The 57,671-nt window shown below is 37.0% G+C and carries 42 protein-coding genes and 9 tRNA genes (1 of these 51 running past the window's edge); 22 read left to right on the top strand and 29 right to left on the bottom strand.

Annotation, left to right across the window (positions count from 1 at the left end):
• From SP041_RS14385 to pnp, 6 genes are all read right to left on the bottom strand, one after another.
• Positions 1–163 carry the start of a hypothetical protein gene (locus SP041_RS14385; protein ID WP_137297890.1) on the bottom strand. 242 nt of this gene lie to the left of the window's left edge, so only the first 163 of its 405 coding nucleotides appear in the window; its start codon is at positions 161–163; its stop codon lies off the left edge, out of view.
• Positions 164–558: 395 nt separating this feature from the next.
• Positions 559–948 carry a hypothetical protein gene (locus SP041_RS14380; protein WP_025564627.1) on the bottom strand — a complete coding sequence of 130 codons (390 nt, stop codon included), beginning with the start codon at positions 946–948 and terminating at the stop codon, positions 559–561.
• Positions 948–1,256: a membrane protein insertion efficiency factor YidD gene (gene yidD / locus SP041_RS14375; protein WP_205961203.1), complete on the bottom strand. Its 309-nt coding sequence runs from the start codon at positions 1,254–1,256 to the stop codon at positions 948–950. The genes SP041_RS14380 and yidD overlap by 1 nt, the downstream gene beginning before the upstream one ends.
• Entirely contained in the window at positions 1,165–1,380 is a 216-nt protein-coding gene (locus SP041_RS14370) for a DUF4177 domain-containing protein (RefSeq protein WP_025564626.1), read from the bottom strand. The genes yidD and SP041_RS14370 overlap by 92 nt, the downstream gene beginning before the upstream one ends.
• Before the next feature lie 969 nt (positions 1,381–2,349).
• The gene (locus tag SP041_RS14365) at positions 2,350–3,150 is read right to left on the bottom strand and encodes an SHOCT domain-containing protein (protein WP_025564625.1); all 801 of its coding nucleotides are present in this window, start codon (positions 3,148–3,150) and stop codon (positions 2,350–2,352) included.
• Positions 3,151–3,454: 304 nt separating this feature from the next.
• Positions 3,455–5,563 (bottom strand): polyribonucleotide nucleotidyltransferase, encoded by a 2,109-nt coding sequence (pnp, locus tag SP041_RS14360; RefSeq protein WP_025564624.1) that lies wholly within the window; start codon positions 5,561–5,563, stop codon positions 3,455–3,457.
• Positions 5,564–5,855: 292 nt separating this feature from the next.
• Between pnp and SP041_RS14355 the strand changes: the two genes are divergently transcribed.
• Entirely contained in the window at positions 5,856–6,548 is a 693-nt protein-coding gene (locus SP041_RS14355; RefSeq protein ID WP_137297889.1) for a glutathione S-transferase, read from the top strand.
• Positions 6,549–6,695: 147 nt separating this feature from the next.
• Here the strand turns inward: SP041_RS14355 and SP041_RS14350 are convergent, their stop codons facing one another.
• Positions 6,696–7,343, bottom strand: a complete 648-nt coding sequence (locus SP041_RS14350; protein WP_025564622.1) for a TenA family protein — start codon at positions 7,341–7,343, stop codon at positions 6,696–6,698.
• Positions 7,344–7,516: 173 nt separating this feature from the next.
• Here SP041_RS14350 and SP041_RS14345 point away from each other — a divergent pair, with 173 nt between their 5' ends.
• Genes SP041_RS14345 through SP041_RS14335 form a run of 3 tightly spaced genes read left to right on the top strand, consistent with a single transcriptional unit; the run spans position 7,517 to position 9,439 of the window.
• Positions 7,517–8,344 (top strand): AraC family transcriptional regulator, encoded by an 828-nt coding sequence (locus SP041_RS14345; protein WP_037049027.1) that lies wholly within the window; start codon positions 7,517–7,519, stop codon positions 8,342–8,344.
• 47 nt (positions 8,345–8,391) lie between these two features.
• Positions 8,392–9,126 (top strand): AzlC family ABC transporter permease, encoded by a 735-nt coding sequence (locus SP041_RS14340; protein ID WP_025564621.1) that lies wholly within the window; start codon positions 8,392–8,394, stop codon positions 9,124–9,126.
• Positions 9,119–9,439, top strand: a complete 321-nt coding sequence (locus SP041_RS14335) for an AzlD domain-containing protein (protein WP_025564620.1) — start codon at positions 9,119–9,121, stop codon at positions 9,437–9,439. The genes SP041_RS14340 and SP041_RS14335 overlap by 8 nt, the downstream gene beginning before the upstream one ends.
• A 67-nt stretch (positions 9,440–9,506) precedes the next feature.
• On the opposite strand, the gene SP041_RS14330 is transcribed toward SP041_RS14335, so the two are convergent.
• From SP041_RS14330 to SP041_RS14300, 7 genes are all read right to left on the bottom strand, one after another.
• Complete coding sequence (locus SP041_RS14330) at positions 9,507–10,310, bottom strand: ABC transporter ATP-binding protein (RefSeq protein WP_025564619.1); 804 nt, start codon at positions 10,308–10,310, stop codon at positions 9,507–9,509.
• Positions 10,307–11,212 (bottom strand): ABC transporter permease, encoded by a 906-nt coding sequence (locus SP041_RS14325; protein ID WP_025564618.1) that lies wholly within the window; start codon positions 11,210–11,212, stop codon positions 10,307–10,309. Before SP041_RS14325 ends, SP041_RS14330 begins: the two co-directional genes overlap by 4 nt.
• A 12-nt stretch (positions 11,213–11,224) precedes the next feature.
• Positions 11,225–12,184, bottom strand: coding sequence for an ABC transporter substrate-binding protein (locus SP041_RS14320; protein ID WP_025564617.1), 960 nt, complete (start codon positions 12,182–12,184; stop codon positions 11,225–11,227).
• 332 nt (positions 12,185–12,516) lie between these two features.
• Positions 12,517–15,567, bottom strand: coding sequence for an ammonium transporter (gene amt / locus SP041_RS14315; protein WP_025564616.1), 3,051 nt, complete (start codon positions 15,565–15,567; stop codon positions 12,517–12,519).
• 2,137 nt (positions 15,568–17,704) lie between these two features.
• Complete coding sequence (gene rpsO, locus SP041_RS14310) at positions 17,705–17,974, bottom strand: 30S ribosomal protein S15 (protein WP_025563525.1); 270 nt, start codon at positions 17,972–17,974, stop codon at positions 17,705–17,707.
• A 312-nt stretch (positions 17,975–18,286) separates the two neighbouring features.
• On the bottom strand, positions 18,287–20,701 hold the full coding sequence (locus SP041_RS14305) for an FtsX-like permease family protein (protein WP_025563526.1): 2,415 nt from the start codon (positions 20,699–20,701) through the stop codon (positions 18,287–18,289).
• The gene (locus SP041_RS14300; RefSeq protein WP_025563527.1) at positions 20,698–21,384 is read right to left on the bottom strand and encodes an ABC transporter ATP-binding protein; all 687 of its coding nucleotides are present in this window, start codon (positions 21,382–21,384) and stop codon (positions 20,698–20,700) included. The genes SP041_RS14305 and SP041_RS14300 overlap by 4 nt, the downstream gene beginning before the upstream one ends.
• Between SP041_RS14300 and tesA the strand changes: the two genes are divergently transcribed.
• The 3 genes from tesA to SP041_RS14285 all read left to right on the top strand — a co-directional run bounded on the left by tesA (position 21,383) and on the right by SP041_RS14285 (position 26,240).
• Entirely contained in the window at positions 21,383–21,985 is a 603-nt protein-coding gene (gene tesA / locus SP041_RS14295; RefSeq protein WP_025563528.1) for a multifunctional acyl-CoA thioesterase I/protease I/lysophospholipase L1, read from the top strand. The genes SP041_RS14300 and tesA overlap by 2 nt on opposite strands.
• An 82-nt stretch (positions 21,986–22,067) precedes the next feature.
• Positions 22,068–22,943 carry a DMT family transporter gene (locus tag SP041_RS14290; RefSeq protein WP_170968558.1) on the top strand — a complete coding sequence of 292 codons (876 nt, stop codon included), beginning with the start codon at positions 22,068–22,070 and terminating at the stop codon, positions 22,941–22,943.
• Between the two features lie 336 nt (positions 22,944–23,279).
• Complete coding sequence (locus SP041_RS14285; RefSeq protein ID WP_037048413.1) at positions 23,280–26,240, top strand: ExeM/NucH family extracellular endonuclease; 2,961 nt, start codon at positions 23,280–23,282, stop codon at positions 26,238–26,240.
• 565 nt (positions 26,241–26,805) lie between these two features.
• Here the strand turns inward: SP041_RS14285 and SP041_RS14280 are convergent.
• Positions 26,806–27,495 carry a PEP-CTERM sorting domain-containing protein gene (locus SP041_RS14280; RefSeq protein ID WP_025563530.1) on the bottom strand — a complete coding sequence of 230 codons (690 nt, stop codon included), beginning with the start codon at positions 27,493–27,495 and terminating at the stop codon, positions 26,806–26,808.
• Positions 27,496–28,188: 693 nt separating this feature from the next.
• Between SP041_RS14280 and SP041_RS14275 the strand changes: the two genes are divergently transcribed.
• Positions 28,189–28,392, top strand: coding sequence for a hypothetical protein (locus SP041_RS14275; RefSeq protein WP_025563531.1), 204 nt, complete (start codon positions 28,189–28,191; stop codon positions 28,390–28,392).
• Here SP041_RS14275 and SP041_RS14270 read toward each other — a convergent pair.
• The 9 genes from SP041_RS14270 to grpE all read right to left on the bottom strand — a co-directional run bounded on the left by SP041_RS14270 (position 28,371) and on the right by grpE (position 37,234).
• Positions 28,371–28,456: transfer RNA gene (locus SP041_RS14270), tRNA-Leu, on the bottom strand. The two genes, SP041_RS14275 and SP041_RS14270, sit on opposite strands and share 22 nt — an antisense overlap.
• Positions 28,457–28,467: 11 nt before the next feature.
• A tRNA-Cys gene (locus SP041_RS14265) sits at positions 28,468–28,541 on the bottom strand.
• A gap of 8 nt (positions 28,542–28,549) precedes the next feature.
• A tRNA-Gly gene (locus tag SP041_RS14260) sits at positions 28,550–28,625 on the bottom strand.
• 183 nt (positions 28,626–28,808) lie between these two features.
• Complete coding sequence (pgsA, locus tag SP041_RS14255; RefSeq protein ID WP_025563532.1) at positions 28,809–29,372, bottom strand: CDP-diacylglycerol--glycerol-3-phosphate 3-phosphatidyltransferase; 564 nt, start codon at positions 29,370–29,372, stop codon at positions 28,809–28,811.
• A gap of 467 nt (positions 29,373–29,839) precedes the next feature.
• Positions 29,840–31,672: an excinuclease ABC subunit UvrC gene (uvrC, locus tag SP041_RS14250; RefSeq protein WP_025563533.1), complete on the bottom strand. Its 1,833-nt coding sequence runs from the start codon at positions 31,670–31,672 to the stop codon at positions 29,840–29,842.
• Positions 31,673–31,837: 165 nt separating this feature from the next.
• Positions 31,838–32,482 carry a UvrY/SirA/GacA family response regulator transcription factor gene (gene uvrY, locus SP041_RS14245; RefSeq protein WP_025563534.1) on the bottom strand — a complete coding sequence of 215 codons (645 nt, stop codon included), beginning with the start codon at positions 32,480–32,482 and terminating at the stop codon, positions 31,838–31,840.
• A 382-nt stretch (positions 32,483–32,864) separates the two neighbouring features.
• Positions 32,865–33,989, bottom strand: a complete 1,125-nt coding sequence (gene dnaJ, locus SP041_RS14240) for a molecular chaperone DnaJ (protein ID WP_025563535.1) — start codon at positions 33,987–33,989, stop codon at positions 32,865–32,867.
• Positions 33,990–34,092: 103 nt separating this feature from the next.
• The gene (gene dnaK / locus SP041_RS14235) at positions 34,093–36,012 is read right to left on the bottom strand and encodes a molecular chaperone DnaK (RefSeq protein ID WP_025563536.1); all 1,920 of its coding nucleotides are present in this window, start codon (positions 36,010–36,012) and stop codon (positions 34,093–34,095) included.
• A gap of 622 nt (positions 36,013–36,634) precedes the next feature.
• The gene (gene grpE, locus SP041_RS14230) at positions 36,635–37,234 is read right to left on the bottom strand and encodes a nucleotide exchange factor GrpE (RefSeq protein ID WP_025563537.1); all 600 of its coding nucleotides are present in this window, start codon (positions 37,232–37,234) and stop codon (positions 36,635–36,637) included.
• A gap of 140 nt (positions 37,235–37,374) precedes the next feature.
• Here grpE and nadK point away from each other — a divergent pair, with 140 nt between their 5' ends.
• The gene (gene nadK / locus SP041_RS14225) at positions 37,375–38,274 is read left to right on the top strand and encodes an NAD(+) kinase (RefSeq protein ID WP_025563538.1); all 900 of its coding nucleotides are present in this window, start codon (positions 37,375–37,377) and stop codon (positions 38,272–38,274) included.
• Between the two features lie 234 nt (positions 38,275–38,508).
• Entirely contained in the window at positions 38,509–40,194 is a 1,686-nt protein-coding gene (gene recN / locus SP041_RS14220; protein ID WP_025563539.1) for a DNA repair protein RecN, read from the top strand.
• A gap of 460 nt (positions 40,195–40,654) precedes the next feature.
• Here the strand turns inward: recN and SP041_RS14215 are convergent, their stop codons facing one another.
• On the bottom strand, positions 40,655–42,526 hold the full coding sequence (locus SP041_RS14215; protein WP_025565764.1) for a GGDEF and EAL domain-containing protein: 1,872 nt from the start codon (positions 42,524–42,526) through the stop codon (positions 40,655–40,657).
• Between the two features lie 473 nt (positions 42,527–42,999).
• Between SP041_RS14215 and lolB the strand changes: the two genes are divergently transcribed.
• The 6 genes from lolB to ychF all read left to right on the top strand — a co-directional run bounded on the left by lolB (position 43,000) and on the right by ychF (position 48,087).
• Entirely contained in the window at positions 43,000–43,611 is a 612-nt protein-coding gene (lolB, locus tag SP041_RS14210) for a lipoprotein insertase outer membrane protein LolB (RefSeq protein ID WP_025565763.1), read from the top strand.
• A gap of 11 nt (positions 43,612–43,622) precedes the next feature.
• Complete coding sequence (ispE, locus tag SP041_RS14205) at positions 43,623–44,495, top strand: 4-(cytidine 5'-diphospho)-2-C-methyl-D-erythritol kinase (RefSeq protein WP_025565761.1); 873 nt, start codon at positions 43,623–43,625, stop codon at positions 44,493–44,495.
• 64 nt (positions 44,496–44,559) lie between these two features.
• Complete coding sequence (locus SP041_RS14200) at positions 44,560–45,507, top strand: ribose-phosphate pyrophosphokinase (RefSeq protein ID WP_025565760.1); 948 nt, start codon at positions 44,560–44,562, stop codon at positions 45,505–45,507.
• Positions 45,508–45,752: 245 nt separating this feature from the next.
• A complete protein-coding gene (locus SP041_RS14195; protein WP_025565759.1) occupies positions 45,753–46,379 on the top strand; it encodes a 50S ribosomal protein L25/general stress protein Ctc in 627 nt (208 codons plus the stop codon).
• 2 nt (positions 46,380–46,381) lie between these two features.
• Positions 46,382–46,972, top strand: a complete 591-nt coding sequence (pth, locus tag SP041_RS14190) for an aminoacyl-tRNA hydrolase (protein ID WP_025565758.1) — start codon at positions 46,382–46,384, stop codon at positions 46,970–46,972.
• Between the two features lie 23 nt (positions 46,973–46,995).
• On the top strand, positions 46,996–48,087 hold the full coding sequence (gene ychF, locus SP041_RS14185) for a redox-regulated ATPase YchF (protein ID WP_025565756.1): 1,092 nt from the start codon (positions 46,996–46,998) through the stop codon (positions 48,085–48,087).
• Between the two features lie 609 nt (positions 48,088–48,696).
• Here ychF and SP041_RS14180 read toward each other — a convergent pair.
• The 4 genes from SP041_RS14180 to sbcD all read right to left on the bottom strand — a co-directional run bounded on the left by SP041_RS14180 (position 48,697) and on the right by sbcD (position 55,893).
• On the bottom strand, positions 48,697–49,575 hold the full coding sequence (locus SP041_RS14180; RefSeq protein WP_025566002.1) for a diguanylate cyclase: 879 nt from the start codon (positions 49,573–49,575) through the stop codon (positions 48,697–48,699).
• 417 nt (positions 49,576–49,992) lie between these two features.
• On the bottom strand, positions 49,993–50,754 hold the full coding sequence (locus SP041_RS14175; protein WP_025566001.1) for a DeoR/GlpR family DNA-binding transcription regulator: 762 nt from the start codon (positions 50,752–50,754) through the stop codon (positions 49,993–49,995).
• Positions 50,755–50,953: 199 nt separating this feature from the next.
• Positions 50,954–54,685, bottom strand: a complete 3,732-nt coding sequence (locus SP041_RS14170; protein ID WP_025566000.1) for an AAA family ATPase — start codon at positions 54,683–54,685, stop codon at positions 50,954–50,956.
• Positions 54,682–55,893, bottom strand: a complete 1,212-nt coding sequence (gene sbcD, locus SP041_RS14165; RefSeq protein ID WP_025565999.1) for an exonuclease subunit SbcD — start codon at positions 55,891–55,893, stop codon at positions 54,682–54,684. The genes SP041_RS14170 and sbcD overlap by 4 nt, the downstream gene beginning before the upstream one ends.
• Before the next feature lie 245 nt (positions 55,894–56,138).
• Between sbcD and SP041_RS14160 the strand changes: the two genes are divergently transcribed.
• The 6 genes from SP041_RS14160 (at position 56,139) to SP041_RS14135 (ending at position 57,112) form a co-directional block, all read left to right on the top strand.
• Positions 56,139–56,215 (top strand) — tRNA-Met (locus SP041_RS14160).
• A 10-nt stretch (positions 56,216–56,225) separates the two neighbouring features.
• Positions 56,226–56,310, top strand: a tRNA-Leu gene (locus SP041_RS14155).
• 83 nt (positions 56,311–56,393) lie between these two features.
• Positions 56,394–56,468: transfer RNA gene (locus SP041_RS14150), tRNA-Gln, on the top strand.
• Positions 56,469–56,526: 58 nt separating this feature from the next.
• A tRNA-Gln gene (locus tag SP041_RS14145) sits at positions 56,527–56,601 on the top strand.
• Positions 56,602–56,607: 6 nt separating this feature from the next.
• A tRNA-Leu gene (locus SP041_RS14140) sits at positions 56,608–56,692 on the top strand.
• Between the two features lie 325 nt (positions 56,693–57,017).
• Positions 57,018–57,112, top strand: a tRNA-Thr gene (locus tag SP041_RS14135).
• The last annotated feature ends 559 nt before the right edge of the window (positions 57,113–57,671 follow it).

Genomic DNA, 57,671 nt, shown 5'->3' with positions numbered 1-57,671 from the left:
TAATCCCAACAGGCACAGAAGGAATAGCAAATAACACACCACAAAATAACGGCATCCCAAAAAATATAGAATACCAAAGCACCATAATGCCTGAGTAACCGAAGGGAGTATGGCAATAGGCAGTCTCTGCATACCAACCGATATAAGGGAACACCCATTTCAAGTGAGTAATGACAACCAAGCCACCGAGCAATGTATATAAAATGACGCGTTGTATTTTCTCTTTTGGGGAAAACTCTTCTGCAAATTCGATAACTAAATCCTTTTAGTTAAATGTGTGAGTATTATGAGCAACGGCAGCTTAATCGATTAGTCGATTAGTCGATTGGACTTTAGAATAGTGTAGTGCTTTAGAATAGCTCAGTACTTTAGAATAGTTCAGTGCTTTAATCGGTTATTATTTTACTACCTTAACGCAGGCGTCCAACTAGCTAAAGAGCGAACTTTTTTTACACATAATAAAGCAAGCCGAAACTCACTTTGTTATTGGCATAGATAAACGTAGCACTTTATCAGTAGTGCTTTACCTACAGTGATAACTCTACTTAACTACCTTCGTTAGTTTTTCCGGACTTCACTCAAAATATCACAGGATAAATTATAATTGTATTGTCTTGCTATTTTTTGAGAAAAGAACAGCTGTGGCAATTCGTATACTGAAAGTAAAATAATAATGTATATCGAACTTGCATGACCTAAAAAAAAGCCAATAATACTCACCGTCAGGAGCGTCAGCTCCATTGCAAACAGAGCATATTTTCTTAAATAGAAATGATGAATACCGCCAAGAAATAACCAATTTAATGCCGCGTAGGTATCTGGGTCTTTAAGCTTTTGGGATTGAACTTCGTAGAAGGCTTTTCTTTGCTCTTTCGATAAACCATTTAATTGTTGTCTAAACAGTTCTTCATTTTTTTCTAGTGTTTGCAATGGTTCAAATATCGACATTAAGGCACCTCATCGTGCATTTTTTCTACTAAATCAGGTTGATTACATCGTTTAATTCTAGACAAACCTAATCGCCATCCTTTGAACGCCCCGTACTTCTGAATACATTGTTTTGTATATTCAGAGCATGTTGGTTCAAAGTTACATTCGATATTTAATAACTTTTTTGACCCACCACTAGATTGATAAAGGTGGATCAATTTCAGCGATATATATTTAACGGCCAAGAGTAATAATAACAGCTTCACGTTTCCAAAATAATAAGAAACGTTTTTGTTCAACAACTTGGAAAACGACTTGCCATCCATCTTGTGCATACTTATTTAAGTCTGCTTCCATTCTCTGTACTGGTAAACCACTAGCGCCTAAAAAGATAGTACCGCAACCGCCCTCAACAATGTGAACGACTTTGTATTCTGTAAATGCTGTCATATTATTAATTACTTATTTTTGATTAAAAAAATATATTAGCTCAGAGCCATCAATGCATCAAGATAAATATGAAATATTCAGCACATAACTACATGTTATACAGGACAATTTTAGTTAAAGCGCTAAAACAGGATCAATAGCATATAGTCAGTAATATTTAGATTTACTGCTTATATTTACTATATAACGGTAGCGGATAGTTAGTAGACAAGTTAATAAGGTAATAAGGTTTTTATTATTAAAATCTCTCACTTAACAATAGCTTTTCAATAACGGCAGATAAACTCTATACATTCTAGTTATTAAGCACACAGATAGCGGTATAAAGCCATGTATTAAGAAAGTTTAATTTAAAAGTTCGGATAGTATTGATTAGATAACAAAGCACCTAAGTACTGCTTTATTTACGCATTATAGTTAAAGGATTACCTTGTTAGCCCACTTCTCTCCCACTAACACTCCAAACGACACAGCAAGTAAAACAAGTAGGCTAAAGCCAACGCCCCAAAGTCAAAACCAACCATTGAATAAAAATAAATTCACCCAGCAACTACAAGCTAAGACGAAGCAAAACTCACACGGCTACAACTACTCCACCGTTGAGCTTCGTTAAATAATGAGTGAGTTTCAGCAACAGCAAACAGGACGTTTGCTGTAAGTTTCTCTAATACATAGATTTACATATGAACAGGTGCGTTAAAAAGCTTATTTGAAAACCTAGGCATTGGTTGGAGCAGAAAGTCAATGCCAGCCTCTTTGAACTCTTTTCAGGTATAGGTTCTCTGCTGGCAAAGAGAAAGTAAAGCCGCCGATAGAACAAAAACACTGTTAATAAAAACCCACCAGCTACAACGAGCATAGACGAACTAACTTCTGAGCATATATGCATTCCCACGCAGAACATGGGAATGAGTTATATTAATTCAATATTTACAAATTTTAAAAACATAAAATTAATGTAATGCCTTCTTATAGAGTATTTAAAATTTCAGTTCTTTTTTTAGAAAATTCCTGTTCACTTATCAACCTGTTCTCTTTAAGAATTTTAAGAGTTTTTAACCTCTCCGATATGCTTTTTTCAGGGTTATTATTACTATTTTCAGAGATACGGTTACTATTTTCAGAAAGATTGTTATTAATATATTTCTCTGTAATTTTTGGAAGCGCTGTATCATTAATTATATTATTAGGTAAATTTACAACAGAAAGTATATCTTGCGTCTTCAATAATGCATCTTCTATAGCTCGTCTGCCCGCAATACCATGTTCCATAAGTTTTTCACTTGTACTTGCCCCCCCGCTTCCAATTACTCTAGGTTCGCTTACAACTTCTCCATTCACTTTTTTTATTGTATTTGTAAGGTCAACTGTAAAGTTAGTTGGCGGCCATGTGAAAAATCCTGTACTTCCAGATGTAGTAATAATTTTAGGAACAATGATAAAGTCGATATTACTTCTAAACCTAACATCATTCTTATCAATAGAATTAAGCTTAATTACAGATTCAAATACATTAGAAAGCATTACTCTATAACCATCTTCAATATCACGATATGGATAATATCTAACATTATCGCCACCACCACCTAGTGTTGTAACTTCTAAGTTTTTATCTTTAGAAGATATATAATAACCAACTTTATAATCACGATTAATATCTGATGGTAAACTAGTAGATATTTTATTTTCGTCTGGTTTTATAACAATGGGGTGGGCACAACCGGTGAGTAATACAGAAATGACGATAAGTAGCGAACAATTAATTTTCAATTTTTAAATTCCTATCCATAGGTAAAGTATTCATTAAACTGAATAATACATTAATTTGTTGAAATTGATTAAAAAATCATTAAAAATTAAAAAAATAGTTCACTTATGATTTTTAATGCAAATTAATGGATAAAAAATGTCCTCACACAAAAATAAAAATCGATTAAAAATAAAATTAAACCAATAACTAGCCACACATAACAAGAATAAATAACTTTCCTTCACGCACAAAAAAAGCAAGCCGAAGCTTGCTCTAAAAAGTTATGCAAAGATTTACTTAACTAAAAGAAAACCTTAAGAAAAATTACTCAGCTGCTGGAGCTGCTTCAACTTTATCTGCTGCTTCTTTCATAGAAAGACGTACGCGACCTTGGCGATCTACTTCTAGTACTTTAACTTTAACTTCTTGGCCTTCTTTAAGGTAATCAGAAACTTTCTGTACACGCTCTTCACAGATTTGTGAGATGTGAACAAGACCGTCTTTACCAGGAAGAATATTAACGAAAGCACCGAAGTCAGCTAGACGTACTACTTTACCGTGGTAGATAGTACCTACTTCAACTTCAGCTGTAAGTGCTTTAATGCGGTTGATTGCATCTTCAGCTTGCTCACCAGATGTTGCAGCAATTTTAACTGTACCGTCATCTTCGATTTCGATAGTTGTGCCTGTTTCTTCACATAAAGAACGGATAACTGCGCCGCCTTTACCAATAACGTCACGGATTTTGTCCGTTGGGATTTTCAGTGTGTGAATACGTGGAGCGAACTGAGAAATGTCATCACGACCTTCAGAGATTGCTTCATCCATAACAGTCAGGATGTGTAAACGTGCCGCTTTTGCTTGGTTTAAAGCAATTTGCATGATTTCACGTGTGATACCTTCAATTTTGATATCCATTTGAAGTGCTGTAATACCACCAGTAGTACCAGCCACTTTAAAGTCCATATCACCAAGATGATCTTCATCACCTAAGATGTCAGAAAGAACAACGAATTCTTCGCCTTCTTTAACTAGACCCATCGCGATACCAGCAACAGATGCTTTAAGTGGAACACCAGCATCCATAAGTGCTAGTGATGCGCCACAAACAGAAGCCATTGAAGATGAACCGTTAGATTCAGTAATTTCCGATACAACACGAACTGTGTACGGGAATTCTTCAACTGTAGGCATTACTGCTAATACACCACGTTTAGCTAGACGACCGTGACCAATTTCACGACGTTTAGGAGAACCAACAAAACCAGTTTCGCCTACACAGTATGGAGGGAAGTTGTAATGTAATAAGAAATGATCTTTCTTCTCACCCATTAGGCTGTCGATGATTTGTGCATCACGTTGTGTACCAAGCGTCGCTGTTACTAATGCTTGTGTTTCACCACGTGTAAATAATGAAGAACCGTGAGTACGTGGTAGAACACCAGTACGAACGTCAAGTGCACGAACACTCTCAGGATCACGACCATCGATACGTGGCTCACCTTTGATGATGCGAGTACGTACAACAGTTTTCTCTAAATCATGTAGGTATTCGCCTACTTGTTTAGCGACTAATGCTTCGTCTTCAGCTAGTAATTTAGCTTTAACTTCAGTTGTGATAGCTTTGATTGCGTCGTAACGCTCGCCTTTATCACTGATTTGGTAAGCTTGTTCAAAACGCGCTTGTGCTTCAGTTGCAATCGCAGCATCTAATGCTTCGTTACGTGCTGGAGCAGTCCAATTCCATTTAGGACGTGCAACTTCAGCTGCAAATTCTTTGATTGCTTCAACAACAACTTGTTGCTCATCGTGACCGTATACTACAGCGCCTAACATTACGTCTTCGCTTAGGATAGCCGCTTCAGATTCAACCATTAATACAGCGTTGTCTGTACCAGATACAACAAGGTTAAGATCACTTGTTTCTAATTCTGTTTTAGTTGGGTTAAGTAGGTATTGACCTTCTTTGTAACCAACACGAGCACAACCGATAGGACCGTTAAAAGGCATACCTGAGATAGAAAGTGCCGCAGATGTTGCGATCATTGCAACGATATCTGGGTTAACTTCTGGGTTGATTGAAACAACAGTAGCAATCACTTGTACTTCGTTTTTGAAACCAGCTGGGAAAAGAGGACGAACTGGACGGTCAATAAGACGTGCAATTAGTGTTTCTTCTTCAGATGGACGGCCTTCACGTTTGAAGAAACCACCTGGGATTTTACCTGCCGCGTATGTTTTTTCTTGGTAGTTAACAGTCAGAGGGAAGAAATCACGCTCTTGATCATCAGCATTTTTACCAACAACAGAAACGAATACACACGTATCGTCCATGCTACACATTACAGCGGCAGTTGCTTGACGTGCAATCACGCCAGTTTCTAGTGTTACCGTATGTTCGCCATACTGGAAACTTTTTACAATAGGAGTCATTTTTTTTCCTTTAATAGTATTATTTTCATTTTGCTTTTTATCGCGCCGACAGTATACGCCAAGCAACGCTCTTTTAAAATTTTTTAGAGAAATTTTTTGATATTAATAACAATCATCAATTGGAAATGAACTGAGCCTAAATGAATCACTTATTACAAATGGATGATAAGCTTATTTATTAAGCTAAATCATCAAGTTAAATTATTAATAAGCAATACTGGCTGAGCTTAAGGCTTATAGGTAATATGTTGTTAATACACTCTATTTGCAGCATTTATTGACGGGATCTCTTATGCAGACGACTATCACGAATCAAACTTCTATTCACCTGCCAATCCTGTATTCTTTGCGTCATTGCCCTTATGCAATGCGGGCGCGTATTGCTATTTTTAAATCCAAACAGCCCGTCTATTTACGTGATTTAAAATTAAATAATAAACCCACTGAAATGTTAGCGCTTAGTAAAAATCAAACGGTGCCAATGTTAGTCTCATCAAGCGACTCTGGCGTAGAGGTTATCGAAGAAAGTCTCAACATTATGTTAAAGGTATTAGCCGACAACGATCCAACACAATTGTTAGCACCACCTAATACAACATTAGATAACATGCTGTCGTTGATTAACTATTACGAAACGGGTTTAATTCCAGCCAATGAAAACTATAAATGTGCTAAACGCTATCAAGAAACCAATATTGTTGAGTGTCGACAAGTCTGTGAAACTTACCTGCAACAGCTAGAGTCTCGATTAACGCAGCATCAATTTTTATTAGCAGACACCGAAAGCTTAATGGACATTGCGCTAATGCCATTTATCCGTCAGTTTTCAAAAGTAGAACGCCAGTGGTATCAACAATCCCCCTACCCTCTATTACGTGCTTGGTTAAACCGTTATTTACAAAGCCCGATGTTTACTAAAATAATGGCAAAGCATGAATTATGGGTTGATTGCCATACAGATATTATTTTTGGCGATGTGAAGTGAACAGTAAGCACTTAAATAGGTGGACTAATTCCTGAGCGAAGGGCTTCTACAATAATCACTCATAAAGCTAAGCTTGCGGCTATTGATAAAAATTATCGATAGCCTTTTATTAGTGTTGGATTAATAGATATTGATAGTAGTTAATCGTTATTGATAGCATGCATCAAAGAATTGCTTTTCTAACAATACCGCTTGATTAAAGTAGTCTTGCATGACTTTCTGCTTTGCAGGCTCTGCATTATTAAATACAGTATCGAGTTGGGAACGTAAATGTTCTATTACAGATTCAAAATATTCACCAGAATGTAAGGTGATCCACTCACCAAAATAAAATGGTAGCCCTTCAACAGAGTCTACAAAAGGTCTTGCCCAACTTAAGTAAACCCACTCTGCAACACATAATACTGCAATCATATTCCCGTATTCACCACTGTTCGCCGCTTTCAACATTAATGCTTGGAAATTATTGGTGGATTTTAATAGCTGAGGCGCTGTACGCTCTGATTCAGGCACAGATAACATATCAAATGAACGTTGGAAGTAAGTATTCTCAGGACCAGCAATAATACCTAAAAAATGCGCCAATGGTAAACGGTCAGGTAAAGTGGGCGCATGGTGAATTGCTGAAGCCGCTAGACGTACAAAGTTATCAATAAAGGTATAATCTTGAGCCAAATACACTCGCATTTTTTCTAATGGTAAACTTCCATCAGCTAGTTCAATGCAAAAAGAATGGTTGATCGCTTTTAACCAATCATCAATACAAGTTTGTTTTAATTGTTCGCTTGGGCGCATTAGTTTTCCTGTTTAATTTGTGACAAACAAAGCTGACAATACCATTTTTTAAATATGATATGACCTTAGCTTTACATTATTTTTTACCTTTTTATGCTATAAACGTAAAAATACATCATTCACTTTTTCTTTAATGAGCAATTTTATACAAAGTTGTCAGGTATACAAAAAGCATGAAGAAATCAGATCAAGCAGATTTTAAAATAGCTAATGCTTTCAATGGTATTGAAGTTGTTAATGCAAATTATACGAAACAAAATTTCTCTAAACACGTCCATGAAGGTTATACCATTGGAGTCATTGAGTATGGTGCACAACGTTTTTATCGCAGCGGTAGTTCTCATTTAGCCGGAAAAAATAGCATCATTTTAGTCAATGCAGATGATGTACATGACGGACACTCTGCTGTTCAAGAAGGTTGGGGATATAGAGCAATGTACCCCACTCCTGATCATTTCTATCAAATAAGTACTGACTTATATAATGGTAAAGACGTAACACCTTATTTTAGCTCTTCAGTAATAGAAGACCCTCAATTAGCGCAACAACTCAGGTTAATATTTTCTCAAGCTGAAATAAATAGTTCTAAGCTATTAATGGAAACATTATTCTATGCTGCTTTTATGGGGCTAACTTTACGCCATTCGAGTACAACTAATATTCCAAAATATATTTCAGGAAGTAAACATAAGTTACTGTTAGCTAAAGAATTTTTAGATAGCTATCCAGAAGAAAATATTGCATTACAACAGTTAGCCAACATATCAGGTTTAAGTCAGTTTCATTTCATTAGACAGTTTAAAAAAAGCTTCGATTTAGCGCCACATGCTTATCAAATACAAGTTAGGTTAAAAAAAGCCAAGGAGTTATTAAAAGTAGGTGTAAAAGCCAGCCAAGTTGCCATAGATTGCGGTTTTCACGATCAGAGCCACTTTAAGAAAGCATTAGGAACAACACCAAGCCACTTTCAAAAAGCCAGCAGTTTTATACAATATAAATAATTAACAACACCTTAGACTCCTTTAAAATCAATTAGGAGCCTTACATCATGTTAGACGTTATACCAGTCTCTAAAAATACAACCAATAATATTAATAACCGCCAACTTATTTATCAGGCAAGTACAGCAATATTACCGTTAGCTATAGCCGTTATCCCTTGGGGAATATTATGTGGTTCCCTTGCAATAAAGGTAGGTTTATCACCACTTCAAGCTCAACTTATGTCTTTATTTGTATTTGCCGGCGCAGCACAACTTGCGAGCTTAACGCTTCTTGGTACATCAGGGGCATTATCCTCAATATTATCTTCAACTTTTATTATCAGCTCGAGACATTTACTTTATTCTGCAGTTTTTAGGGAACATGTTCGCAATAGTTCCATGATGGTTCGTTGTAGCATAGCCTTTTTCTTAACGGATGAAATGTTCGCAGTTACTTGTGCTTATTTAGAGAAAAACAAATCATTCAGTTATTTATATGCTCTCAGTACAGGTATTACATTTTATTTAGTATGGAATTGTTCTACTTTTGTTGGTATCGTCGCGGGGCAATTTATACCTAATATTGAAGATTTAGGGCTTGAGTTTGCTATAGCTACAACATTTATAGCTATTGTGACCCCATCAATTAAGCGTTTTTCTACATTAATGTCTGTTTTAGCAAGCGGCATTAGCGTATGTATTTTATCAATCACGGGAATAGAGCATGCGTTGATCATTGCAACTTGTATTGGTATGGCAACAGGCTTTTTGACTGCCTCTAAGGATAAAAGCAATGGATAATTTTGGCCTAGTATTACTTGGTATGTCGTGTATTACATTTGTTTGTCGATTTCTATTTTTTTATAAAAATCTCCCTTTTGAATTAGGTGAAAAAACTAAACTAGCATTAAGTTATACAGCCCCTTCAGTCTTAACTGCAATGTGGGTACCAATTGTTTTTTTAAGTTATCAACATATTGAACAGTCTTTCTTTACTAGTCCTTTTTTAATAGCAGGCTTATTAAGTATTTTATTAAGCCTCAAATTCAAAAGCACGTTATTGATTGTAATGGTAAGTATGACGTTATTCATAACCTTACAGTTAACGTATTAAAATAACCTATAAAAAAAGAGCCCTTAGGCTCTTTTTTAACATTAACGGAAGTTAAGTTAGTTAAAGGTTAAGCCCCTAACAGTAACTTATCATCATCTAATTCTTCACCATCGGTTCGTGCTTGTGCAAATAGATTTAATAAGTCTTTCACTTCATAACCAGCGCGTTCTTCGCCAGACAAATCAAAGATAATCTTCCCTTCATGTAACATGATAGTACGTGAACCATGGTCCAACGCTTGTCGCATTGAATGGGTTACCATCATTACGGTTAGTTGCTTTTCAGCAATTATTTGTGAGGTAATATCCATGATCAACGCGGCTGTTTTAGGATCCAATGCGGCTGTATGTTCGTCTAACAATAAAATAGTGCTTGGCTGCAATGCTGACATCAACAAACTAACCGATTGACGTTGACCACCTGATAAAAGCCCCATCTCACTTTCGAGACGATTCTCAAGACCTAAGTTTAAACGGCTTAGTTGCTCACGAAATACGTTACGCATTTTGCTATTAAGTGCTGAAGACAAGCGTCCTCTTTGACCACGACCATAAGCTAGTGCCATATTTTCTTCAACGGTCAAATCGCCACAGGTTCCTGCTAAGGGATCTTGGAATACACGCGCAATATCTGCCGTGCGGCCCGTTGCCGGTAACTTAGTCACATCTCGGTCACCAAAAAGAATTTGCCCTTTAGTACTCTTGATATCACCTGCGATAGTATTCAACAGTGTTGATTTACCAGCACCGTTTGAACCAATAACTGTCACAAATTCGCCTTGCGGTATGGTTAAGTCGATACCGCGCAGTGCTAGCTTTTCAGTCGGTAAACCACGGTTAAAGGTAACGTGTAAATCTTTACAACTAATCATGCTTCATTCCTCGCTGCTTGTTTTGCTTTCCATTCATTACGTAACTTAGGAAAGATCAATGCCAAGGCAACCAGTACTGCCGTGATCAAGTTTAAATCTGATGCGCTAAAACCTAAGAAATCAGCATTAAGTGCCATCGACACAGCCAATCGATACAGTACCGAACCGACAATACAGCTTAATACAATTACATACATTGAACGGCTAGCAAACAATGATTGACCAATAATAACCGCGGCTAAACCGACCACGATTGTGCCGATACCCATCGTTGAATCAGCAAAGCCATTAGTTTGAGCAAATAAAGCGCCTGCCAATCCAACTAAACCATTAGACAGTGCTAAACCGGCGTAGACTTTCTGTTTAACGACAATACCATTGGCTTGTGCCATGCGTTTATTAGACCCCACTGCACGCATTGCTAAACCGTATTGCGTTTTTAAGAACCAAGCGACTAACAATCCACCTATCACAGCGCACACAGCGACAAAAATAACACGCATGTACATATCAGGTAGACCAAAAATGCCTTCAAAAGGCGTTAGAATAGTGGGTTCCATAATTAACGCGACATTCGGTTTCCCCATCACACGTAGGTTAATGGTATATAACGCGGTCATGGTTAAAATACTGGCTAATAAATGCAATATATCAAAACGTAAGTTTAACCAAGCGGTAACTAAACCAGCACAAGCAGCTGCGATGGTGCCCGCGAGTGTTGCTAAAAAAACATTAACGCCCATTACAATCAGGGTTGCCGTAACAGCAGCCCCAAGTGTAAAACTACCATCAACGGTCAGATCTGGAAAATCCAAAATACGAAAAGTAAGGTATACCCCAATAGCAACTAAGCCATAAATGAGGCCAATTTCTAACGTACCTAAAAATGAAAAAAGTGACATATTTATCCGTTCTTATTTAATAACTTTGGTTGCACGAGCAAGGACAGCAGCAGGAACTTCGATGCCCATTTTAGCGGCCATTTTAGGGTTAACATACAAGTCAGTACCTTCTGCCATTTTGACATCGATTGAACCTGCTTTTTCACCTTTTAGGATACGCACAACGATATCACCCGTTTGACGACCTAAATCGAAGTAGTTGTAACCAACAGCGGCAACAGCACCACGAGAAACAGTATCGGTATCACCAGCAAAGACTGGGATTTGCGCGTCAATACCGACTTTAATGACCGATTCAACAGCACTAATAATGGTGTTGTCGATTGGGCAGTAGATAGCATCTACTTTGCCGACCAATTGTTTTGTTGCAATCATTACGTCAGCAGATTTTGGTGCTGCAGATTCAATAATTTTAATACCCATTTCAGCGGCTGCCACTTTTAACGCAGCAACACTTGAAACAGAGTTTGCTTCACCTGGATTGTAAGGCACGCCTAGCGTTTTTAAATTAGGAACAAATTCTTTAATTAATGCTAAATGTTGTCTCACATTCACCATGTCAGATAAACCAGTCACATTACTACCAGGTTGCTTTAACGACCGTACTAATTTAGCGCCAATTGGGTCAGTAACAGCAGAGAAAACCACTGGGATATTTCGGCTTACACTCACCGCAGCTTGCGCAGATGGCGTTGCAATGGCAACAATCACATCAGGTTCATCACCGACTATTTTACGCGCAATTTGTGCTGCGATTGCAGGTTGGCCTTGTGCACTTTCATAAGTGAATTTTAATTCATCGCCTGTATAGCCACTTTCTTCTAATACTGATTTAACACCATCTCGCACCGCATCTAATGCAGGATGTTCAACGATAGCAGTTGTTGCTACATAAACTGGTTTAGCTTGTAAACCAGTAGAAATAACCGCAGCGGCAAGGAGAGTACTTTTGATAATAGAATTTAGCTTCATTTTATAGTCCCTTAGGTAAGCTTTATTTATAGAAGAATTAGTGTAAAAACCAAGCATAAAATGGACATAAAATCACACATTTCATCTCTGTTTATTTTTGCTTAACCGTACCAGTTAACGTTAATAATACCAAGCACCTATTGATAAAATGATGAGTAAAATTATTGTTAGATCACTGTTATGCGGCGGTTAATATTATTGGGCAATAGTAAGAGAGCGAGTGAATCATAAGAACTTAATAAGCTAAAAATTAACACGACATTCATTAGCTAAAAATAAATTCGGCTTGTCATGTTGATTAATGAAAATATTAAGCCCTTCTGTATAAAAAATTAAGATATTATTTTTGTAAAATATTTGGACTCGATATCACTCGGATATAAAGGTTTAGAGAAAAAGTAACCCTGGAAAACATGACACCCATGTTCGGTTAAGAAGTCTAATTGATCTTTGTCTTCGACTCCTTCAGCAACGGTTATTATCCTTAAATTATTCGCCAGGTTAATAATAGTTCCACAGATTTCACCATCTTCGACTAATGTAGCGCAATCATCTATAAACGATTTATCGATTTTCAACACGTCGATTGGTAAACGTTTTAAATAATTTAAAGAGGAATAACCAGTACCAAAATCATCAATTGATATTTTGATGTTCAATCCTTTTAATTGTGACAGTACATCAATACAGCGGTCGATATCAGTCAGTAACACCCCTTCTGTAATTTCAATTTCTAATAAATTGGCGTCGATTGGATGGTCTATCAATAAACGTTGAATATAAGGAATTAATCGTTCTGATACTAAATGTCTGCCAGAAATGTTGATAGAAATAGGCACGTTTCTATATCCCATTCCTTGCCACAGAAGTAATTGTTTAGTTGCCTGGGTAAGTGCATATTCACCAATGTTGATAATTAAGTCTGATTCTTCTGCAATAGGAATAAACTCGATGGGAGAAATGAGCCCTTCTTTAGGGTGATGCCAACGCATTAGGGCTTCAAAGCCTAATAAATCACCTTGATGAGTGACTTTTGGTTGGTACATTAAACTAAATTGATTCTCTGAATTAATGCCGAGCAACATTTCTTGCTCGTAATTAAAGTCTCTTTGTACTTTATCCGCCATATCAATTTCGAATAATTGATAGTTATCTCGCCCACGTTGTTTGGCATGATACATCGCAATATCAGCATGTTGAATCAGTTGTTCTGCTTTGTACTCTTTTCCTTTTTCAGTGATAACAACTCCTAAACTAGTCGGAATGGTTATTTTTCTACCCGCTAATAATAAAGGACTACGCATTAAGGCAAGGACTTCATTGGCTTTAGAATGTGCTATTTCAATACTAAAATCGCCTGTAAATAAAACAACAAATTCATCTCCACCCCAACGAGCGATCGTATCATTAGGACCTGTCACTTCAATTAAGCGTTTAGCGACTTCACACAGCAAGTCGTCTCCTGCTTGATGACCTAATGTATCGTTTATTTTTTTAAACTTATCTAAGTCCATGAAAAATAAAAGTACGTTTCCATTCTTATAATGGTTTGGGTCAATGGCCTTAGTTAGTAAGTCCATAAGGTAGGTACGATTATATAATCCGGTAAGAGGGTCGCTATAAGCGAGTTGACGTAAATTGCTTTGTAATTTTAGTTGACGGGTTACATCTCGAATATGTAATGTAAATTCATTGTTATTTGAAAGGCCAAAGTTAGCACTAGTCACGGTTATTTCTGCCGAAAAAGAGGCGTTACCATGACGTATTAAAGTAATGCTGTTACGGATATTACGTAGTATCCCCTCTGAGCCGGAAAACTTATAGGCGAGACTATTTCTAATGATATCTTGATCTGAAGGTTGTATAAAAAGATCAATAAAGCTCTTACCAATGACCTGCTGCTTAGTACAACCAAAGTTGCGCTCTGCAGAGGGGTTAAACTCAATGATGGTACCAGCTAAGTTAATGATTAAAATACTATCCATAGAGGACTGTAGTATCGCACTTTTTCGTTTTTCACTTGCACGAAAATCATTAATTGCGTCGTCTCGTTTGGTCATTTCCTGTTTCACGCGCGCAATAACTTCATTGTACTGGCTGGCAATTTGCCCAACCTCAGTGAATGGTTCAACAGGAACCGCTTCATTAAAAGCTCCACCCTTTTGCTGTTTATGCATCGATCCTAATAAGTCAATTAACTCTGTTGAAGCATGATGCTCAGATACATTTGTCCCTTTAAGCTCATTTTCAGCGCTGATGCGTAACGGAACAAATCGATTAAGCATAGATAACAATAGATAACTCAATATGAAGCTATAACCACCAATACTGACCACACCAATTAATTGCGCTTCAAATTGTTCCCAGCGAGTAAGGCCAGTTCCAAGCAAAGACAAGTCCGCAAATAAGGCGACGGCAAGCGTGCCCCAAATACCCGCTACAAGATGTGAAGGGACGACTCCTAAGGCATCATCAATTTTTAATTTTTCAATCCAAAAAGTAGAGAAGTACAACAGCCCTCCTCCAATAAGTCCAATAACCATGGCATCGGCAGGTGATACAGCATGTGCATTTGCAGTGATTGAAACTAGACCTGCAATGACACCATTTAACAAGAACCCGACATCAAAAAAGCGTTTATAGTAATAATGTAAAAGAGAAGCAATAATGCCTCCCCAAGAAGCGGCAAGACAGGTATTAAGGATAATCAGAGGAACTTGATCGGTTAATTGTAAAGTACTCCCACCATTAAAACCAAACCATCCAAACCAAAGTAATAACACACCTAATACTGACATAGGGACGTTATTACCCGTCGGTAAATGGCTATCAGCATCAAATCGCCCAATTCTTGGACCAATAATAATAACCGCTGCTAGGGCAACATAGCCACCAACCGAATGCACTATGGTAGCACCTGCGAAATCAACGAAACCAAGTGACTCTAACCAACCGCTATTACCTGCCAGATAAGATGATGACCATGCCCAATGCCCAACGACTGGATAAATGACAGCAGAAAGAATACAAGCAATGCATAAATAACCAATGAAAGACATGCGCTCAGCGACAGCGCCAGAAACTAACGTTGCTGCAGTACCACAAAACATCATTTGAAATATGAAGAAACTAATTTGATAAGCAGACTGGGTTTCACCGAAAAAGAAAGCACTAAGACCAATAAAGCCGCCGAGAGAGTCCCCAAACATAAAAGCAAAGCCAAAAATCCAAAAAATAACGGCGGCAAGTACAAAATCAGAAAGGTTTTTTGCGGCAACATTAATACTATTTTTGCTACGGATTTTGCCGGTCTCTAAACATAAAAAGCCTGCCTGCATACAAAATACTAATAGCGCACAAATAAGCAGCCAAGAAAAATCCATTTTCCATAATCCTTTTAAACGAGAGATAAACTAATCTAGGTTTTAGTCGTTAGTGAATACCAGTATTACTTAACGACACTTTTCAAATTTATATATTTAAGCAAAGGCAAAATCAGATCAAAAAATAAGCTAATTTATAAATAAACATGATGTTTAATAAATATAAATAAACATCATCATAATACTCAAATTGAACTGTAAATATATAGTTTTCAATGATTTATTAAAAAAAAAATTTATTTTTCAATACAACAAAACTTATAAGATATTTTTTAAATTTAAATTTAAGTCATAGTTATTTTAAAAACGGCTCGCCTAGCTCTAATTTCTCAAACCCTGTAGTCAATGAATGGCAATAATTTTTTAAGAAAACATCTTTAGATAGGCGTTATAGTTCGAGAAGAAATGAAATTCTTTTGCTTTTTTACACAAAATAAATGCAAGCTGAATCGTGCGCCCCCAAACTCAACTCAACAATCGACACAAAAAAGATCTGCAAGCTAAAAATAGGACTCGCAGAGCTCCTTTGCTCATGAAACATAGGTAGCGTCTAATTCGCCATGTGCCCCGAAGTCAAAAGATAACTCCTTTATGCTTCGAGGCTCGTATTTTCCCTGGGGCGCTGGCTTTAGCCTGCAGGATTTTTTGTGTTGAATTTAAAAAGGTAAATTAAATGGCAGTAAGCTTCGTATTAAAGGGCACACACAAAAAACTGCAAACTAAAAACACGATTCACAGAACGCCTTTGTAAGTTGGTAAAATATGCCTTTGACCTAGGGGCGCTGACTTTAGTCTGCAGGGATTCTGGTGTTAAGGTTTATGGCTCTGTTTATGTGTTAACTGTTATTAATTGAAATATCTGTCTTAACAATCAACACAAAAAAAGATCTGCAAGCTAAAGCGTGCGCCCCCAAACACAACTCAACAATCGATACAAAAATTGCAGACTAAAAACATAACTGCAGGGATTCTGGTGTTAAGGTTTATGGCTCTGTTTATGTGTTAACTGTTATTAATTGAAATATCTATCTTAACAATCACACAAAAAAGATCTGCAAGCTAAAGCGTGCGCCCCCAAACCCAACCCAACAATCGACACAAAAATTGCAAACTAAAAACATAACTGTAGGAATTCTGGTGTTAAGGTTTATGGCTCTGTTTATGTGTTAACTGTTATTAATTGAAATATCTATCTTAACAATCAACACACAAAAAAGATCTGCAAGCTAAAAACAGGACTCGCAGAGCTCCTTTGCTCATGAAACATAGGTAGCGTCTAATTCGATATACCTCTTAGTTCAGAGGTATCTAGCTTTGTAGATTGGTAATGTGTATTTGACATAGGGGCGCTGACTTTAGTCTGCAGGGATTCTGGTGTTAAGGTTTATGGCTCTGTTTATGTGTTAGCTGTTATTAATTGAAATATCTGTCTTAACAATCACACAAAAAAGATCTGCAAGCTAAAGCGTGCGCCCCAAAACCCAACAATCGACACAAAAATTGCAAACTAAAAACATAACTGCAGGGATTCTGGTGTTAAGGTTTATGGCTCTGTTTATGTGTTAACTGTTATTAATTGAAATATCTGTCTTAACAATCACACAAAAAAGATCTGCAAGCTAAAGCGTGCGCCCCCAAACACAACCCAACAATCGACACAAAAATTGCAAACTAAAAACATAACTGCAGGGATTCTGGTGTTAAGGTTTACGGCTTTGTTTAGCTGTTAACTGTTATTAATTGAAATATCTATCTTAACAATCAACACACAAAAAAGATCTGCAAGCTAAAGCGTGCGCCCCCAAACACAACTCAACAATCGACACAAAAAACTGAAAACTAAAAACAGGACTCGCAGAGCTCCTTTGCTCATGAAACATAGGTAGCGTCTAATTCGATATACCTCTTAGTTCAGAGGTATCTAGCTTTGTAGATTGGTAATGTGTATTTGACATAGGGGCGCTGGCTTTAGCCTGCAGGGATTCTGGTGTTAAGGTTTACGGCTTTGTTTATGTGTTAACTAACCTCAATTCTGCTTAAGGAATTGAGGTTATCTAGATAAACTTTCAGAATCACAAATTTCAGGTACAAAAAAAGAGCCCTTAGGCTCTTTTTGGAATTAAGATTTAAGTCGAAATTAACGACGTAGACCTAATTCTGCGATTAATGCTGTGTAAGCAGCAACATCTTTACGCTTTAAGTAGTCAAGTAATTTACGACGTTGACTAACCATGCGTAGTAGACCACGACGGCTGTGGTGATCATGGATGTGCTCTTTGAAATGGCCTTGAAGATGGTTGATTTGTACTGTGTACAATGCAACTTGAACTTCAGATGAACCAGTATCGCCTTCTGAGCGACCAAATTTTGCTACAATCTCAGCTTTCTGTTCTGCACTTAGTGACATAACGTACTCCGATATTTTGTGGTTATGTGAATAACCTATTTTAAGTATTACTGCCGATCACTAATTCAGCAGTAAAGTGAAGGCCGAAGTTTACGGACTTTTCGTGTTATGTGCAACTATAAACATGGTCAATTTTACGCTTTTTATTGGTTATTTATATGATAATAAAAGTAGGCTGTGTCACTAAGATATTTTAATGAAGTGAACATTTAATATGACGTATAGCATCGATCAAGCTGAAGGACGACAAGGAAGTAAAAAAGAGAAAGATAGAGAACGGCCTTTAGTATTCAAAAGCCGTTCTTTTTATCATTAACGTAATGGTTTTAACAGTGCTTTAATCACTGTACTTAAACTAATAAAAACAACCAGCACCGCCAATAGCGGTAATACGATGAACATCATTGGATGCCATTGTGTTGGTAGCTCAAAGCTCCACGTCATTAAGCCGAATAATATAATTTCAGCAGCAATAGCAGCAACAAACCCACCACTTAATGCCAATAATCCATACTCAGCCCACAAAGTATTACTAATACGTTTTTTACTTGCCCCTAAGGTGCGATACAACGTAATTTCTCGTTTACGTTCGTTCAAGCTTAAACGTAATAACGTGAAAATAAGCAAAATACCTGCTAATACACCTAAAGCCGCTAAACCAGTTAAAGACCAAGAAATCTGTCTTAATAAACCTTGTACCTTACTTGCCATTGTACGAAGGTCTAATAAAGTCACCGTCGGATATAAGCGAGCAAGTTGATTTACAAAGGTTGTTTGATTTTCTTCTGCTCTAAAACTAACCATCCATGTTGCAGGTAAATCAGCAACTGCATCTTTATTAAAGATGAATACAAAATTAGGCTTTAAACTTTGCCATTCAACAGCTCTAAATGAATTAACGGTTGCCGTGAATGGTTGACTATTCACTTCAAAGGTCATTTCATCGCCTAATTTTATGCCTAGCTCTTCAGCAACTTCTACCTCAACAGACACTGTTTTTTCACCAGTCCATTCACCTGCGACTACTTCGTTGTAAACAGGTAATTGATCCATCCAAGTAAAGTTAACTTCACGTTTTAAAATACGTATTTCAGGATCTTCATAAATGGCAAGATCTGTTATATTTTGCTCTCTAATTTTTGTAATACGCCCACGAATGATAGCAAAAGCATCACTTCTTGGTAGTTCAAACTTATCTAGCTCTTTTAAATAATTAGGTTGATCTTCAGGGCTAATATTAATAGAGAAGACGTTAGGTGCATAAGGCGCTAATGTTTGTTGCCAATCTCCTAGTAAGTCACTTTTAATTAGCCAAATTAATGCGACTAACATTAATGATCCAGATAATGCGGCTAACTGCATCATGCTGTTTTTGGGAGACCTGCTAATACGACTTAACGCTAGACTAAATGCAGCATTCCACTTTAACTGACTCATTAACTTTAAAAACTTAAAGCTTAAAGAAGCCAATACAACAAATAAAACGAGCAAACCTATTAAGACCATCCAGACTTGTATATTGGTACCATAAAACATGACCAATGCAGTTAAGGGCAGTAATAATAACCACCAGCTTTTTTTGGAGTATTGTACCGCTTGTTTTTGAATAACATTAATCGCTGGGGCATCTAATAACCGTGTTAATGGAATCAATAAGGCAGGTAACCCAATACAAAGCGCTACCCCAATGGCAAAGACAAAAGGCTGTGCGCCTACACTTGGTAGTTCTTTTGGTAAAATACCTGCGAGTGGAATACGTAATAAATACTCTAATAGTAGTCCTAGCGAACCGCCGATAACAAAAGCAACGGCAAACATAATCAACACTTGTGTTGTTAACCAACTGCGTAACCATGCTCGACTAGCCCCCATGCTTTTTAACATAGAAACAGTTTCGCTGCGATTTCTGACGTAATGTAAACAGGTTAAAATAAGGGTTACAGCAGCCATTAAAATAACCATTAAAATGGTTAAAGATAAATATTGCTTTGCTTTATCCATTAATCTGGCAGCACGACTTTCTCTGTTTTGATCGACCCATGATTCACCAGGTTGTAATTCATAACTTTCTTGAAAAGCAGCTAAAGAAGTTAAGTCTCCATTAAGAAATAAGCGATAACGTACTCGACTCCCTACTTGAATTGCACCTGTTTTATCTAGATCGCTACTATGAATAAATAAATTGGGGATACTATTAAAAGGGTTATAGGCTAACTCTGGTTCATCATCAATCACCCCCGTAATTGTCAACTCCGCATCCCCAATAGCAATTGAGTCCCCTATCTCAGTTTCTAAAATAGAGAATAACCTAGGAGATAGCCATAGTTCACCGGGCTTCACTTCATGTGTCACAACCTCGTTACCATCACGTAAATTTAACGCGCCACGCAGTGGGTAACTTGTTTCTACACTTTTAACAGTGACTAGTTGTAATTTTTCTTCACTAAATGCCATTGTTTGAAAACGGCTTTGCGATGAAATAGTGAGTCCGGCAGCTTCTGCTTTATCTACTAATGATGGAGAAATAGGATTTGATGATCTCATGACCAAATCCGCAGCTAATAATGCGCGACCTTGATTCGTCATTACTTTTTCTACACGTAATGCCAACGTAGAAAGTGCAACAACACAAGCAATGATCAAGGTTAATGCAACCATCACAGGCCAAAGTTGACCGGACCATATCTCTCGCCAGCTCCAGTTTATTATCATTTTATTTGTTTTCATGCGGATTCCTGACACTGACCATCACTAATAATCAAAGTACGTTGACAACGCTTAGCAAGTTCAGCATCGTGCGTCACTAACACCAATGTTGTACCTTGATCTTTATTCATCGCAAATAATAGTTCAATCACATGTTGCGCTGTTTTTTGGTCTAAATTACCCGTTGGCTCATCAGCAAATAATATTTTGGGCTTCGTCACAAAAGCACGAGCTAATGCTACACGCTGTTGCTCGCCACCTGATAGTTGAGTCGGAAGATGTGTTTCACGACCAGCCAACCCTACCTCTTTTAACAATGCTTTGGCTTTTTGATTGTTACTACTTTCATCTTCATTACCACGTAAAACCATTGGTAAAGTAACGTTTTGAAGCGCATTTAAAGAAGGAATAAGCAGAAAGTTTTGGAATACAAATCCAATCGATTCACTGCGCATTTTAGCGCGTTGTTCATCGTCCATTGTCGAAATGGTGGAACCTAAAATTGAAATTTTTCCCGAGGTTGGCTGGTCTAATCCAGCAAGTAAACTCATTAAAGTTGATTTACCCGCACCCGATGTCCCCATAATAGCAACTGACTCTCCAGCATTGATGTTAAAGGAGATCCCCTTTAAGATAGATAACTCGTTATTATTACTAATAACTGATTTAGTAATGTTTTCAACACTTATAATGGATTGGCTCATGATTAAACTCGTTTCCTTATTATGTACACTTTTATTTTCATCTATCGTCAACAGTAACACGTTACTGATTGTTGGAGATAGTTTAAGCGCAGGTTACAAAATGCCAGTAGAAAATAGCTGGCCGGTATTATTACCAGAGAAATTAAAACAACAAAATCAAAAAATTAAAATAATAAACGCCAGTATTTCAGGCGACACTAGTGGTAATGGTTTGGCACGTTTGCCAGCATTATTAACCAAACATCAACCTGACTATGTGCTACTTGAATTAGGTGCAAATGATGGTTTGCGTGGATTTTCACCCGATATCGTTAGTAATAATCTAAGTGCAATGATTGAGCAAGTCAAAACAAAAAAAGCTCAACCTATTTTAATGCAACTTAGAGTGCCAACAAACTATGGAAAACGTTATGGTGACGCATTCTCTAGTATCTACCCTTCATTAAGTGAAGAAAAAGGTATCCCTCTCATGCCATTTTTCTTGGAATATGTCATTACTAAGCCTGAATGGATGATGAGCGATGGTTTACATCCCAAAGAGATTGCACAACCCTGGATCGCTGAATTTATTGCTACAGAGTTAGGAAAAATAATAAAATAGTCAGCCCAAAACTAATAAAAATATAGCGTTGATGATCAAAATGCTTTAAAAATGAATTACGTTCGTTAGTAGAGTTAGGATCATGATCAAAAATCAAAAAACAGCAACGCTGTTTGCTTTATTAGCTGTATTAATGTGGTCCACTGTGGCCACTGCTTTTAAAATTACCTTAACTTATTTCAGTGCCTTACAAATGTTGCTTGTAGCAAGTTTGGTAAGTAGCGCTGTATTACTTATTATCTGCTATCGTCAGCATAAAATAAGTTTACTTAAAGCGAGCTTCATACAGCGCCCTTACTTTTATCTATTAATGGGCGCAATTAATCCTTTTTTATATTACCTCCTACTTTTTCAAGCCTATGACTTATTACCCGCGCAACAAGCACAGTCCCTTAATTACACTTGGGCTATTACGCTATCTTTATTAGCCGTTCCCGTATTAGGACAGAAGTTACGCCGTAACGATATTATTGCTATTACATTAGGTTACTTAGGCGCCTTGATCATAGCGACTAAAGGTGACTTACTGGCGCTTGATTTTGTAAGCCCTTTAGGTGTTACATTAGCTTTACTAAGCACGATTCTTTGGGCCTGTTATTGGATATTTAACAGTAAAAATGATGCAGATCCTATGATTGCATTATCATTATGCTTTTTATGCAGTTTGCCTATGATCATACTCACCGTCTTAACCTTCGATGATATTTATATAACCGCTTGGCAAGGTTGGCTAGGAGCTATTTATATCGGGTTATTTGAGATGGGACTTGCTTTTGTTGCTTGGCTAACAGCATTAAAATACGCTGAAAGCACCAGCAAAATTAGTAATTTAATTTTTATATCCCCTTTTGTCTCTCTATTATTATTAAGTCAGATTATTGGAGAAACTATCTACCCTGCTACCGTGATTGGTCTCATATTAATCATAGTCGGACTGTTCATTCAAAAACGCGCTTGATTCGCCTCTTCTGTAGAACGACAAGTATTACTTATCGATTAACTTAAAATAATTATTCAACTATATTTCCTAACCCTCTGGTCAACTTAATACACTTACATTACAATCAAAAAGACTCTAAGTAATTGTTTTAATTAAAAGCACTTGTTTTTAGGTAGTTAAAATCAACATTATACGGTCATATTTATTCAATAATATTGTCACACAAGGTGCTTATTATGCAGCCTTTCAATTGAATAAATATTCAATCAACTTATCACCACCACACACTATGCATGATTTTTCTAGGTGTTTTGGTTTTTTAAATGTATTTAATAAGAAAGAATAGAGGGATTTATGAATAAAAGTTTATTAGCAGCAGGTATAGCATTTGCTCTTTCAGCACCAACACAAGCCGATATTTTCATTTCAGAAATTATTGAAGGTAGTAGTAATAATAAAGCGATTGAAATCGCTAATACTGGAACTAATGCAGTCACTCTCACGGGCTATACTCTAGCTCGTAGTACTAATGGTGGAACGTCATTAGAAGATTTAGCAACAAACACTTCTTTTGATTTAAGCGAAGTTACGATTGAAGCTGGGGATGTATATGTATTAGCGAATACAAATGCAAACGATGCAATACTAGCTGAAGCAGATAGTACAGTAGGCGGTAGCCCATTAAACTTTAACGGTGATGATCCAATTGCCTTGTTTATCAATGGCGTTGCACATGATGTTGCTGGTGAATTTGGTGATGTTGATTGGAATCCAAATGTCACATTAGTACGTGCTTTTGATCAAACACCAAAAACAGTTTACAACAGTGCAGATTGGCAAATCTTAGCAACAGATGATTCAAGCAACTTAGGTAGCATTAGTGAATTAACTGAAGCCACTCAAGCAACAGTACCTGAATTTGATGCTGAAGTTACCATCATGCAACTACAAGGTAACGGTGAAAGTTCACCATTCACCGATCCTGATAACTTTGAGTTTGACTCAGAAGAAGTGTTTAAAGTAACAGGTATTGTGACACACATCCAAACGGCTTCTTTAGGTAGTGACTTACCTGTTGGATTTTTTATGCAGGATGCAACGGGTGATGGTGACGTAACAACATCCGATGGTATTTTTGTAAGTTACAGTGCAGTATCAGGTTTAGACTTAACAGTAGGCGATGAAGTAGTTGCTTATGGTCAAGCAACAGAGTCCTTTAATTGGACACAACTTTCAGCTGAATTTGTAGAGGCAACGGGTAGTAATAGCCCAATTACGGCAACGACATTAGAAACGTTAGACACTGATGATAATTTTGAAGGTACCTTAGAACGTTATGAAGGTATGTTTATCGAGTTAAACACTGGTTCTGACATGAAAATCACACGTACTTTTGGTTTCGACTTTGATAGTTTCAGAAACAACATGGTACTTGCTCATGGTGATATCAACCGTCAGCCAAACCAAAATAACAACCCAGGATCAGCAGGCGCAATTGAACAAACGGAAAATAATGCTTTAAATCGTCTATTTATTGAAACAGCGACAGAAGCTGAAGATGGAATCGTGCCTTGGTATGAAGATTTCGGTGAAGATAACGGTACAGGCACAACCGATGATTATTTACGTGTTGGTGCAACGGTTGACGGTATGCAAGGTTTTATTGGTTACTCATTCTCGGAATTCCGTTTATATGTTGATAATCAATTAGCAGCAGAAAACTTTGATCATGAAGGTGTCGATCGTACAGTTGCGCCTGTTATTGAGTCTGGTGACCTAAAAATCGCTACATTTAACGTATTGAACTACTTTAACTCAGAAGTGGGCGGTGCAGAAAATCCAAACGGTAGCAATCGTGGTGCTGACAATGCAGATGATTTGGAAGTGCAAACAGCCAAAATTGTCGCAGCATTAGTTGCGCTTGATGCTGACTTTGTAGGGTTAATGGAAGTTGAAAATAATGGTTTTTCAGAAGATTCCGCAATCGTTGCGTTGGTAACAGCATTAAACGAAGCATTAGATGAAGATAAGCAATACACTATCGCGTCTAGTGAAGACTACGATTACATCGGTACCGATGCCATTACTAATCAAGCCATCTACCGTGCTAATAAATTAAGTTTAGACGAGTTTGATGTGATAGAAATGCCACAACAACATGCACCTGAGACTGGTTCTGAATCTGGTGATAATTACATGCGTGACGCGGTAACGCCTACTTTTACAGTGGTTGGCACAGATAAAAAACTAACGATTTCTGTTAATCATTTAAAATCTAAAGGCTCTACCTGTTATGAAGATGTTATAACCGATGAACAATTAGCCGATACTGATTTACAAGGTAGTTGTGAAAACTTCCGTGTATCTGGTGCTTTCCAATTAGCTAACTCTTTAGCGGAGAAAGAAGGTTACACCATGATTGTGGGTGACCTAAATGCGTATGCAAGTGAAGACCCGCTTCTACTATTAACCAACCAAGATAATGCAGAAACAGGTTATGAACTTAAGGCTGCAGCTTACACTTATATTGGTGGTGACAGTGATGAGCTAGGTGAAGAGTTACATGGTCCAGATGGTGCGACATTAACTGAGAGTTATGGCTATATCGATACACTAGCTAAATTTGAAGAAGAGGGTTTAAGCTACTCATTCAATGATGAAGTCGGTACATTAGATTACATTTTAGTAGATGAAGAGCTTGGCGAACTAGTCGTTGATGCTGCACATTGGAATATTAACTCAATAGAAAGCGGTTTATTTCAATATGATTACGACTTTGGTGATGTAAACATTTATAACGATGCTTACCGCTCATCAGATCACGATCCTGCTATCATCGTTTTAAACTTCGGTATAGAGAGTGATTTAGGTGAAAGTATTTCATTACCAAGTGAACCTGTTTCATTGCCCGTTCAAACAACAACGATTGATGAAGATGGTACATTCACTGTAGTTGTTGATCTAACCGCTTCTACTTTCAATAGTTTACAAATAGGCACCAATGTAAATGCAGTTATTTCAGAAGTTGAAAGTTCGCGAGCAGCAACAAGCCAAACGGGTTCAATAGACTTAACTGAAGAGCAAATAACACAAGGCTGGGCAACGGTTGAAGTAAAAGAGGCTAGCGCAGGAGATGTAACAGTATCTAGCTTTATAGGTGATGAATTAGTTGCAACAAACGACTACACGTTAACGACAGAAGAAGATACAGATAATAACGCTGACGACACTAGCGGTGGTAGTAGCAACATATTCACATTGTTATCACTACTAGGCTTTGCTGGATGGCGTTTAAGACGTCGTCAACAAAGTTAAAGCAACTGCTAAAGCTTAATCTATATTAGCAATTAATATCAGCCCTTTATGTGTTTCTCATAAAGGGCTTTTTATAAGGTGTAGATTCCTCACTGTAATTTACACCTAGTATTTAAACTTAATATTTAAGCCAAAATACGATAATAACTAATACAACCTTATTAATATGAAACACCCGATCTACAAAACACATCAACTAAATAGTTTTTCAATTTACAGTCATATCAAACATACCGATAGACGATTAACGAAGTTAATCTTCGAAAAGCCTCAATTTACGCCTTAAACTAAGTCATTTTTCCTGCGCAAAATTTAGATCACTTATTTAATGTAATCGGGATAACGATTTTAAAAAGGCATGATATTACTGAGTAATCGAAACGGTCAAAGTAATCAAAGTAGCAAGGAGATTTTAAATAAGAGGTTATTAGGTAAGGCTATTCAGATGAAGCGATTGTAAAATCTAATCTATGAAATGTATTGCCTATAATCATTAAGTAAAAAAAAACACCAATTATGAAAATTGGTGTTTTATATTATTCGAATATTGATTCGAAAATTAAAGTTACTTTTTAACTTTACGAGAGACTAAAGCTAATAGGCCGAATGCAAAGATAGCGATAGTAGAAGGCTCTGGTACATCAACAACTAGTGATGCATTGTTAAATCCAGCACCTTGGAAAACAGTATCAGCACCAAAGATAACAAAACCATAGTTTTCTGTATCGCCGTTTACCCAATCTTGGATAATACTAGTTACATCAACAGTATAAGTTTCAAATGAATCAGTCTTAACGTTATCTACTACTACAGATTGGTTAGTTGAAGCAGCTGCATATTCAAACAAAGGTAAAGAACCAGACTCATCACTCCATGCGCTTTCAACTTGTCCTAATAAAATGCTTAAATCATTAATTGAGTTAACACGAGAAACAAAATCAATTTCAAATAATGCAGAGAACGTTGAAGCATTAACGATATCTGATGTTAAGTAACTTAAATCAAAATCAAGGAAAGTTGCAATACGTAAACCTTCTTGAGATAAGTTAGCTCGTTCACGTGCAATCACTTCAGTACTAGATAATGAACCACTGTTAACAGAACCAGCTGAGTCAACGTCACCATCTAATGAAACACTAATGATAGTGTCTGGTGTTGTAGTAATTAAAGAAGCTTGTACGTTTGTCGCTACTAATGCTGACATTAAGTAAAAGCTAGTTGTAACAGCAATCAAAAGTCTTTTTGAATTTAACATATGTATTATCCTTTGGTTCATTACCCTAATATAATAATTAGTAGGTAATGTATAAACTATTTCGAGGTATCTCTAACATGGTATAAAGCATGAACCATGCCATAAAAAATATCTGTTTATTTTCAATAAGATAATTAAACTCATTTATTAAATTAATTTAAATGGTAAAATAATTCGACACCCATTTGGGGTTATTTTTTAATTTAAGGCCGTACAAGTCATATTAAACTTACTTTGATGTATAAATAGTCGACAGTATGCTGCTAGATAAAGTAATTTATTAACCTATTAGCCAGCTAACTTATTAGCCAAGTACTTAAGCCTTGTAAAAGAAAAAACCATCACAAATCGAATCTGAAAAACCTAGATATTCCTGAGTTCGCATCATTTACTTCAAACTAATTTACGATAACAAAATAGAATGCGTTAAATAAAGCCATTAATAGCGTTATTAGAGAGAACCAAAAACTATCCACTCATCATTAATAAAAAGAGGAAAAACAGCCTCAGTTCTATTTAGATAGCTTAATAAGGGGTATCGACCCCAACAAAGTAAACTGGCTAAATTAAGCTGATCAGCATTAAGATAATTTAAGAAGATGACAGATAAAAAAAGAAGATAATAGAATAAAGAACAAGGGTTAATAGTTACGCTCAAATTTTAGATATAAAAAACTATAAGCAGGTTCTTTTATGAAATTGCTGCCTAGAAACGGACTTGAAACGTCACGACCAGAATTAGATGCGGGGATTTTATTATCAAAGGCCAGAGAACCTCAATTACATTCAGCTTGGTATAGCCAAAACGCTTATAAATCGAAAACTCAAATTTTAGATATAAAAAAACCAGCTATAAGCTGGTTCTTTTATGAAATTGGTGCCCGGAGACGGACTTGAACCGTCACGACCATAAGTCGAGGGATTTTAAATCCCTTGTGTCTACCGATTTCACCACCCGGGCAAAGATTGTAATGGAGGCGGAACCCGGAGTCGAACCGAGGTGGATGGATTTGCAATCCACTGCATGGCCACTCTGCCATTCCGCCAAAACATTTGGAGCGGTACACGAGACTCGAACTCGTGACCCCGACCTTGGCAAGGTCGTGCTCTACCAACTGAGCTAGTACCGCATCACTATGTTTATCTCAAGAAGAACTAGTAAACTGTTTCCCCTCTCGATGTGTGCGCATTCTAATGATTCTTCACAATGAGTCAATAGAAATTATCACCTTTTTTACTTCTTTTAAGTTGTTCGACGTTTTTTTAGACGAAGCGTTTAGATATTCGCCAATTTAACTTATATAAACCAGCTTTTAGTCTGCTTGGCTCTCATTGCTCTTTTTTAACAAAGGCCATGCTGCTTTTAAATAAACGATCATCGACCACAATGTTAATGCAGTAGCGATATATAAGAAAATAAAGCCTGCCCATTCCATTGCAGGAGAATATTGCCAAATTAACAAAAACAGCGCCAACATTTGCGAAGCAGTTTTCACTTTACCAATCCAAGAAACTGCCACAATCCCTCTTTCACCTAATTCAGCCATCCATTCACGTAGTGCTGAAATGATAATTTCTCGACAAATCATTATCATGGCAGGAACGGTTATCCAAATAACAGCATAATGTTCCACTATCATAACCAACGCGACTGCTACCATTATTTTATCAGCAACGGGATCTAAAAAAGCGCCAAAAGCAGTTTGTTGATTTAAACGACGAGCTAAATACCCATCCAACCAATCTGTGACCCCTGCGAGCCAAAAAATAAACGCTGCGACAGGTGCTGACCATTCTGCTGGTAGATAAAATATAACTACAAACACGGGGATCAAAAGAATTCTAAAACTAGTCAGTATATTGGGAATGTTAAGCATTAATGTATCCTTTAAGGTATGCACGCTTATTTTGGCACTTTATGCTTTGTATATGCAAACCATTAACTCATAAAATAAACAATTAAAATGAATGCTTAGCACTAGGATGTCTTTTTTAACTGTTTGGATTCAAATAATAAGTGCATAACTTGAATAGGTAGGAAAAATGGATGCTAGTAAGGCGTTGATTGCAGTAACTAGTTCTCATTACAAAATCAACAACGAAGCTAGCATTCATTTTAACAAGCATAAATGACTAGATAATTATTTAGATTGGTATTATTTATATTGAAGCTAAAAATACTTTCGATAGGTTTTATGCTTATCCAAAATGGTATTAGCTAAACATAATTGAAGGCAAGTTTTTTTAATAAAAGCACAGAGTTAAGCAAAGAGTTATTTGCGTTAAAAAGTTATTGGTAAATTATTGTGTATAAAACCGATTCGCTTTATTCAAACTGATTTTATTAATGATTCAGTGCTTCGCTAATGGTTTCCGCCAAACTCTTGCTTATACCATTTAATTTAGCTAACTCATCAACGCTAGCTGATTTCACACCTTGTAACCCACCAAAATGATTTAATAGCATTTGACGACGCTTAGCACCTACACCAGCAATACCTTCTAAGGTACTGGTTCGTCTTACTTTGTCACGTTGTTGTCTGTGTCCCATAATTGCAAAGCGATGTGACTCATCACGTATTTGTTGAATAAGGTGCAATGCAGGGGAATGACTATCAATTTCTAATATTTCGTGACTATCCGCTAATATTAACGTTTCTTCACCCGCTTTTCGGGCAACGCCTTTTGCGATACCAATTAACAATGGGTATTTTTCAGGGAAATTGTGTTCGAGTGAGCTAACAATCATTTCTGCTTGGTTTAACTGCCCTAACCCACCATCAATAAAAATGATATCTGGTGTTGTTTCAGCAGTTTGTAAATCTTTAAAACGTCGCGCGAGTACTTGCCCCATTGCAGCATAATCATCGCCTGGTGTAATACCTGTAATATTAAAACGACGGTAATCTGACTTTTTAGCACCTTCTCGATTGAATACCACACAGGATGCAACGGTTTTCTCCCCCATCATATGCGAGATGTCATAACACTCCATACGTTGAATAGGAGAGGTCAATTCAAGTTTTTCTTCTAATAGGTTGTAACGTTGCAGAATAGACTTCTGTTGGCTTAAATGCGTGCTTAAGGCGATTGTTGCATTGGTTTTTGCGAGCTTAGTAAAACGTAAGCGTTCTCCTCGCATAACTATTTTTAGTTTAGTTTTATAACCACTGTGTTCTGAAAATAGTTCTTCAAATATTTCACGATCAGCAAAGTCGTCGGTTAATAAGATCTCTCTAGGGATAGCACGACCGTTTTGGCCAGAGAGATAAAACTGACTTAAGAAACTGCTAAGGACTTCTTCTTGAGAACTATTTTTAGGCACTTTAGGAAAGTAATTACGGCTACCTAAGACTCGGCCTTGACGAATAAATAGCATGTGAATACTTGCCACGCCGTGCTGATAAGCAAAGCCTAACACGTCTAACTGCTCTACTTCACCACTGACCCATTGTTGCTCTTGTACTTTTTTCAGCGATTGAATTTGATCTCGTCTAACCGCTGCTTTTTCAAATTCGAGCGTATTGCTGGCCGTTTCCATTTCAGTCACTAATTGTTCGATGACATCTTGGCTTTTACCTTGTAAAAACGCAGTCGCTAATTCCACTTGATGTGTATATTCCTGCTCAGGCATAGCATTCACACACGGGCCTAAACAACGTTTTAGTTGGTACTGCAAACAAGGACGAGAACGGTTTTTATAATAGCTATCTTCACATTGACGTATAGGAAACAGTTTTTGCATTAGATGCAGACTTTCACGTACCGCTCCACCACTAGGATAAGGACCAAAGTAAGTGCCTTTGCGTTTTTTATTTTGTGAACGAACTAACGTCAACTGAGGATGTTTATGATCACTTAAGAACAGGTAAGGATAAGATTTATCATCTCGTAGTAGAACATTATATTTGGGTTTATGTTGCTTAATGAAGTTATGTTCAAGTATTAACGCTTCTGTTTCCGTATGCGTAATAGTCACTTCAATACGAACAATATGGCTAACGAGTGCTAAGGTTTTAGGATGTTTCTGGGTAAGACTAAAGTAACTCGCTAAACGCTTTTTAAGGTTTTTAGCTTTACCGATATAGATAATGGTATCAGTAATATCGAACATCCGGTAAACACCCGGTTCGCTTGTTACTGTTTTTAAAAAAGCATCAGAGTTAAATTTGGTCATAAGTTAAATTTGGCCATAAGCTAGGTTTTGTTCACCAGTTAAATTTTATCTTTCATTAAGTTATGCACTTACTATTTGAATACAAGTGTTATCAAATAAGCTTCAATAGTACATATAAAAAGGCACCTAAAATAGGCGCCTAATTGATGAGTTTGAAGCAGACTTTTAGAGTGTATCTGCGTCTAACATGCCATAGCGGATAGCAAGATGCGTGAGTTCTACATCGCCTTGCACACCTAACTTATCAAACAATCGGTAACGGTAACTATTGACCGTTTTAGAGCTTAGGCTTAGTTGTTCTGAAATATCAACAACACGCTGCCCTTTAGTTATCATCATCATTATCTGTAGTTCACGTTCCGATAACACTCGGAATGGATCTTCATCACTTGGTGATAATTGTGACAATGCCATTTGCTGTGCAATTTCAGGCGCTAAATAACGTTGCCCAGAATTCACAATACGAATTGCATTTAACACTTCATCAGGACAGGCTCCTTTGCTTAAATAGCCAGCCGCCCCTGCTTGCATTACTTTGGTTGGAAATGGATTTTCAGTATGCATTGTTAGCATAATGATTTTAATATCTTCATTGATGCGCAAAATTTTATGCATTGCATCAAGTCCACCAATACCAGGCATATTAATATCCATTAATATTACATCTGGCTCATTACTACGACACCACTTAACTGCGTCTTCTCCGCTTTCAGCTTCGCCAATTACTTTCATGCCTCGAACATCATCAATGATACGGCTTATCCCTGTACGAACTAATTCATGGTCATCGACCAGCAGGATATTTATCACTAAAACTTCTCCGTATAGAGTAAATAATTACTCATGCTACTAAATAGGTTAACGCTTATTTTTTCGTGAGCCATATTACCCACACTAAGAAACATCGCATAATTAAAAAAAGCTATGTTCTGAGCGACTTAACAATTATTGTTCGAGTAAGCCTAACTTAACTCGAAATAAAGTTAATCTATTTAATTTTTTAATAGGTTTAGCCAATAAAAACAGCCAGATAGTGCATTACAAATTGATAAATATAGTGCGTTTAAAGCTGTTTTAATTACATTATTCCCAATCATTTCACTTGAGTGAGCGATATCATAGCAAACTATTGATTATGAGGTGTATAAAAAAAAGACCACTCGAAAGTGGCCTTAAATTCACATTCGATAAACTACTTACTTATGTCATCAAAGAATGTTTTCAAACTGTTCAAAAAACCTTCCGATTTAGGCTTGTGTTTTTTACTACTGCTTGAACATAAAGAGCTTTCAAATTCCTTCAATAACTCTTTTTGTTTGATTGATAATTTAACCGGTGTTTCCACGGTCACTTTACACATCAAGTCACCTGTAGAGTGGCTACGTACAGACTTAACACCTTTATTACGCATACGGAACATACGTCCTGTTTGCGTTTCTGCAGGTATCTTAAGTTTGACACGTCCATCTAAAGTAGGGACTTCAATTTCGCCGCCTAACGCCGCTTCTGTAAAGCTAATTGGTACTTCACAATATAAGTCATTACCATCACGCTCAAATACATCATGCGGACGTACATTCATTTGCACATACAAGTCACCTGCTGGTGCACCTTGCTCTCCGGCTTCACCTTCACCGCTTAAACGGATACGGTCGCCAGTATCAACGCCTGCAGGAATTTTAACTGATAATGTTTTACTGCGTTCGTAACGACCTTCACCATGACATTTCCCACATGGGTCAGTAATGATTTTGCCTTTACCACGACAAGTTGGACAAGTTTGGTTAACCGCAAAGAAACCTTGACGCATTTGCACTTGGCCTTGGCCATGACACGTACCACAGGTTTTAGATTCAGTTCCTTTTTTAGCACCAGAACCATTACACTGCTCGCAATGTACTAAAGTAGGAATTTGGATCTCTTTAGAGATACCTTTAACGGCCTCTTCTAATGTCAACTCCATATTGTAGCGTAGATCAGAACCTTGTTGCGCACGTTGTTGGCCACCACCACGGCGCCCACCACCAAAGATATCTCCGAATATATCGTCAAAACCACCACCACCAAAACCACCACCACCGTGACCTTGTTGGTTAACACCATCATGACCATATTGATCAAATGCTGCTTTCTTTTGAGGATCGTTAAGAATTTCGTAAGCTTCTTTTACTTCCTTGAACTTTTCTTCTAGCTCTACATCACCTTTGGTACGATCTGGATGAAACTTCATCGCTAAGCGTTTATAAGCTTTTTTAACTTCTTTCTCTGTCGCATCTCGGCTTAAACCGAGTACTTCATAACAATCTCGTTTAGACATGGTTATTTCTCAAATCTCTGTTTATTGAAAACAAACACGCGGATTATAGATAAATCCATAACCCGCGAGTTGAAACGATCTTACTTATTTAGGGGTTACCTAATTATTTTTTCTCGTCTTTTACTTCTTCAAACTCAGCATCAACGATATCATCATCTTGCTTAGCTTGTGCTTCAGGTTGCTCTGAACCTGCTTCACCAGCTTGTGCTTTCTGTTGAGCAATCTCGCCTAGTTTTTGAGATGCTTCAGCAAGTGCTTGAGTTTTAGCTTCGATTTCAGCTTTATCTTCCCCTTTAGACGCAGTTTCAAGTTCAGCTAGTGCCGCTTCAATTTTCTCTTTTTCGTCAGCAGGTAATGCATCGCCAGCTTCTTCGATTTGTTTCTTAGTTGCATGAACTAAAGCATCAGCTTGGTTACGTGCAGTGACTACTTCTTCGAATTTTTTATCTGCATCAGCATTTGCTTCAGCGTCATTTACCATTTTTTCAATCTCTTCGTCAGATAGACCTGAGCTTGATTTAATCGTAATTTTTTGCTCTTGGTTTGTATCTTTATCTTTAGCAGATACATGCAAGATACCATCAGCATCCATATCGAAAGTCACTTCGATTTGTGGTGCACCACGTGTTGCAGCACGAATACCTTCAAGGTTAAATTGACCTAGAGATTTGTTATCCGCAGCTCGTTTACGCTCACCTTGAAGAATGTGAATTGTTACCGCACTTTGGTTATCTTCAGCAGTAGAGAACGTTTGTGACTGTTTAGTTGGGATAGTTGTATTTTTCTCGATAACTTTCGTTAATACGCCACCCATTGTTTCGATACCTAAAGATAACGGTGTAACGTCTAATAATAGAACGTCAGTTTTGTCACCAGAAAGTACAGCACCTTGAATCGCCGCGCCCATTGCAACAGCTTCATCAGGGTTAACATCTTTACGAGCCGCTTTACCAAAGAATTCAGCAACAGTTGCTTGAACTAAAGGCATACGTGTTTGGCCACCCACTAAGATAACGTCATCGATATCGCCAACAGACAAATCAGCATCTTTAAGCGCAATGCGTAAAGGCTCAAGTGTTGCTTTAATCATATCTTCAACTAAAGACTCTAATTTAGAACGCGTTACTTTAATGTTTAAATGTTTAGGACCTGACGCATCTGCAGTAATGTAAGGCAGGTTGATATCAGTTTGCTGTGCAGAAGAAAGCTCTATTTTTGCTTTTTCAGCCGCTTCTTTAACACGTTGCATTGCCAATGGATCTTTAGTTAGATCGAAGTTTTGGTCTTTTTGGAATTCTTTAACTAAGAAGTTAATTAGACGGTTATCGAAATCTTCACCACCTAAGTGCGTGTCACCGTTAGTTGCTAGTACTTCAAATGTTTTTTCGCCATCTACTTCATCGATTTCAATGATTGAGATATCGAAAGTACCACCACCTAAGTCGTATACAGCAACAACACTGTCGCCTTTAGAATTGTTAACACCGTAAGCAAATGCAGCAGCAGTTGGCTCATTGATGATACGTTTAACATCAAGACCAGCAATACGACCAGCATCTTTAGTTGCTTGACGTTGTGCATCATTAAAGTAAGCAGGTACAGTGATTACAGCACCAGATACTTTTTCACCTAGGTAATCTTCAGCTGTTTTTTTCATTTTTTTCAATACTTCAGCAGAGATTTGCGGTGGCGCCATTTTGTTTCCACGTGCTTCAACCCATGCATCACCGTTATCAGCTTTTACGATTTTGTAAGGCATGATTTTAATATCACGTTGTACTTCTTCGTCTTCAAAACGACGACCGATAAGACGTTTAATAGCAAATAGAGTGTTTTGCGGATTAGTAACAGATTGACGTTTAGCAGGTTGACCTACTAAGATTTCGCCATCTTCTGCATAAGCAATGATCGAAGGAGTTGTGCGCTCACCTTCTGCATTTTCAATAATTTTAGCTACATCACCATCCAATACAGAAACACATGAATTTGTAGTACCTAAATCAATACCGATAATTTTACCCATTTTTACTCTCTCCACACTTGTTAATGTTGTTACTTGTTTAGTTGACTATCTGCACGCTGGCAGTGTCTGTTCGATACTTTATATATAAGGGGCTATTTCTGTGTTTCAAGGGTAACAAGTAAAATAAATGTGTTTTTTTTGAAAATAAATAAAAAAAATGGCAGAACTCAATCACATCGGCAATTAACACAGAGAGAATATAGCGCGAACATTGAAGTGACGATAACAAGTACAACAACGTTGATAATGCATGGCAAGGTAAAAAAACAATAATATCAATTACAATCAATAGGTTAAGGATCTCTAAATTTAACTTAATTTGTTTTATTAAAGTCTAAAAAAAAATAGAAACACAAAGAAGATAGAAAAAATTAAATCCGTCATAAAAAGGGGTCATGACAGAGTAAATAATCAGAAATAAAAAATAGAGGTTAAAAGTAAAAATTAAACATAAATGGTAAATGGTTAAAAATATAAATGAAGATTATTGACTAGTGATTATTCACTATCGATTAACTATTAACGGTAGTGAATAAATCAACAGGTATAAAAAAAGGCACCGAAGTACCTTTTTCTTAACTACCTATTAACGATGTATTAATTCTGTTTTCTTAAGCGCTAATTACTCAGCTGCTTTTGAAACCACAACCATTGCAGGGCGAATAACTTGACCACCGCTTAGCTCATAACCTTTTTGCATTACAGCAACAACTTGGTTAGGTTCAACACCTTCAACAAACTGCATACTCATTGCTTGATGCTTTTCAGGATTTAGTGCTTCACCCATTGGATCAATTTGTTGAATACCGATGCTTGAAATTGCTTTCAATAACTCTGTTAACGTCATTTGAACACCATCAACCATTGGTTTTAGTGTTTCATTTTCTTTATCTGCATGCAAAATTGCTAATTCTAAATGGTCAACAACGGGTGTTAATGCATTAGCAAATGTTTTTAATACTGATTTACGACGATTTTCTGAATCAATACCTGCTTTACGAATTTCGTTTTGAGAAAATGCTTGAGCACGGATCACAAGATCTTTTTGCTCTTTAATTTCTTCTTCAGCAGCAGCTAACTTTTTAGTTAACTCTTCAATCAACGCAGCTTGGTCATCACCTTGCTCTGCAACAACTTCTTCTACTAACTCAGCTTCAACCGCTTCGTCACCTAAAACAGTTTCAATTGCTTCTTCTACAGTCTTTTTTTGTTCTTCGCTCATAATTCAATCCTACCTAATGTCGTTTTGGTCAATATTATATGCTCTATTATGGGGATAGTAATAATAGTTTCAAGCCTGTTAATAAAAACATTTTTAAGAGGTATACTGAAAACCATTACATTTTATTGAATAGGCATTTTATGAGTCTGGATAGTAAGCAACAAAGCCAATTTAAAACTATTGGATTAATCGGCAAACCACAGCACAGTGAAGCATTGCAAACGCTGACTAGCTTATACTTTTTTTTGCAAGCCCGAGGCCATTCAATTATTGTCGATATTCGTCTTGCCGATGATTTAGAGTTACCACAAATACGTTATGAAGACTTAGTCGGTATTGGTCAAAAATGTGATTTAGCGATCGTTGTCGGTGGCGATGGCTACATGTTAGGCGCAGCAAGAGTGCTCGCAAGATTTGATATATCAGTGATTGGGGTTAATCGAGGTAATTTAGGCTTTCTAACTGACTTAGACCCAGAAGACTTTGAAAAACCACTGACTGAAGTATTAGAAGGCACTTATCAAACCGAAAATCGTTTTTTATTAGAAGCGCAAGTTTACAGCCACGGGCATTTAAAAAGTAGTAGCACAGCGGTTAATGAAGCAGTATTACACCCTGACAAAATTGCCCACATGATTGAATTTGAAGTGTATGTTAATGATAATTTTATGATCAACCAACGTGCAGATGGTTTGATTCTATCCACTCCAACGGGTTCAACGGCTTACTCGCTGTCAGGAGGAGGTCCAATATTAACCCCTAAACTAGATGCAATTAGTTTATTACCCATGTTCCCACATACACTTAACAGCCGCCCTATTGTTATTGATGCCAATAGCGTTGTACGATTAAAAATAGCGCAATCTAATACAACAGAAATGCAAATTAGCTGCGACAGTCACGTTAACTTATCCGTTTTACCTGGTGATGAAGTGGTGATAAAAAAAACTCAGCATCAATTAAAACTATTACATCCACAAAACTATAACTACTTCCATGTATTACATAATAAATTTGGATGGGGTAATAAACTTTTTTAACCTCTCTTTGCTTTCAGTATTTTGTTTCTCATTCAAAATACTGAAAGTTTTTCTTGGTTCTCTTCCTATTAAACGTCGATCTAATCCCCTCTTCTCTGCAAAACTAAAATTATTTACATGAAATAGATAAGCAACACTTTACTGTTTAAAAAAACAGTACTAAACTACACCAACAAACTGTATTTATAGCCAGTAGTTTTATCATTGTTAATACCATCATAGGATGTCAATTTTATGTTAAGCCAATTAACCGTTCAACATTTTGCAATCGTCAAATTTCTAGAGCTTGATTTCCACCAAGGCATGACCACCATTACAGGTGAAACAGGTGCAGGTAAATCGATTGCCATTGATGCTTTAGGTTTATGTTTAGGTGCTCGAGCTGATGCTGGCATGATCCGCCAAGGAACAGACAAAGCAGAAGTGAGTGCTCGCTTTAACTTAAGCGACACACCAAACGCATTAACTTGGTTAAAGAATAATGATTTAGAAAATAGCTTAAGTGATAATACGAATGAATGTTTACTACGCCGCGTGATCACACGAGAAGGTCGTTCACGTGCTTATATTAACGCCATACCAGTTCCCTTATCTCAGCTAAAAAGCTTAGGGCAATTATTGGTTAATATTCATGGTCAGCACGCACACCAAAGTTTGTTACGCAGTGATATACAGCTATCGATTATTGATGAGTATGCAAACCATCAACAACTATTACAAAAAGTAAAAGATACCTACCAAGGTTGTCACTTCCTTAAAAAGCAATTACAACAGCAGCAATTAAGCCAACAAGAAAAACAGGCGCGCAAACAATTACTTGAATATCAAATTATTGAATTAGATGAGTTTGCATTAGCAGAGAATGAATTTTCAGAAATAGAAGCTGAACATAAAAAATTGGCAAATAGTGGTGCGCTCATTGAGAACTCTCAAAAAAGCTTAAATTTATTAACCGATTCAGACGAAGTCGATGCGTTGAGCTTGTTACAAAAAAGTATCTCCTTACTTGAGTCACAGGTACAACACGACAATAAACTCACGAATATCCTTGAATCATTACAAGAAGCGGCAATTCAAATTGAAGAAGCAGGTTATGAATTACGCCAATACTGCGAGCAACTAGAGTTAGACCCAGAACAATTTGAGCAATTAGAATCACGCTTAAGCCAAGCAATGACGCTATCAAGAAAACACCAAATTCAACCAGAAATGCTGTATTCATACCACCAAAAATTAAGCAAAGAATACCAGCAGCTTAATAATAGCGAAGCGCAAATCGAACAGTTAACAATAGAACTAGATAATGCAAAGCAAGATTACACAAAGCATGCACAAAAACTAAGCCAAAGCCGTCAACGTTACGCAAAAGAGTTAAGCAAAAAAATAACTCAAAGTATTCAGAAGTTGAATATGGAAGATGGACAATTTGAAGTTGTTATGACGCAGCATGATGCAGATAGCCTAAGCCCTCTCGGTATCGATGGTATTGAATTCCAAGTTGCCGCTAATGCTGGTCAAGGGTTACAAAACTTAGGTAAAGTCGCTTCAGGTGGCGAACTGTCACGTATCAGTTTAGCGATTCAAGTGATCATCAGCCAACGTGTTTCTACACCGACCTTAATTTTCGATGAAGTGGATGTGGGTATCAGTGGTGCAACGGCAGCCGTTGTAGGTAACTTGTTACGTCAATTAGGTGAAAGCACACAAATACTATGTGTTACTCACCTTCCACAGGTAGCGGGAAATGGTCATCAACAAATGACAGTAAACAAACACAGTGATGGTAAAAGCACTAACACAATGATGCAGTTATTAGATGAAACACAACGTGTTCAAGAGCTCGCAAGGTTATTAGGTGGGGATAGTATTACCGAACATACATTAGCTAATGCTAAAGAGCTGTTAATAGTTAATAGTTAATAGTTAATAGTTAATAGTTAATAGTTAATAGTTAATAGTTAATAGTTAATAGTTAATAGTTAATAGTTAATAGTTAATAGTTAATAGTTAATAGTTAATAGTTAATAGTTAAAACTCATTGTTCAAATAACAGCCACATGACTAACATCATCTAGCCCTTGCTTTTTTGCAGGGGCTTTTCATATTTTATATACTCATATCGAAAAACACTGTTTGTTAATATCTAGTTTGGTTAATACCTGGTCTGTTAAAAAATATTCACTCGGGCTATTAAGGCCATTACTGATGGCATTCAATGAACAGTAAATTACCCTTCAAAAAAGAGAAAAAACAAACATATATGCCTTTTCTACTCTTTAAAGAATGAGTTTAGTATTTAGTGTTTAGTGTTTAGTGTTTAGTGTTTAGTGTTTAGTGTTTAGTGTTTAGTGTTTAGTGTTTAGTGTTTAGTGTTTAGTGTTTAGTGTTTAGTGTTTACAGCAAAAAAATCATTCTTTTGAGACATCAGCTTAATGATTTCAGTAGAGTGGACAGGCTTAGAGATTAAGTACCCTTGCAGGTAATCACAACCATTTTCAAATAGCCATTGAGCCTGTTCTTCACATTCCACACCTTCAGCCACTAATTGCAGTCCCATTCCTTTAGCAAGACCGATGATTGAACGAATAATACATATATCCCCTTCATCATTAGGTAATCCATCGACAAAAGACTTATCAATTTTTAACTTAGAAACATTTAAGTTCTTTAAACGAGATAATGATGAGTAACCCGTTCCAAAATCATCGATAGATAAATTAATACCTAGGTCAGTTAATTTTTCCATTTGGTTAGATAAAACGTCAAAATCACCTGAAAGTAATTCTTCTACTATTTCAAATTCAATTAATGATGTCGACACCTGATATCTATCTAAACAATCTCCTATTTGTTTAATTAACAATGAAGAAAATAATTGTTCCGAAGAAATATTTACAGACACTTTTTTAAGATTTAATCCTAAATGAATAAACTGTTTAATATCGATACAGGTTTGTTCGAAGATAACATTACCCAGTTCACCCATTAACCCTAAGCGCTTAGCAATAGGTAAAATAATATAAGGTGAAATCACCCCTTTAGTGGGATGCAACCAACGTACTAATGCCTCTAAAGCAAAACCTGAAGACTGGTAATCTTGCTTTATAATTGGCTGATAAAAAGGAACAATTTGACCATCATTCAACGCATTGACAAACTCTTTTTCAAGTATTGCTTCTTCTTGATGTTCAATTAACCAGATAGGATTAAAGTAAGAGACTAAACCATTGCCTTCTTTTTTCGCTTTTAACATAGCGATTTCAGCTTTACGCAACGGATCTTTATCTACTAGTTCATTTATATGGCAACTAATAATGCCTATACTCGCTGTTAAGTAGATCATTTCATTGGTAAAAGTTTTAAATGCCTCAGTAAATTTTTCTTTAATGTCTAAAGTTATTTTATCCAATTGACTTTGGTTTTTGATCGAAGGTAACCACAAAGCAAAGAGATCACCACCCACTCTGGAGAGATTGTAAGGTACATCAGATGTGATATTTTCTAAACGGCGAGCAATTTCACACAGTAGTTTATTAGCGAAATCATAACTAAACCGGGTATTAATATTGGTAAAATCATCCAAACCAATCAAGATCACAGCAAATTGATTGTCATCGACAGCATGCGTTATATCTTGAGTGATTCTTTTTTGAAAAAACAAGCGGTTTTCCAAACAGGTTAATGGATCGACTCTTTCCATATAACGCATTTTTTGCTTTTCCGAAAACCAGTAAGATTGGGCATAAATTAATGAAATGCTATCAGCTACCGAAACGGAATAAGATATTTCAGCCATATCCCAAATTTGAGGTGTTATTGTTTGTTCTATACAAAGCACGCCAGCGAGTTCACCCTCTCTAAAGATTGGGGCATCGAGCATTGACATTATATTAAGAGGCGTTAAATACTCCTCTAAAAACTCTCGGGTACGGTCATCTGTTTGAGCATTATCGGCATTAATAATTCTGCTAGTATTAAGTGCTTTAAAATAATCAGGACAAGCAGGTTCAAGCATTTCCAAACCACTTTCAAATTTATCGTCAGCTTTAATATAAAGATATTGACACACGATGCTTTTTTTATCTTTGCTAAACAACCATAAGCTTGCACGGGCTACATTTAATAATTGGCAACAAGATTTTAAAATAACTTGTATTTTAATATCTGAGTCATCTTTTTCAGATCGACTATTTTGCACACCTAATTTTGTTAAGGATTGTTGTAATGTTAAAAACTTATCCAATAAATGCATGATAATTACCCTTAATCAATCTTGACGCCCTATATATTATTTTCAAAAAACTATATTTATCAATGCTATTAATTCATTTATCAACACACTATTTATGACAGTAGCTTGTAGCGGATGAAAACATTTCGACACTAGAATAAAGCTATTCTATTATAACCAAGCTTATTAATGATATAAAAACACCTCTAAAGTAATAACTTTTTATTATATTCGTCACTAAAAAGCTATATGTACATACTTTACCTAAGTTAAAGGTTTCGTTGACACTCATTTAAAAGTAGCAGAAAAAGAAAAATGAGCCACTTTGACGACTTAATTTGAGGAATAGGATCTCAAAAGTATTGTTGCTTTAAATGCCTTCGTATCCTTTTTTACTGAAGCAGTATCTTCACCTAAATATTTTTGCAGAGTAACGAAGCTATCAATTAAATATTTTGTTATATTAAAAACACTTTTTATGACTGGTTTTTAAAATGAAAAAAATTCTATTATTGCTTCTCGTTGGGATGCTTTCAGGTTGTTCGCAATTCGCATCAGATATTGAAGATGTCCCTTTACCAACGAACCTAACCTGGGAGCAACAGCAACAAAAGTTACAACAACTTGATCATTGGACCCTCACTGGTAAATTAGCCATTTTTCTAGAAAAAGAACGCCAAACGGCAAATATTTACTGGAAACAACAAGGCGATAATTATTCTATTCAATTAACCACCTTTATTGGTACCCGAATTTTGCAAGTCACTAAAAATGCACAAGGTGTTGAGATCATTAATAACGATGATGAAGTATTTACAGGGCAAGATGCGAACACATTAATTAAACAGTTATCTCCCGGCCTAGACTTACCTATTTCAGCTTTACAACAATGGATTAAAAGTAACCCTGCTAATGCGTCATACCAACTAAATGACCAACAACAAGTCAGTGATATTTTAGGTTTAGATGCTAGTCAAAACCTATGGGAAGTTAGCTTTCAACAATATCAAAATTTCTCTGGCATAGCCCTACCAAAGAGAGTTGATCTTAAACGCGATAATATCCGCCTTAAAATTGCCATTAATCAATGGAAAGTAGAAAATTAATCGAGCTTATTATGCAACCAGATACTATTCGCTGGCCTGCGCCAGCTAAATTAAATCTTTTTCTGTACATCACAGGACAACGTTCTGATGGTTACCATGAATTACAAACGTTGTTTCAATTCATTGACCGTTGTGATTACCTAAACATTAATGCCAATATGAGCGGTAACATAACCATTAGTCCGGCTATTCCTGATGTACCACTTGAAAGTAACCTCATTTATAAAGCAGCGATGTTACTTAAAAAGCATGCTGACTGTCCGCTTGGTGCACATATCGAGTTAGAGAAAAACTTACCGATGGGTGGTGGCTTAGGCGGCGGTTCTTCAGATGCAGCAACCACATTAGTCGCATTAAATTATCATTGGGATTTAAACGTAAGCCAACAAACCTTGTCTGAATTGGGTAAAAGCTTAGGTGCTGACGTGCCTATTTTTATTCACGGAAAAGCAGCCATTGCAGAAGGCGTTGGTGAAAAGCTCAATTCGGTTTCCCCTGCACAATCACACTATTTGATTGCCGTCCCAAGTTGCCATATTTCTACGCCTGCTGTTTTTAAAAATCCAAATTTAAAAAGAGACAGTAAAAAGCTTTCCCACCAAGAACTTATGAGCAATAAATGGACAAATGATTGTGAGCCTTGTGTTAAAAAACATTATCCTGAGGTTGCTAATACTATCGACTGGTTGCTAGAATACGCACCAACTCAAATGACAGGGACAGGCGCATGTGTTTTTAGCACATTTAGCCATGCTAATGAAGCTGAGTTATTAGCACAAAAAACGCCAGAATGGTTGAATTGCTTCACCGCGGAAGGCTTAAATATTTCACCACTTCGTGAATTATTGACTACAAAAAATCAGACTAATCAATTTGCTTTATAATTGATTACACTTGTTAATGACATATGCCATTAGCCAAATCAACAGGATGAAAGAGGTCCTCACAGTGCCAAACATGAAACTATTTGCAGGTAACGCAACACCCGATCTAGCTCAGAAAATAGCAGATCGTCTTTTCATCAAACTAGGAAGCGCTGACGTAGGTCGTTTCAGTGATGGCGAAATTCACGTGCAAATTAATGAGAATGTTCGTGGTGATGATATTTTCATCGTGCAATCTACATGTGCACCAACCAATGATAACTTAATGGAATTGATCGTGATGATCGATGCCCTTCGTCGTGCATCTGCTGGTCGTATTACCGCTGTAATCCCATACTTTGGTTACGCTCGTCAAGACCGTCGTGTTCGTTCAAGCCGTGTTCCAATTACAGCAAAAGTCGTCGCAGACTTTCTTTCTAACGTTGGTGTTGACCGTGTAATGACTGTTGATTTACATGCAGAGCAAATTCAAGGCTTCTTTGATGTGCCTGTTGATAACGTATTCGGTAGCTCTGTGCTATTAGAAGATATGTTAGAGAAAAAATTAGACAACCCAATGATCGTATCGCCTGATATTGGTGGTGTTGTACGTGCACGTGCACATGCAAAACTATTAGATGATGCTGACCTAGCAATCATTGATAAACGTCGCCCTAAAGCAAACGTTGCACAAGTAATGCACTTAATTGGTGATGTTGAAGGTCGTAACTGTATTATCGTAGATGATATGATCGATACTGGTGGTACATTATGTCAAGCAGCTGCTGCACTTAAAGAACGTGGTGCACTTTCTGTATATGCTTACGCAACACACGCAGTATTCTCTGGCTCAGCAGTAGAGAACATTAAAAATTCAGTAATCGATGAATTCATTGTAACTGACTCTATCCCACTAACGGCTGAAATCTTAGCAACAGGTAAAGTTAAACAACTTACTTTAAGTGGTATGTTAGCTGAAGCGATTCGTCGCGTTAGTAATGAAGAATCAATTTCTGCAATGTTCCATTACTAAGATTCTATTACTAAAAATCAAATAGATAGTTACCCTCTATTTGATATGTATTTTTTAAAGCGCTTATTTGTCATGAATAAGCGTTTTTTTTTGCATTTAAATTGTACAAAAGTCTTTACTGGGTTACTATGGCGCGCCTTTTTTATACACCCTTTTTGGTGGGAAGGCGGTTATCGCTGGTCGCAAACGATAATCTATTTTAATTTGAAGAGACATTTTGTTTTTTTCAACAATGGAGTTTTACCATGTCAATTACATTAGTAGCTACAACCCGTACAGATTTAGGGAAAGGTGCGAGCCGCCGCCTACGTCACACAGACCATACACCTGGTGTTGTATACGGTTCAGGAAAAGATCCTGTTTCACTTACTTTCGAACACAAAGAATTAATGAAAGTTGAAGGCATCGAAGCATTTTACTCTTCAGTATTAAGCCTAGAAATCGATGGTGTTGCTGAGCAAGTATTGCTTAAAGATATCCAACGTCACTCTTTCAAAGAGCGTATCCAACATTTAGACCTTTTACGTGTTGACGCAACTCACGCATTACAAACTACTGTACCACTACACTTCTTAAACGAAGATACTGCTACAGCTGTTAAAAATGGTGGCGTTATTGCTCACTTAGCAAACGAATTAGAAGTAACTTGTTTACCAGCTGATTTACCTGCATTCATTGAAGTAGACATCGCAAATGTTGAAATTGGTCAAACAGTTCACATCTCTGACGTTGTATTACCAAAAGGTGTTGAGTCTGTTGAGCTGATCAAAGGCGAAGAGCATGACTTACCTTTATTAGCTATCACAGCTAAGAAAGTAGTAGCAGAAGACGAAGAAGAAGCAACAACAGAAGCAGCTGACGCTGCTGAGTAATCGTGTCAACTACGATTAAATTGCTTGTGGGCCTGGCTAATCCAGGCCCCGAATATGCAAATACTCGACACAATGCCGGACAATGGTACTTACAACAACTCGCCTCTCAAGAAAATATTCAATTAAAACCTGAAGCTAAATTTTTTGGTCTAACCGGACGTATTCAGTTTGCTGGTAATGACATCCGTTTATTAGTTCCATCTACCTTCATGAATCTTAGTGGCAAAGCTGTTATCGCAATGGCGAAGTTCTACCAAATCAAACCAGAAGAAATTTTAGTCGCTCACGATGAGTTAGACATCCCACCGGGTGTTGCCAAATTTAAACTTGGTGGCGGTCATGGTGGACATAATGGTTTGCGAGATATCATTTCCAAGTTAGGCAATAATAAAAATTTTTACCGTTTACGTATTGGTATCGGCCACCCTGGCGATAAAAGTCGTGTTAGCGGTTATGTACTTGGTAAAGCAACAAGTACAGAACAGAATTTGATCGAGCAAAGTATCGATGAAGCAGCGCGTTGCACACATATTTTAGGTGTTGACGGTATAGAAAAAGCGATGAATCGCTTACATAGCTTCAAAGCACAATAATAGTTAATTAATAGGATAAAATCATGGGTTTTAAATGTGGTATTGTTGGTTTACCCAACGTTGGTAAATCTACCCTTTTTAATGCGTTAACAAAAGCAGGCATTGAAGCGGCTAACTTTCCTTTTTGTACTATCGAGCCAAATACAGGCATCGTTCCAGTACCTGATCCACGTTTAGATAAACTAGCTGCGATTGTAAATCCGCAGAAAGTGTTACCAACGACCATGGAATTTGTTGATATCGCAGGTTTGGTTGAAGGCGCATCAAAAGGTGAAGGCCTAGGTAATAAGTTCCTAGCAAATATTCGTGAAACAGATGCAATAGGACATGTTGTACGTTGTTTCCAAGATGATAATATCGTTCATGTTGCGGGTAAAATCGACCCACAAGAAGATATTGACATCATTAATACAGAGTTAGCACTAGCTGACTTAGAAAGCTGTGACCGTGCTATCTTACGTTTAGTTAAGAAAGCAAAAGGCGGCGATAAAGACGCTAAATTTGAAGTACCTGTTCTAGAAAAAATTAAAGCACATCTAGAAGCTGACGGTATGGTTAGAAGTTTAGATCTTGAAAAAGAAGAATTAGCAGCCATTGAATACCTTAGTTTCTTAACACTGAAGCCAACAATGTACATTGCTAACGTTGCTGAAGATGGTTTTGAAGACAATCCATTCTTAGATAAAGTACGTGAAATTGCAGAAAAAGAAGGTGCTGTTGTTGTGCCAGTTTGTGCTGCTATTGAGTCTGAAATTGCAGAGCTGGACGATGAAGATAAAGCAGAATTTTTAGAAGGTATTGGCCAAAGTGAGCCAGGCCTTAATCGTGTAATTTACAGCGGTTATGAATTATTACATCTTCAAACTTACTTCACTGCAGGCGTTAAAGAAGTACGTGCTTGGACTGTCCCTGTTGGCGCAACTGCACCACAAGCAGCAGGCAAAATTCATACTGACTTTGAGCGTGGTTTTATCCGTGCTGAAATCATTGGATATGAAGATTTCGTTGAATTTAAAGGCGAAGCTGGCGCAAAAGAAGCAGGTAAATGGCGTTTAGAAGGTAAGTCTTACGTGACTAAAGACGGTGATGTTATCCACTTCCGTTTTAATGTTTAATTAGCTTACTTTAACGTAACTCTAAAATGGCAACTTCGGTTGTCATTTTTGTTTCTAGCCTTTTGTAGCTAACACTATTTCTTCTGATTGATTTTAAAAAGGATGTCAGTATTTTTAATGTTACATCTTATGTTGACTGGATAAGACTTTTGACTAGCTAAGCAATTGAGTTTTGACAGGTAAATGATTGTATTTTATTAGGCAAGTGACTGTTTCATATTAAGTGGATATTACTTTATGCCATGAGAGCTGCTTTATATTAAGTGGATGTTACTTTATATCATGAAAGCTGCTTTATATTAAATGAACGTTATTTTCTATTAAATAACACATTAAACATTTTAAAAACTCAACGTTGCTAAAAACCTATATTCCCCAAAGTAATCTTTAAAAAATAAGAGAACAAAAGTAAGGTTTTAAATCTCATCTTTAAAGATTCATACCAAAATAATTAATAAGGTGATCATTCTTGCTAGTTAAAATCACCCCTAACTGCGTTGTGAGTTTTGAAGTGAGAACAACTATTCCTACAACTCACGCCTTATTAGTGTTAATTTTTCCTGCGCAATCTCTGATCACTTATTTAATTCCATTGGTATCAGATAAAATCTAAGCGATCTCAATTCTGTTTCTACCATTATTCTTTGCTTCATATAAAGCATCGTCAGCACGCTTTAATACCCCATCAAAATCTTTATCTGTATCTTCCAATTTCGCCATACCAATACTGATCGTAATATTAATCTCATTTGGATTAAGCGATTCTATTGCGTCAAGTAAGCCTACCGACTTATTAACGGCCTCTTCGCCTTCGCATGAATCAAATAGAATAATAAATTCTTCGCCCCCCGATCGAGCAATCAAATCCATATTACTGGATTCAAGCTGCAAAGTATTCGCCACCTTTTGCAACACCTGATCGCCAATAGCATGCCCGTAATTATCATTAACCATTTTAAAATGATCAATATCAATCATTAACACCCATAAAGATGACGCATTATTCTTTGCAGTAATGACTTTCTGTTCGGCGGTATCCATTAAATAATGACGATTATATAATCCTGTTAATTGATCATAAAATGCCATTTTATTTAATTTATCTTGTTGCAGCTTAATCGTTAAGTGCGTGTTAACACGAGCGCGAACGATGACCTGACTAAACGGTTTAGTAATATAATCGACTGCGCCAATTAAAAAGCCTCTCTCTTCATCTTCTTCTGCTTCTAACCCTGTCACAAAAATAATTGGAATGGAGGCAGTCAAAGGGTTGCTTTTTAACAGCTCGCACACTTCATACCCATCCATATTAGGCATGGTGACATCAAGTAAAATCAAATCGGGTTGTGGCAACTGCTCTGACATTTCCAAACATTCAACGCCACTGGTCGCTACTTTGACTTTATGTGACTTTTCAAGACATGACGTTAAGATATTCAACGTTGTTGGAGAGTCATCAACAATTAGCACTAATTGATTTTTAGGCATTATCTAAGGTTCCATTTTTCATTTTTATACACTTATTATTTTAATCCAAGACTAAAATTGTCTTTATATTTACGCAATAATTGAATACAAACGAATAATTAAATACAAACATCAAATATATTAGCGCTTCCTGCTCTATGAGCTTAGTGATTTAGAATGATGCTAATCACAACTTAAATTTAGAGATAGACGAATCTAGTTAAACTTTAATAGTTAGTTTAGCTACAAAACATCAAAATGCATTACCACCACTTATTGAGTGCAATATACACATAAAGTAGTAGTTCATACAAACCAAAAATTAATCAATGATTCCGGGTTATTAAGCATTAATTGAAAGGTTTTTACGTAACTATTTCATTTAACGCAATATATGAAGGCATGGTTTTTCTATTAAAATGAACTGTTCTTAATTAACTAATCTGGACACACTTGAATATCAACACCTTGTGCTGAAAACAACGATAGTAATTTTTCATCTGACATAGAGTCGGTGACTAGACAATCAATCTTATGAACATCACAGACTTTGTGTGTCGCCATTTTTCCCAGTTTTAAATGAGAGGCAAGCGTAATAACACGTTCTGATTGCTCAATAATCGTCGCCAGTGTTTCAGCTTCATCAATATGGTTGATACTGAGCCCTTGGCTAGGATGTAATGCACACACCCCCAGAAAACAACTATCAAAGTGAATCTTTCGCAGCATGGCATTCGTTGTGGCACCCAAAGCCATCACTGAAGGTTTAAATATTTTTCCACCTAACAAGATCAATTCAATATTATTATGATGAATTAGCTTAGTCGCCACTAATGGGCTAGGCGTGACCACCGTAAAATTAAAGTGTGTCGGTAAATTCATTGCTAACTGTAGGCAAGTACTGCCAGAATCAATCAGGATCGTTTGCCCTTCTTTGATCAAAGGAATAGCCGCGAGTGCAACACGCTGCTTTAAAGGATCAATTTCTTCATGACGCTCACGATACTCTTGATTCTCATGCTGCAAAGGTAACGCGCCACCATGAACACGGCGTAACTGCTTAAGTTCATCGAGTAATTTCAGATCACGACGCACAGTATCTTCAGACACACCAAGTTGCACACTTAATTCTGCGGCATAGACTCGGCCTAATTGGCTTAACAACTCTAATATTTTGCTGTGTCTTTGTTGTTGTAACATAATTTACCCTGCGCTTTTATTCATGATTTCACTTAATTATGCAGGAATATCTCATCATTAGCACCCTTCCCTTTGCATGGAAATGCGGCTTTGTTATCAATGACCACACAACAGTCAGGTATAGCAACTCAAAACCTCTGCCAACGTTTATAACGATGCTTATATTTCTATTTCACATTACTTAAAAGTAACCGCCAAATTACCCCTTTTCAATAACAGGTTTAAACTGATATTGAGGTGCTAACTGACTAAAACCTGCTGATGCGCCTTTAGTGACATGAATTTGGTGGTTAATACGCTCCTTTAAGGCATCAACATGCGAGATAACACCAATTAACTTACCCGTGGCATTTAAACGTTCTAATGCTTCTAAAGCCACTTCTAGGGTATTCGCATCTAACGTACCAAAACCTTCATCTAAGAATAATGATTCTATTTGAGTTTTATGGCTCACTAAGTTTGACAAAGCCAAAGCCAACCCTAGGCTGACTAAGAAACTTTCACCGCCAGATAAGGTTTTAACATCTCGCACGGCATTCGCTTGCCACAGATCAACCACTTGCAACGCTAAAGGTTGGTTAATATTACGCTGTAACTGATAACGTTGATGTAAGTTAGCCATCTCTTTATTCGCTAAATAAACTAAGTTATCTAACGTCACTCCCTGCGCGAAAGTTCTAAATTTAGCGCCATCCGCAGAGCCAATTAACTTATTAAGCATTTCCCATTGTTGGGCATTTTCTTGTTTCTGTTGTTGTTGTGTTAATAAGTTTTGTTGCTTAACTTTGGCACTATCATCGGCTTGTAACAACCCTAACTTAGTTGCATAAAGCTGATGGTGTTGTTCTATTTTTTGTTCAGAACTGGCCAATGCCACCTTTGCTTGCACTAAATCTAACGCAGTTAGCTTCAATGCTTGTTGCGTGGTTAGCTGGCTTTCTAATGTTTGTAAGCGTGTTGTTTCAGTTAATAACTGTTGTTGTAGCTGTTGCCTCTGTTCCGTTAACGCTTGCATTTCATCTTGCGTTAAACAGGCATCAAGGTAACCCGCTTGGTCAGTAAACAGTGAAGAAGTTAATGCCGTTGTAAATAGCTCATCAGCATGGGTTAACTGCTCTTTATATTGAGTTTCTAAAGTAACAAGCTGCGAATTTTCACCTTGCAATGCTTGTTCTGTGGCACTTAACGTTTGTAATACTGATTTAGCCGCTTCTAACTGAGTTTGGCATTGCGTTAGTTGCTGTTGTGCTTTATCACGTAATTGTTGCTGAGAAAGATCACCAAACTGCGTTTTCCTTTGTTGCTGCAACTCCGTTATTTTTTCAGTTAACGCATTAATTTTAGTAGTGACTTGTTGTAATAGCGCGGTATGTTGCTGTACAACTTGTTGTGCTAATGAATGTTGTTGCGATAACTCAGCCAGTTTTTGTTGTAGTTGTTGCTCATTGGTTAACTGTAATTGATAGTCAGAAACTTGCTGTGTCATGTCAGCTAACCATTGTTCAGGCTGATTAAAAATGGCGGTTGGATTTAAAAAGGTTAAGTCATTAGTCTCTGAAAGCTGAGAGTGTTCTGGCAAACTGTCTATGATTGTTTGTTTAACGGCATCTGTTTTTAATGCAAGTTGCTCAGATTCAGCAGTTAATGATTCAAGTTGTTCAATTAATGACGTTTGTGCATGTAAACTCTGTTGCTGCGTTAATGATAAATTATGTTTGTCATCCGAAAATATTTGTAATTGATTTGATTGATCAGACTGTTGCTTTTCTAAGGTTCGAACCGCTTCCATTTTTTGAGTTAGCTGCTGTGCTTGTAATGTTAATGCCTGTCTCTGTTTTAACAGCAACTCACTACTTTGTAGATTATATTCCAGAGTCATTAAATAAGCATTGTTTGTCCATAAAGTCAGTAATTCCTGTCTTTCAACTAACAAAGCTTGCAGTGAAGACTCGATCTGAACTAGTTGCTGTTGCTTGGTTTTTAATTGTCCATTTAACTCACTATAACGATTACGAGCTTCAAGCAATTGTTGCTGTTGTTCGTTTAAACGGGATTGATGATGTGAAGCATCAATCTTTTGATAATTAACTAAAGCAGGATGTTCTAACGAACCACATAAAGGACACGGTTCACTTTCTTCTACTTTCATTTGCAGCGCGCTAAGACTTTGTATTATCTGATCTTGCTCAAGCAGTTTTTCTGTATTGTTTACATCGTCGGCTAGTTGCTTGCCCTGAGTTTTCCAGGCGAGTAGCTGTTCATTCTCTGCTTGTAATGAGGCTTCTAAGTTAGCTTTATTACCTGTTATTTTTACTCGATCCGCTTCAATGCGATCCAATTTATCCACCAGCGGTAAAGCTGACTGACAATGTTCTAATTCGTTTTGAATATTAACTAACTGTGCATTTGCACTCGTCAGTGATGATTCAGGTAATAAAGCTAATGCATTTTGAATGTCAGACTGTGTTTTCTGAAGCGCCAATGCTAATGGTTCAACTTGACCCATTAATGCATTCATTGCTTGCTCAGCTTGATGACTTGACTGAAGAGCTTCAGATTTTTTCTTTTCAGTTAGTTGCAATGTTTTCGACAGCGTTGATTTTTTATCTTGCATCTCACTAAGCTGATTGAGCTGAAATGAGATAGTCGATAACTTTTCGCTTACTTGTGGAATATAAGCACGTGATTTTAAAATTAACTGACTGTCTTGAATCTGAGTTTGATAGTCAGTTATTTGTAACTTCTGCTCTGTGAGCTTTTGATTTTCCTGCATTAAAAGCTTTGATTTTTCAGCTTGTTCTTGATTTAACTGTTCAAATTGAGATTGTTTATCTGCGATGGATAACTCTAAAGGCACTAATGCACGGTTAATTTCATCTAAGGTTTTATCAGTTTTTTGTTGCTGCGCTTGTAATTGTTCACTTTTCAATGATTGATCTTGTTGTGCTTGCTGCATTAGCGTTTTATTACTATTACGCTTTTGTTCAATATCCAATAATTGTTGTTTAACACCTTTATGTTGTGAGAAAGATTGCTGTTTTGAGTCAAATAAAGGCGTTAATTTAGCGGCTTTTTCAGCGTTAACTAAAGCTTTATCTTTGCTTGCAAACTCGTGTTGTTGTTGATTTATGGTAGCCACAATATCAGTTTGCTTTTTCACATCATCAGAATTTTTTTGCGTTTGTTGTAACCAATTACAGGCGGTTTCTAAGGCTTTATGTTCCGTTGTTAATCTCTTTTGTTGTTGAGATAGCGTAACAATCTCTGCGTCTAATTCAGCGCGTTGATCTTCATCTAACAAACTTAATACTTTTGATTGTTCAGTGAGTAATGTTAATTCGCTTTGGATCTGCTTATTTTGCTGATAAACATACTGCGCAATTTCACAATATATTTCAGTCCCCGTTAACTCCTCTAGTAACTCAGCACGTTCACCACTTGAAGCATTTAAGAACGCCGCAAAACCACCCTGCGCTAATAACATAGACTTAGTAAAACGAGAGAAATCGAGTCCTGTTAGCTCGGTAACTTGCTTTAATACCTCACTGCTTTTCGTCGCCAGCACTTTGCCATCTATTTCAGTTAATTCACAAATCGGCGCTTGCAAGTTACCATCAGCATGGCTACGAGCACGTTTTTGTGACCAATAAACTCGATAGCCTTTACCTTTAACCGCAAACTCAACTTCGGCATAACAATCACCAGTACCGCGTGTCATCAACTCATTTTTACTTTGCGTTAATTTATCTAAGCGTGGTGTTTGCTGATATAGCGCTAAACAGATGGCATCTAAAATAGTACTTTTACCCGCCCCCGTTTGTCCTGTGATCACAAATAAAGCGTTCTCTTGGAAAGCTTGATCTTGAAAATCAATTTTCCATTCACCTTTTAAGGAATTTAAATTTTTAAAACGCAAAGAAAGAATTTTCATGATTGATGCTCCACAGCTGATAACACTTCAGCAAACAACCCTTTCAACTGTTGCTTCTGTTCGTCGCTAATATTGTCTTCAATATCCAAACGATGCTCAAATAACTGTTCTGGCGTAACGTTATCCAAACTTTTTTTATCGTTATCTTGCCATTGATTAGCTTCATTGATTTGCGGGCTACTGACTTTTAAAATATCAATGTGAGTTCCTTCCACTAATTGACTCAAATGAGTGTGCAAATCTGACATGTAATGCGCCTGTTTAAGTTTTACTTCCACCCAAACACTTTGTTCAAAGTCATCAGTCTTAAGAGCATTAATTTGCTCTGAAATACTATCAAGGTCGCCACTGATTACTTTTAAAGATTGAAAGGTCGGTATGTCTATTTCACTCACGCTAAGATCTGTTTTATTCGTAAATTCAATAATATTTACTTTCTTAGTTTGTTTGCTTTCATCAAAGCTCAACGGAATAGGCGAACCGCTATAACGAATAACATCAGACTGTTGCACTCGTTGTGCCTTATGAATATGCCCTAATGCAATATAGTCAAAGGCCGGAAACAATGAAGATGGAAAAGCCGTTAACGTACCAATATAAATTTCACGTACCGAATCAGATACCGCACAACCCACTGCCGTTAGATGGCCCGTTGCTAAAATAGGCGTATCTGTATTTGCTTGCTCTTGCGCAGTTTCATAGATTCGTTGATAAGTATCGGCAATCCCCTGTTGTAATGACATCTGTTTATGCTCAGCCGAACTACCTTGCTCACTCACCATCACATCAGTGGCACGTAAAAAAGGCAATGCACATAACAAAGCTTGTTGTTCACCGTTTTTATCTTTTAAGGAAACAAGATGCTCATTTAAGTTCTCGCTCAACCCAGCCAACACAGAGACGTTTAAAGCACTTAACAGGGATTTACTTTCATTTAACACAGCAACACTGTCATGGTTACCTGAAACAATCACTAACTGTGAACAATAGCTTTGTTGTAATTGCACCACAAAGTCTGCGTAAAGCTTACGTGCATAAGAAGCAGGTGAAGCACTGTCGAAAATATCACCGGCAACGATAACCGCATCAACTTGTTGCTTATTAACGACCTCAATTAACCACGACAAAAACTGCTGATGTTCATTTTCACGTGTTTTCATCATAAAATACTGGCCAAGGTGCCAATCTGAGGTATGTAATATTTTCATGTTTGACTATTCTTAAGTTAAATTATGATCAGTTTATCTTTTTCAGCCGTATAAAACTCTATTCAGCGTTGTTTTTGGTTATGTTTGCACAAAATAAAAACAACTTGATTAGCAATTAAGCAAAAAAACAAAAAAACGTTTTTTTTATTAAAAAATAGTTGACGAGGTTCACTGATATCCGCATAATGCGCCCCATCGAAATGACGCACTGTTCTGCAGAGGTTGTTAAGATTAAAGTAAAAAATGGCTACATAGCTCAGCTGGTTAGAGCACATCACTCATAATGATGGGGTCCCAGGTTCAAATCCCGGTGTAGCCACCATTTACTTTACGCGGAAGTGGCGGAATTGGTAGACGCGCTAGATTTAGGTTCTAGTATCGTAAGATGTGAGAGTTCAAGTCTCTCTTTCCGCACCATTCTTTATTTCGATAAAGAAGCCAGAGAAGAATAACTCTATAAAATAACCATTCAATGAGATTAAACTCTATAAAATAGTAATTGGGATATCGCCAAGCGGTAAGGCACCGGGTTTTGATCTCGGCATTCAGAGGTTCAAATCCTCTTATCCCAGCCACATTCTCTAATGCGTTTTTAACGAATTAGAATCCTTGAAGAAGGTTAAACTTAACAACTGGGATATCGCCAAGCGGTAAGGCACCGGGTTTTGATCTCGGCATTCAGAGGTTCAAATCCTCTTATCCCAGCCACATTATGCGGAAGTGGCGGAATTGGTAGACGCGCTAGATTTAGGTTCTAGTATCGTAAGATGTGAGAGTTCAAGTCTCTCTTTCCGCACCATGATTTGGCCACACGCTAAAATAAAAAAACCAGCTTCTAGCTGGTTTTTTTATATCTAAAATTTGAGTTAAATAAAACTCTTCAATATCAAACCCTCTTATCCTAGCCATATTATTCAGAAGTAACGGAATTGGTAGACGAGCTAGAGTTAGGTTCAGCTATTCTAAGTAAGCGTAAGAGGTGAGTGTTCAAGCCTCTCTTTCCGCACCATGATTTGGCCACACGCTAAAATAATGAAACCAGCTTATAGCTGGTTTTTTTATGTCTAAAATTTGAGTTAAATAAAACCCTTCAATCTCAAACCCTCTTATCCCAGACACATTATGCGAAAGTGGCGGAATTGCTAGACGCGCTAGCATTAGATTCAGCTATGCTAAGTAAGCGTAAGAGGTGAGAGTTCAAGTCTCTCTTTCCGCACCATGATTTGGCCACACGCTAAAATAATGAAACCAGCTTCTAGCTGGTTTTTTTATATCTAAAATTTGAGTCTCTACTGTTTAAAGGCTCAAACCTTCTTATGCAAATCACATTAAAAAGTAACGGAATTGGTAGACGCGCTAGAGTTAGGTTCAGCTATGCTAAGTTAGCGTAAGAAGTGAGAGTTAAAGTCTCTCTTTCAGCACCATATTTGGCCACACGTTAATAAAAAAAAGCTTTTGATCCAACTTTCTCTACTCTACGTGATTAAGCTATTTTGACTTTAAAAAGCATTAATCACCACGAAGACGCTGCGCTACACGAAGGACACGAAGAAAAATAACAACTCTATAGGGTTTTGACCTAACCTTCTTTACCCTTCGTGCCTTCGTGCCTTCGTGGTTAAACCGCTTTTGGCTTTAAAAAGCATTAATCATACCAATTCCGATAATTAAGTTTCCAGATTGGTCCAGTCTCTATAACATTGTGAGATGACTCTATTTTTGTCTTCACTGAAGCGATTCCAAGCATCACAACATTTATTGACAATATCGTTATAACC

It is taken from the genome of Psychromonas sp. SP041 (assembly GCF_000470315.2).
Taxonomy (GTDB): domain Bacteria; phylum Pseudomonadota; class Gammaproteobacteria; order Enterobacterales; family Psychromonadaceae; genus Psychromonas.
The sequence above is the reverse complement of the archived record's forward strand: the minus strand, read 5'-3'. Positions and strand labels throughout refer to the sequence as shown.

Bases quoted from the DNA above. Each gene is read 5' to 3' on its own strand.
- SP041_RS14330 (WP_025564619.1), bottom strand. From the start codon at position 10,310: ATGATTAGTTGTAAAGATTTACACGTTACCTTTAACCGTGGTTTACCG.
- SP041_RS14300 (WP_025563527.1), bottom strand. From the start codon at position 21,384: ATGAGCCAATCCATTATAAGTGTTGAAAACATTACTAAATCAGTTATT.
- SP041_RS14345 (WP_037049027.1), top strand. From the start codon at position 7,517: ATGAAGAAATCAGATCAAGCAGATTTTAAAATAGCTAATGCTTTCAAT.
- SP041_RS14280 (WP_025563530.1), bottom strand. From the start codon at position 27,495: ATGTTAAATTCAAAAAGACTTTTGATTGCTGTTACAACTAGCTTTTAC.
- pnp (WP_025564624.1), bottom strand. From the start codon at position 5,563: ATGACTCCTATTGTAAAAAGTTTCCAGTATGGCGAACATACGGTAACA.
- dnaJ (WP_025563535.1), bottom strand. From the start codon at position 33,989: ATGTCTAAACGAGATTGTTATGAAGTACTCGGTTTAAGCCGAGATGCG.
- SP041_RS14290 (WP_170968558.1), top strand. From the start codon at position 22,068: ATGATCAAAAATCAAAAAACAGCAACGCTGTTTGCTTTATTAGCTGTA.
- SP041_RS14180 (WP_025566002.1), bottom strand. From the start codon at position 49,575: ATGCCTAAAAATCAATTAGTGCTAATTGTTGATGACTCTCCAACAACG.
- SP041_RS14175 (WP_025566001.1), bottom strand. From the start codon at position 50,754: ATGTTACAACAACAAAGACACAGCAAAATATTAGAGTTGTTAAGCCAA.
- SP041_RS14350 (WP_025564622.1), bottom strand. From the start codon at position 7,343: ATGCGCCCAAGCGAACAATTAAAACAAACTTGTATTGATGATTGGTTA.
- SP041_RS14340 (WP_025564621.1), top strand. From the start codon at position 8,392: ATGTTAGACGTTATACCAGTCTCTAAAAATACAACCAATAATATTAAT.
- sbcD (WP_025565999.1), bottom strand. From the start codon at position 55,893: ATGAAAATATTACATACCTCAGATTGGCACCTTGGCCAGTATTTTATG.
- dnaK (WP_025563536.1), bottom strand. From the start codon at position 36,012: ATGGGTAAAATTATCGGTATTGATTTAGGTACTACAAATTCATGTGTT.
- tesA (WP_025563528.1), top strand. From the start codon at position 21,383: ATGATTAAACTCGTTTCCTTATTATGTACACTTTTATTTTCATCTATC.
- uvrC (WP_025563533.1), bottom strand. From the start codon at position 31,672: ATGACCAAATTTAACTCTGATGCTTTTTTAAAAACAGTAACAAGCGAA.
- SP041_RS14305 (WP_025563526.1), bottom strand. From the start codon at position 20,701: ATGAAAACAAATAAAATGATAATAAACTGGAGCTGGCGAGAGATATGG.
- rpsO (WP_025563525.1), bottom strand. From the start codon at position 17,974: ATGTCACTAAGTGCAGAACAGAAAGCTGAGATTGTAGCAAAATTTGGT.
- lolB (WP_025565763.1), top strand. From the start codon at position 43,000: ATGAAAAAAATTCTATTATTGCTTCTCGTTGGGATGCTTTCAGGTTGT.
- SP041_RS14320 (WP_025564617.1), bottom strand. From the start codon at position 12,184: ATGAAGCTAAATTCTATTATCAAAAGTACTCTCCTTGCCGCTGCGGTT.
- yidD (WP_205961203.1), bottom strand. From the start codon at position 1,256: ATGGATGGCAAGTCGTTTTCCAAGTTGTTGAACAAAAACGTTTCTTAT.
- SP041_RS14170 (WP_025566000.1), bottom strand. From the start codon at position 54,685: ATGAAAATTCTTTCTTTGCGTTTTAAAAATTTAAATTCCTTAAAAGGT.
- grpE (WP_025563537.1), bottom strand. From the start codon at position 37,234: ATGAGCGAAGAACAAAAAAAGACTGTAGAAGAAGCAATTGAAACTGTT.
- pgsA (WP_025563532.1), bottom strand. From the start codon at position 29,372: ATGCTTAACATTCCCAATATACTGACTAGTTTTAGAATTCTTTTGATC.
- SP041_RS14370 (WP_025564626.1), bottom strand. From the start codon at position 1,380: ATGACAGCATTTACAGAATACAAAGTCGTTCACATTGTTGAGGGCGGT.
- SP041_RS14215 (WP_025565764.1), bottom strand. From the start codon at position 42,526: ATGCATTTATTGGATAAGTTTTTAACATTACAACAATCCTTAACAAAA.
- amt (WP_025564616.1), bottom strand. From the start codon at position 15,567: ATGGATTTTTCTTGGCTGCTTATTTGTGCGCTATTAGTATTTTGTATG.
- SP041_RS14355 (WP_137297889.1), top strand. From the start codon at position 5,856: ATGCAGACGACTATCACGAATCAAACTTCTATTCACCTGCCAATCCTG.
- SP041_RS14195 (WP_025565759.1), top strand. From the start codon at position 45,753: ATGTCAATTACATTAGTAGCTACAACCCGTACAGATTTAGGGAAAGGT.
- SP041_RS14335 (WP_025564620.1), top strand. From the start codon at position 9,119: ATGGATAATTTTGGCCTAGTATTACTTGGTATGTCGTGTATTACATTT.
- nadK (WP_025563538.1), top strand. From the start codon at position 37,375: ATGAGTCTGGATAGTAAGCAACAAAGCCAATTTAAAACTATTGGATTA.
- SP041_RS14275 (WP_025563531.1), top strand. From the start codon at position 28,189: ATGAAATTGCTGCCTAGAAACGGACTTGAAACGTCACGACCAGAATTA.
- SP041_RS14285 (WP_037048413.1), top strand. From the start codon at position 23,280: ATGAATAAAAGTTTATTAGCAGCAGGTATAGCATTTGCTCTTTCAGCA.
- ychF (WP_025565756.1), top strand. From the start codon at position 46,996: ATGGGTTTTAAATGTGGTATTGTTGGTTTACCCAACGTTGGTAAATCT.
- recN (WP_025563539.1), top strand. From the start codon at position 38,509: ATGTTAAGCCAATTAACCGTTCAACATTTTGCAATCGTCAAATTTCTA.
- SP041_RS14325 (WP_025564618.1), bottom strand. From the start codon at position 11,212: ATGTCACTTTTTTCATTTTTAGGTACGTTAGAAATTGGCCTCATTTAT.
- ispE (WP_025565761.1), top strand. From the start codon at position 43,623: ATGCAACCAGATACTATTCGCTGGCCTGCGCCAGCTAAATTAAATCTT.
- SP041_RS14380 (WP_025564627.1), bottom strand. From the start codon at position 948: ATGTCGATATTTGAACCATTGCAAACACTAGAAAAAAATGAAGAACTG.